46 protein-coding genes, 1 tRNA gene and 2 pseudogenes (2 of these 49 only partly in view) are annotated in these 57,671 nt (G+C 39.8%); 26 read left to right on the forward strand and 23 right to left on the reverse strand.

Annotated elements, in window-relative coordinates; translation table 11 throughout:
- Positions 1 to 696, reverse strand: a pseudogene (locus tag PQO01_RS10405) (IS1380 family transposase) (its annotated part extends 489 nt beyond the left edge of the window); the annotation flags it as partial.
- Between the two features lie 89 nt (positions 697 to 785).
- Here PQO01_RS10405 and PQO01_RS10410 point away from each other — a divergent pair.
- Positions 786 to 1,094 (forward strand): transposase, encoded by a 309-nt coding sequence (locus PQO01_RS10410; protein ID WP_274312221.1) that lies wholly within the window; start codon positions 786 to 788, stop codon positions 1,092 to 1,094.
- A gap of 47 nt (positions 1,095 to 1,141) precedes the next feature.
- Positions 1,142 to 2,050, forward strand: coding sequence for an IS3 family transposase (locus PQO01_RS10415; RefSeq protein ID WP_274314052.1), 909 nt, complete (start codon positions 1,142 to 1,144; stop codon positions 2,048 to 2,050).
- Positions 2,051 to 2,082: 32 nt separating this feature from the next.
- Here PQO01_RS10415 and PQO01_RS10420 read toward each other — a convergent pair.
- A pseudogene (locus tag PQO01_RS10420) lies at positions 2,083 to 2,256 on the reverse strand (IS1380 family transposase); the annotation flags it as partial.
- A gap of 283 nt (positions 2,257 to 2,539) precedes the next feature.
- Here PQO01_RS10420 and PQO01_RS10425 point away from each other — a divergent pair.
- Positions 2,540 to 2,962, forward strand: a complete 423-nt coding sequence (locus PQO01_RS10425; RefSeq protein ID WP_274313948.1) for a hypothetical protein — start codon at positions 2,540 to 2,542, stop codon at positions 2,960 to 2,962.
- Positions 2,963 to 2,984: 22 nt separating this feature from the next.
- On the opposite strand, the gene PQO01_RS10430 is transcribed toward PQO01_RS10425, so the two are convergent.
- The 4 genes from PQO01_RS10430 to PQO01_RS10445 all read right to left on the reverse strand — a co-directional run bounded on the left by PQO01_RS10430 (position 2,985) and on the right by PQO01_RS10445 (position 8,240).
- On the reverse strand, positions 2,985 to 5,030 hold the full coding sequence (locus tag PQO01_RS10430) for a serine/threonine protein kinase (protein ID WP_274313949.1): 2,046 nt from the start codon (positions 5,028 to 5,030) through the stop codon (positions 2,985 to 2,987).
- A 288-nt stretch (positions 5,031 to 5,318) separates the two neighbouring features.
- Positions 5,319 to 5,954, reverse strand: a complete 636-nt coding sequence (locus PQO01_RS10435; RefSeq protein WP_274313950.1) for a prepilin-type N-terminal cleavage/methylation domain-containing protein — start codon at positions 5,952 to 5,954, stop codon at positions 5,319 to 5,321.
- A 94-nt stretch (positions 5,955 to 6,048) separates the two neighbouring features.
- Entirely contained in the window at positions 6,049 to 6,684 is a 636-nt protein-coding gene (locus PQO01_RS10440) for a prepilin-type N-terminal cleavage/methylation domain-containing protein (protein WP_274313951.1), read from the reverse strand.
- Between the two features lie 65 nt (positions 6,685 to 6,749).
- Entirely contained in the window at positions 6,750 to 8,240 is a 1,491-nt protein-coding gene (locus PQO01_RS10445; RefSeq protein ID WP_274313952.1) for a sulfatase-like hydrolase/transferase, read from the reverse strand.
- A gap of 231 nt (positions 8,241 to 8,471) precedes the next feature.
- On the opposite strand from PQO01_RS10445, the gene PQO01_RS10450 reads away from it, so the two are divergent.
- From PQO01_RS10450 to tnpA, 3 genes are all read left to right on the forward strand, one after another.
- On the forward strand, positions 8,472 to 10,214 hold the full coding sequence (locus PQO01_RS10450; protein WP_274313953.1) for an arylsulfatase: 1,743 nt from the start codon (positions 8,472 to 8,474) through the stop codon (positions 10,212 to 10,214).
- Between the two features lie 297 nt (positions 10,215 to 10,511).
- Complete coding sequence (locus tag PQO01_RS10455) at positions 10,512 to 11,963, forward strand: arylsulfatase (protein ID WP_274313954.1); 1,452 nt, start codon at positions 10,512 to 10,514, stop codon at positions 11,961 to 11,963.
- Positions 11,964 to 12,317: 354 nt separating this feature from the next.
- A complete protein-coding gene (gene tnpA, locus PQO01_RS10460) occupies positions 12,318 to 12,761 on the forward strand; it encodes an IS200/IS605 family transposase (protein WP_274313955.1) in 444 nt (147 codons plus the stop codon).
- Positions 12,762 to 12,978: 217 nt separating this feature from the next.
- On the opposite strand, the gene PQO01_RS10465 is transcribed toward tnpA, so the two are convergent.
- The 3 genes from PQO01_RS10465 to PQO01_RS10475 form a co-directional block, all read right to left on the reverse strand.
- Positions 12,979 to 14,229 (reverse strand): glycoside hydrolase family 117 protein, encoded by a 1,251-nt coding sequence (locus PQO01_RS10465; RefSeq protein ID WP_274313956.1) that lies wholly within the window; start codon positions 14,227 to 14,229, stop codon positions 12,979 to 12,981.
- 138 nt (positions 14,230 to 14,367) lie between these two features.
- Positions 14,368 to 16,752, reverse strand: coding sequence for a DUF1588 domain-containing protein (locus PQO01_RS10470; RefSeq protein ID WP_274313957.1), 2,385 nt, complete (start codon positions 16,750 to 16,752; stop codon positions 14,368 to 14,370).
- Positions 16,739 to 17,965, reverse strand: coding sequence for a DUF1552 domain-containing protein (locus PQO01_RS10475; protein ID WP_274313958.1), 1,227 nt, complete (start codon positions 17,963 to 17,965; stop codon positions 16,739 to 16,741). The genes PQO01_RS10470 and PQO01_RS10475 overlap by 14 nt, the downstream gene beginning before the upstream one ends.
- A gap of 211 nt (positions 17,966 to 18,176) precedes the next feature.
- Between PQO01_RS10475 and PQO01_RS10480 the strand changes: the two genes are divergently transcribed.
- The 4 genes from PQO01_RS10480 to PQO01_RS10495 all read left to right on the forward strand — a co-directional run bounded on the left by PQO01_RS10480 (position 18,177) and on the right by PQO01_RS10495 (position 21,274).
- Positions 18,177 to 18,926: a type II secretion system protein gene (locus tag PQO01_RS10480; protein WP_274313959.1), complete on the forward strand. Its 750-nt coding sequence runs from the start codon at positions 18,177 to 18,179 to the stop codon at positions 18,924 to 18,926.
- Between the two features lie 188 nt (positions 18,927 to 19,114).
- A complete protein-coding gene (locus PQO01_RS10485; RefSeq protein ID WP_274313960.1) occupies positions 19,115 to 19,318 on the forward strand; it encodes a cold-shock protein in 204 nt (67 codons plus the stop codon).
- A 313-nt stretch (positions 19,319 to 19,631) separates the two neighbouring features.
- Positions 19,632 to 20,366 carry a type II secretion system protein gene (locus tag PQO01_RS10490; protein ID WP_274313961.1) on the forward strand — a complete coding sequence of 245 codons (735 nt, stop codon included), beginning with the start codon at positions 19,632 to 19,634 and terminating at the stop codon, positions 20,364 to 20,366.
- 104 nt (positions 20,367 to 20,470) lie between these two features.
- The gene (locus PQO01_RS10495; protein ID WP_274313962.1) at positions 20,471 to 21,274 is read left to right on the forward strand and encodes a sugar phosphate isomerase/epimerase family protein; all 804 of its coding nucleotides are present in this window, start codon (positions 20,471 to 20,473) and stop codon (positions 21,272 to 21,274) included.
- Here PQO01_RS10495 and PQO01_RS10500 read toward each other — a convergent pair.
- Entirely contained in the window at positions 21,271 to 22,245 is a 975-nt protein-coding gene (locus tag PQO01_RS10500; protein ID WP_274313963.1) for an SGNH/GDSL hydrolase family protein, read from the reverse strand. The two genes, PQO01_RS10495 and PQO01_RS10500, sit on opposite strands and share 4 nt — an antisense overlap.
- A 200-nt stretch (positions 22,246 to 22,445) precedes the next feature.
- On the opposite strand from PQO01_RS10500, the gene PQO01_RS10505 reads away from it, so the two are divergent.
- Positions 22,446 to 23,474, forward strand: a complete 1,029-nt coding sequence (locus PQO01_RS10505; protein WP_274313964.1) for an alkaline phosphatase D family protein — start codon at positions 22,446 to 22,448, stop codon at positions 23,472 to 23,474.
- A gap of 162 nt (positions 23,475 to 23,636) precedes the next feature.
- On the forward strand, positions 23,637 to 24,215 hold the full coding sequence (locus PQO01_RS10510; RefSeq protein ID WP_274313965.1) for a prepilin-type N-terminal cleavage/methylation domain-containing protein: 579 nt from the start codon (positions 23,637 to 23,639) through the stop codon (positions 24,213 to 24,215).
- Positions 24,216 to 24,444: 229 nt separating this feature from the next.
- Here PQO01_RS10510 and PQO01_RS10515 read toward each other — a convergent pair whose 3' ends face one another.
- Positions 24,445 to 25,587: an FG-GAP repeat domain-containing protein gene (locus tag PQO01_RS10515; protein ID WP_274313966.1), complete on the reverse strand. Its 1,143-nt coding sequence runs from the start codon at positions 25,585 to 25,587 to the stop codon at positions 24,445 to 24,447.
- A 185-nt stretch (positions 25,588 to 25,772) separates the two neighbouring features.
- Here PQO01_RS10515 and PQO01_RS10520 point away from each other — a divergent pair, with 185 nt between their 5' ends.
- Positions 25,773 to 26,105, forward strand: coding sequence for a glycosyl hydrolase family 28-related protein (locus tag PQO01_RS10520; RefSeq protein ID WP_274313967.1), 333 nt, complete (start codon positions 25,773 to 25,775; stop codon positions 26,103 to 26,105).
- Between the two features lie 207 nt (positions 26,106 to 26,312).
- Here the strand turns inward: PQO01_RS10520 and PQO01_RS10525 are convergent, their stop codons facing one another.
- Entirely contained in the window at positions 26,313 to 27,632 is a 1,320-nt protein-coding gene (locus PQO01_RS10525; protein ID WP_274313968.1) for an IS1380 family transposase, read from the reverse strand.
- A 115-nt stretch (positions 27,633 to 27,747) separates the two neighbouring features.
- Between PQO01_RS10525 and PQO01_RS10530 the strand changes: the two genes are divergently transcribed.
- The 5 genes from PQO01_RS10530 to PQO01_RS10550 all read left to right on the forward strand — a co-directional run bounded on the left by PQO01_RS10530 (position 27,748) and on the right by PQO01_RS10550 (position 32,726).
- Positions 27,748 to 28,962 carry a right-handed parallel beta-helix repeat-containing protein gene (locus PQO01_RS10530; protein ID WP_274313969.1) on the forward strand — a complete coding sequence of 405 codons (1,215 nt, stop codon included), beginning with the start codon at positions 27,748 to 27,750 and terminating at the stop codon, positions 28,960 to 28,962.
- A gap of 36 nt (positions 28,963 to 28,998) precedes the next feature.
- Complete coding sequence (locus PQO01_RS10535; protein ID WP_274313970.1) at positions 28,999 to 30,540, forward strand: sulfatase family protein; 1,542 nt, start codon at positions 28,999 to 29,001, stop codon at positions 30,538 to 30,540.
- A 176-nt stretch (positions 30,541 to 30,716) separates the two neighbouring features.
- Complete coding sequence (locus tag PQO01_RS10540) at positions 30,717 to 31,430, forward strand: type II secretion system protein (protein WP_274313971.1); 714 nt, start codon at positions 30,717 to 30,719, stop codon at positions 31,428 to 31,430.
- A gap of 187 nt (positions 31,431 to 31,617) precedes the next feature.
- Entirely contained in the window at positions 31,618 to 32,382 is a 765-nt protein-coding gene (djlA, locus tag PQO01_RS10545) for a co-chaperone DjlA (RefSeq protein WP_274313972.1), read from the forward strand.
- Positions 32,383 to 32,405: 23 nt separating this feature from the next.
- Entirely contained in the window at positions 32,406 to 32,726 is a 321-nt protein-coding gene (locus PQO01_RS10550) for a hypothetical protein (protein ID WP_274313973.1), read from the forward strand.
- Between the two features lie 7 nt (positions 32,727 to 32,733).
- On the opposite strand, the gene PQO01_RS10555 is transcribed toward PQO01_RS10550, so the two are convergent.
- From PQO01_RS10555 to PQO01_RS10575, 5 genes are all read right to left on the reverse strand, one after another.
- On the reverse strand, positions 32,734 to 34,395 hold the full coding sequence (locus tag PQO01_RS10555) for a sulfatase family protein (RefSeq protein ID WP_274313974.1): 1,662 nt from the start codon (positions 34,393 to 34,395) through the stop codon (positions 32,734 to 32,736).
- Positions 34,396 to 34,402: 7 nt separating this feature from the next.
- On the reverse strand, positions 34,403 to 36,172 hold the full coding sequence (locus PQO01_RS10560; RefSeq protein WP_274313975.1) for an arylsulfatase: 1,770 nt from the start codon (positions 36,170 to 36,172) through the stop codon (positions 34,403 to 34,405).
- Between the two features lie 75 nt (positions 36,173 to 36,247).
- Complete coding sequence (locus PQO01_RS10565) at positions 36,248 to 37,870, reverse strand: PQQ-binding-like beta-propeller repeat protein (RefSeq protein WP_274313976.1); 1,623 nt, start codon at positions 37,868 to 37,870, stop codon at positions 36,248 to 36,250.
- A 45-nt stretch (positions 37,871 to 37,915) separates the two neighbouring features.
- Complete coding sequence (locus tag PQO01_RS10570; RefSeq protein WP_274313977.1) at positions 37,916 to 39,244, reverse strand: DUF1552 domain-containing protein; 1,329 nt, start codon at positions 39,242 to 39,244, stop codon at positions 37,916 to 37,918.
- A 9-nt stretch (positions 39,245 to 39,253) separates the two neighbouring features.
- Positions 39,254 to 42,301, reverse strand: coding sequence for a DUF1592 domain-containing protein (locus PQO01_RS10575; RefSeq protein ID WP_274313978.1), 3,048 nt, complete (start codon positions 42,299 to 42,301; stop codon positions 39,254 to 39,256).
- A gap of 392 nt (positions 42,302 to 42,693) precedes the next feature.
- On the opposite strand from PQO01_RS10575, the gene PQO01_RS10580 reads away from it, so the two are divergent.
- A complete protein-coding gene (locus PQO01_RS10580; RefSeq protein WP_274313979.1) occupies positions 42,694 to 43,515 on the forward strand; it encodes a metallophosphoesterase in 822 nt (273 codons plus the stop codon).
- 2 nt (positions 43,516 to 43,517) lie between these two features.
- Here PQO01_RS10580 and PQO01_RS10585 read toward each other — a convergent pair whose 3' ends face one another.
- Complete coding sequence (locus PQO01_RS10585; protein WP_274313980.1) at positions 43,518 to 44,897, reverse strand: sulfatase-like hydrolase/transferase; 1,380 nt, start codon at positions 44,895 to 44,897, stop codon at positions 43,518 to 43,520.
- Between the two features lie 279 nt (positions 44,898 to 45,176).
- Positions 45,177 to 46,088, reverse strand: coding sequence for a transposase (locus tag PQO01_RS10590; RefSeq protein ID WP_337994449.1), 912 nt, complete (start codon positions 46,086 to 46,088; stop codon positions 45,177 to 45,179).
- 74 nt (positions 46,089 to 46,162) lie between these two features.
- Between PQO01_RS10590 and PQO01_RS10595 the strand changes: the two genes are divergently transcribed.
- On the forward strand, positions 46,163 to 47,131 hold the full coding sequence (locus PQO01_RS10595; protein WP_274313981.1) for an IS1595 family transposase: 969 nt from the start codon (positions 46,163 to 46,165) through the stop codon (positions 47,129 to 47,131).
- Here the strand turns inward: PQO01_RS10595 and PQO01_RS10600 are convergent.
- On the reverse strand, positions 47,106 to 47,327 hold the full coding sequence (locus PQO01_RS10600; protein ID WP_274313982.1) for a hypothetical protein: 222 nt from the start codon (positions 47,325 to 47,327) through the stop codon (positions 47,106 to 47,108). The genes PQO01_RS10595 and PQO01_RS10600 overlap by 26 nt on opposite strands.
- Before the next feature lie 437 nt (positions 47,328 to 47,764).
- On the opposite strand from PQO01_RS10600, the gene lepB reads away from it, so the two are divergent.
- Positions 47,765 to 48,466, forward strand: a complete 702-nt coding sequence (gene lepB / locus PQO01_RS10605; protein ID WP_274313983.1) for a signal peptidase I — start codon at positions 47,765 to 47,767, stop codon at positions 48,464 to 48,466.
- Between the two features lie 48 nt (positions 48,467 to 48,514).
- Here the strand turns inward: lepB and PQO01_RS10610 are convergent, their stop codons facing one another.
- Together PQO01_RS10610 and PQO01_RS10615 are read right to left on the reverse strand one after the other, a co-directional pair.
- Positions 48,515 to 49,786, reverse strand: a complete 1,272-nt coding sequence (locus tag PQO01_RS10610) for a sulfatase-like hydrolase/transferase (RefSeq protein WP_274313984.1) — start codon at positions 49,784 to 49,786, stop codon at positions 48,515 to 48,517.
- Positions 49,787 to 49,964: 178 nt separating this feature from the next.
- The gene (locus tag PQO01_RS10615; protein WP_274313985.1) at positions 49,965 to 50,903 is read right to left on the reverse strand and encodes an alpha/beta hydrolase family protein; all 939 of its coding nucleotides are present in this window, start codon (positions 50,901 to 50,903) and stop codon (positions 49,965 to 49,967) included.
- 361 nt (positions 50,904 to 51,264) lie between these two features.
- On the opposite strand from PQO01_RS10615, the gene PQO01_RS10620 reads away from it, so the two are divergent.
- Positions 51,265 to 53,541, forward strand: coding sequence for a NosD domain-containing protein (locus PQO01_RS10620; RefSeq protein ID WP_274313986.1), 2,277 nt, complete (start codon positions 51,265 to 51,267; stop codon positions 53,539 to 53,541).
- Positions 53,542 to 53,605: 64 nt separating this feature from the next.
- Here PQO01_RS10620 and PQO01_RS10625 read toward each other — a convergent pair.
- Positions 53,606 to 53,677, reverse strand: a tRNA-Gly gene (locus tag PQO01_RS10625).
- Between the two features lie 408 nt (positions 53,678 to 54,085).
- On the opposite strand from PQO01_RS10625, the gene PQO01_RS10630 reads away from it, so the two are divergent.
- The 4 genes in view from PQO01_RS10630 to PQO01_RS10645 are tightly spaced (at most 3 nt apart) and all read left to right on the forward strand, a layout consistent with a single transcriptional unit that may run on beyond the window.
- Positions 54,086 to 55,072, forward strand: coding sequence for an AAA family ATPase (locus PQO01_RS10630; RefSeq protein WP_274313987.1), 987 nt, complete (start codon positions 54,086 to 54,088; stop codon positions 55,070 to 55,072).
- Between the two features lie 3 nt (positions 55,073 to 55,075).
- The gene (locus PQO01_RS10635; RefSeq protein ID WP_274313988.1) at positions 55,076 to 55,963 is read left to right on the forward strand and encodes a DUF58 domain-containing protein; all 888 of its coding nucleotides are present in this window, start codon (positions 55,076 to 55,078) and stop codon (positions 55,961 to 55,963) included.
- Positions 55,953 to 56,777, forward strand: a complete 825-nt coding sequence (locus PQO01_RS10640) for a hypothetical protein (protein WP_274313989.1) — start codon at positions 55,953 to 55,955, stop codon at positions 56,775 to 56,777. Before PQO01_RS10635 ends, PQO01_RS10640 begins: the two co-directional genes overlap by 11 nt.
- On the forward strand, positions 56,774 to 57,671 hold the 5' portion of the coding sequence (locus PQO01_RS10645; RefSeq protein ID WP_274313990.1) for a vWA domain-containing protein. It continues 128 nt past the right edge of the window; 898 of the gene's 1,026 nt are visible here — the first part of the coding sequence; it begins with the start codon at positions 56,774 to 56,776; the stop codon falls past the right edge of the window. The genes PQO01_RS10640 and PQO01_RS10645 overlap by 4 nt, the downstream gene beginning before the upstream one ends.

Here is a 57,671-nt window from a genome sequence, read left to right on the forward strand (position 1 = left end):
TCCAGGATGTTTGTGATGGAGTTCACCGACAAAGACACTCTTACCATCTCGAGATTTAAGCTGTCGCCCTAAACGCCGTGCGTTGGATAGCCACTGTTCTTTAGATTCCTTTCTAAGGTTCCGTTTAATCAGAAAATATTGATCATCAGGAAGGTGTCCGAAATTAACCTCAGCATCGTGAGCGGAATCTAAACGAAGTAGTACGGGGTGCTTAAGCTTTAATTTTTTGATCATAGTAAAGCTGTCATCTAAGAACTCTGGCATCCCTTTTTGTGCATGCTGTGAACCTGGACGCAGCTCATTATTTAGCATAAAGCCCTCAGTTCCAAGGTAGGCAAACATGGGAGAAAATCCGTCATGATTTTTATATGTCCAACTCACATTTTCTTTATGGCTACCGGAGTTATCCATGGGTGATACATCCATATCGAGTGGAATAAAATTCATCCCCCCTTTTGATATATTACCTATACACTGTTTTTTGAGCAGGTTTGTATTCGCTGATTTTAAATGCACTTCATGCTCAGAAGACATGATTTCTAGTCGTTGACGCAAACGTTCCTCGGATGGAACTTTGTTTAATCCAAGTGATTTCATAAAGACTTCGTTTTCACGAAACTGACTAATATCTGTGAAGCGTTCACGCCCCTGAATCAGTAACCCCACCTGTGATTTGAAAATATCTAGATCTTGAAAGTGTTACGCTTCAGTTGAAATAGGACACATCACTTTTTTTCTTAGTTGAGTTACTTTAAAATTGTAACCCTCCGAAAAGGAAATGAATTATGTCTAAAAAACGCCGTTATTTTAGTGCCGACCAGAAAGTTGTCGCCATTCGTAAACACCTACTTGAGCGAACTCCTGTATCTGATATTTGTGATGAACTCAATATTACAACGACGCTATTTTATCGTTGGCAAAAAGAGTTCTTTGAAAATGGTTCTCGAGCCTTCACCAAGGATAACGATAGTAATTTAAAGAAGGTAGAAAAAGAAAATACACTACTCCAAGCGACTACTTCACAGAAAAATGATGTTATCGCTGAACTCGTGGCGGAGAATATAAGCTTAAAAAAGAAACGTGGCCTGATCTAAATGGAAACTGGGTTAGTAAAAACATCCGAGATCAGGTCGTTCAATACCTGTATAGTTGGCATGAGCGTACGCAAATCAGTCTTCGTAGTATGCTCAAAACCTTAGCCCTTCATCCTAGTAAATTTTATCAATGGAAAATACGAGAAGGCAAGGATAATCAACATAATGGTAAACAACCCAAGGATTTTTGGATTACTGAAGATGAAAAACGAACTGTCATTGAGTATTACCAGTCTCATCATCAAGAAGGCTACCGAGCTGTGACGTATATGATGATTGATGAAGATATTGCGTATATGAGTTGCTCCTCTGTTTATCGTATTTTATCAGATGTAGGGCTTATGCGTACTAAAACCACAAAGAAATCCAGTAAAGGAAATGGATTTGAGCAACCACTACAAGCTCATGAACACTGGCATACTGATATATCTTACGTGAAGATCAATAAAAGGTTTTACTTCTTTATAGGCGTCTTAGATGGTTATAGTCGTTGTTTACTTCATTGGGAAATTCGAGAATCAATGGATGAGCAGGATGCCGAAATAGTGGTTAAAAGATCTTTGGAGAAGTTTCCAGAAGCAAGACCTAGGATTATTACTGATAATGGTTCTCAGTATACAGGGCAGGAATTCAAAAAATTCATTGCCATCCATGGTCTCACTCATGTTAGAACTTCTCCATATTATCCACAGAGCAATGGAAAGTTAGAACGTTTTCATTACACTTTGAAAGAGGGCTCAATCCGGCCAAAAGTTCCCTTGAGTGTAGAGGATGCGAGAAGAGTTGTCACGCAGTACGTGGAGTACTATAACAACACCCGTCTTCATAGTTCTATTGGCTTCATTACTCCAAGCGATAAACTTATTGGTAAAGATGTGAGTATTATTCAAGAAAGAAAAAGAAAACTCGCTGAGGCAAAAATTCGTAGGTTAGAGTTCTTTGCAGAAGCTTCATAAGCCAGTAATGTAACAAATCTCAGCTAAGAAAAAATGCCTAACTGTCTAATTTCCGCTGAAGCAGCACAAAAGATATGATTGGCCTTGTGATCTGTATTGAACTCATCGTCAATTTCACTTTGTTGAAGGACTTGGCCACCTAAAAATATTCCGCCAATACTATGAAGGGAATCATTGCCTGTGTCGAGTTTAAATGCTTTATTCATGAGAAAACCTGTTGGGTGATTTTGGTGTCGTAACTTAAATTACTATAAACCAACAGGTTTTCTTGTTTTTAAGCTGTTTTTTAAGATCAGCTCACGGATTCAGGTAGTAAATAAGCGAAGCATAGGTCTCTCTCAATTTTAAGATATTTACAGAAAGGACTCCCCATAAATATTATTTTAGACATCACATTTTTTTTGCGTGCTGTCTAAAATCAATACATCGCTGAGTCCTATAATTTAACTGCCTTATGGCAGAGAAATATAAATAATTATAGGTAATAACATGTACAAAAAAAGTTTTCTCTTACTCACATTATGTTTCGTTTCTAGCTTGCTTGCAGGCGACCTAAAACAAGAACAAGCGAAATATCAAAAGATGAAAAAAGCATCTCTGGAAAAGCATCGTAAACAAAACCCAGAGTTAACTCAACTCAGAACAAAAATAAAAGAACTCAGTCAAGAAATGATGCAATTAGCTATTAGCATAAGTCCTGAAATTGCTAATGCTGAAGCGGATCAACGCTGGACTATATTAGTTGAAAAGATGGATGAAATCACGGCAAAAAGCAGTGACTTCAAAAGTGTTTATGAGGCGCGAAAAAAAGCTTATGAAGAGATCTCTGAAATCCTTCACCTTCTCGACCCCAAACTAAAAGAACAGGGAAAGCGTACTTGGGAAGCTAAACAAGAGTCTAGCAACATTTAATATTCCATTTGCCCAGTAAGACTTAATTTACTGGGCTCAAACGCTCTTCAAATTCAATTGATTTTCGTAGTTGTTTGATTTTGGCCTCTTCAAATTGACCTGGAGTAATAATGATTTTTTGAAGGCCTATTTTTTTCATTAGAAGTCGAATTTTTTCAAACCTAATTTTTGTCCAGCGAACGTCAATTGTGTGGAGCTTCAAACCTAAGAGTCTTTCAAGATCATCTGTCCTACTATTTCGTAAATCTAATGAACCGATTTCTAGGGGACTTAAGACATTAAATGGCTTTTCTGTTGAGATCGGAAGAATAAAAATCTGATACGGTGCTCCCCTTAAACTTAGATGACTTGGGTTTTTGGGATCTAGACTAAAACCTTCATAAGTCCAGTGAGCGACATTATTGAGTAAATCGAGAATGTTTTTTACGGCTTTAATATATGATTGTGGGGATTTATCTTTACTTTGTAGTACGTGATAATAAAAAGTCTGATACGCCACATGCTTATACTGGGTACTCGTAAAACTCTCCATCAAATCTCCTAGTTGCCTATTGCTGAGTAAAGCCTTGTCATCTGGCTTTATTTCCCCATAAGCTAAGGCAATTTCATATAGTTCTTTATCTAGATCACTATAGGCCGCCGCCGCTTGTTTAAATTCCTGCAATGTAAAATGTAAATCTCCCTTAAAACTCAATAAGTCATTCTTATCTAGCTTAGTATTTGGATCAGCTAAAGCCTTATCTAAGGATTCTATCATTATTCGTGTGGTTTCGTAATGTCCTCCAAGCGAGGATTGATGAACAAGGGAACGCAAGTCGCGGTCGAGTTTCTGCTTTAATTCATTTTCGGTTTTATATAAACGGAAATTCTCTTCTGCTTGATGTTGAGCCGTAATTGCCTGGTTTTTCTCCTTGCTAATTCTCGTGAATGAATATATAGCAAAAAGAGTCATCAAGGAGAAAAAAACTATGACTAAAACGACAGTCGTTTGATGGCGTTTTATTAGAAGCTGAATTTGTGTCCAAGTTGAAGCGTGTTGCGCCTCTGTGGCATAGCCATGGAGATATTTTTCTATTTCATCCTGAAGTTCTTCCACTGATTGATAACGATCTTCTGGTCTTAAAGACAAGGCCTTTAAGCATACGGCACTCAAACTTGCGGGAATCAATTTATCTGGTGCGAGTGCTTCAGGACTGAGGATGACTCCTTGCTTTGTTTTAGCAATTAATTCTTCTAAGTTTTGAGCTAAAACTGGAGGCTTTTGCGTCAGTATGTAATAGAGGATAGCACCGAGGGCATAAATATCGCTCAGCTGATTTTTTTCGCTGTCATTACCTATTTGTTCTGGGGCCAAAAAACCTGGGGTTCCTTTAATATGTCCAGATAAAGTCACATCATTTAAAATGTCTAGGTCTTCTATTTCTTCATCACAATCACTAAGCTTCTCTGGCTTGCTTAAAACTTTTGCAAGGCCCCAATCATACAATATGACTTCACCAAAACGACCGACATTGATATTTTCTGGTTTTAAATCTAGGTGAATTACGTCGCGGGAATGGGCGTAGGCAATGGCGTCACAAACTTTGTTGAAAATATTTAGCAGATCATTCAAATTGTGCTCAAATTCAGTTTCTGAAACCCTAATAAATTCTCCTAGATTATGACCACTTATGTAGTCCATCGTAAAGAAAGGTTGACCTAAATCGTCAATTCCAATATCGTGAATTGACATGATGTTGGGATGCTGAAGACGAGATGTAATTCGCGCTTCCCGCAAAAAATCTTCATAATCAATTTCTGTTTTACTTTTTAGTGGGGTCGCCATGGCGACCTCTCGCCCTGTTAAGTAATCGTATACTTTCTCTATTCTTTTTTCACCTCCACTCTTTGTCGCAAGAACTTCACCATAGCGTTGCCGTTTCGCTTTTATGGAATTTAATAAAGGCGTAATTTCAGAGAGTTCTTCATCATTGAGTTCAGAGAAGTTATAGAGGTTTTGTAAATCCAGTTGATCACTAAACTCATCCTCAAGTTCATCTAGACTTTTTAATTTATGTGAAAGGTCCATGAATCCCTACGAGCTTATCTTTTGATATTCTAGTTAATGCATCAACTATAATACAATGGCAAAACATAGATTTAAACTTTCTACAAAGAAAACGAGCTAAGTAAAACTATAGATTCTTATACAGTTAAAGGGTGAAGTGGTAGATTTGTAAGCTAGTGATGATTTTATTTTTGACTTATTCAAAGCAGAGCTAAAAAGCTTGTGGTTTTTGATAATGAAGTGGGTATTATTCAAGTACACGGGCGAAATTTAAATCTTCGTTTTATGAGTTAGATATTAAAAACTCTATCAAGGTTCCCAGGTTTCGTCCCTATAGTTTTTGGACGCCATATAAAGTAAGCCTTGAGCTGATATTGCTTCCACATGCCCATCAATAAAAGCCACATTGCCTTTGTTTTGATGGCGAGCTACACGAAAGCCTTCTGCCACATTGTATACTGCATCTTCGTCTAAGCCACCTTTCCACATGATCGCATTATTATTGTAAGCATCGAGAAAAAAAACTGTTGCCGAAGGATGAGTAGAATCTAGACTTAGATTCGCATGCCAATCCTCTTGAGCTGCCACACCATTATCCCAACCGAGTCGCCAGTTCATGGCGTAATTGATGGCCCAATAATCATTGATATCAGCTCCCTTGGGGCATTTGTATATGTTATTAGATTCATCTGTATCAATCTTAGGCAAAAAATCATTTAAGGATAATTTTTTAGCCCATGGATCACTATTTTCATTAAGGGGAGCAAAATTATCTTCATCTTCTGAATACATCAGCGCTGCAAGAGATATTTGCTTAAGCTTGTTAAGACATACGGCTGCTTGTGATCGCTCCCTAGCTTTGCCTAGCGCCGGTAAAAGCATAGATGCCAAAATGCCAATTATGGCTACAACTACTAGTACTTCTATGAGTGTAAACTTCTTCATAATGCCTCTCAGTGTTATTTGGAATATACAAACAAAGACGCTCTAAAAAAAGAACATTAGACAAAATAATTCATTTAAAATAATTTTTGCTCCATTATGGCCGCCAAAATTCATGCGCATCATTGACTGAGCCCATGTAGAGTAGCTCCTGTCCACTCAAGGAGCTAACGTGACCATCGATATACGCAACATTGCCCTTATTTTGATGGCGAGCTACATTCAAACCTTTTCCGGCATTATAAACACCAAAAGCATTGAGCCCACCTTTCCACATAATAGCCTGATTATTATAAGCATCCATAAAAAACGCAGTTTGCGATGCGTGTGAACTAGTAAGTGTAAAATTTTCGTGAAACCCCACTTGCTCAGAAGTTCCATTATCCCACCCTAAGCGCCAATTCATCGCATAATTCATCCCCCAGTAATCAATTAAATCAGCGCCTTCCGGACACGAGTATATATTGTTCTTATTGTTAGTTTCGAGTTCAGGTAGGTAGTTGGCTATCGAAAGTTTTTTACCCCATGGGTGTCCCTCTTCATTAAGGGGAGCAAAGTTATCTGCTTCTTCCGAATAGATGAAAGCCGCCATGGAAATTTGCTTGAGTTTATTCATACACACCGTCGCCTGAGACTTCTTTCTAGCTTTTCCTAAGGCTGGTAAAAGTAGGGACGATAAAATACCAATTATGGCAATAACAACTAGGAGTTCTATAAGTGTAAACTTCTTCATTTTATACTCGTTTATTAAAATTAAGAGATACGGTTGGAAATGGCTTAAACCTTAGATAAAAAGCCTTAAAATGACGGATCATAAAACTGATAGTCAGTGGGTAAGCTCAAATGATTTTTCTTTTGTCCTTTTGAATTAAAGTGTTTGTGAGCGCGATCAAGGTCAGGGTAAGTTTTCCACTCAGGATCATTAAAATCCTGAGGCACGGGATTGGGAAATTGACCCATATATTTATCAAACTTCTTTCTCATCTCGGCATGCTCAGGATTGTGGGTCACATTCTCGTAAGCTCGCCCATCAAATGAGCCATTAGTTTTATAAAAACGCCCGTTCGCTTGATTATATAAAGGACACACGGCCTCCAATAAGTAGTCCTCCGTCCTCACCAAAGTTGAGATACCTGGGAAGGCGTAAATGACATCTTTAGTCTTTTCGGATTTTCCCGTGAGAAAATCTTTCAAACTTATTCCGTCAACACTCTTATCTTCTGGAATTGCGGCCCCCGCAAAATCGACAATTGTGGATAATACGTCACTAAAATCTGTAAGTTGTGAAACCATGCCACGCTTTTTAATACCTGCACCCGAAATAATCATAGGTACATGTACGCCGTACTCTACCCCCCTACTCTTAGACGATGATGTTGTACCATTATCTGAGCTGACGATAAAGATTGTGTTATCTGCGACTCCCAAAGATTTAACTTTATCAACAACTTTACCCGTCAATTCATCCATATAACGAACTTGGCTTTTAAAGATTTTATGCCCCATCTTATCACCTTTGCGATAGTGGAAATTTGAGGGCTTTGCTCCCTTCGCAACTTCATAAGGTGTTACACAATGAGCGGTATGAGCTAAAACCATTGAGTAAATAGCTAGAAATGGCTCGTCTTTTTTAACTTTATCTTCCATAAAGTCACAAATAAATTCAGTAAAGATATTTGGGCCATAGTCATTCATAGTGGTCCGCATCATCTTGCCATTCTTCACCAGATGCGGTTTCCAGAAGCGTGAAGTAATCTGTTCTTTGCTTATGGCGGCAATTTCCCAATTCTCATCAGGAACTAATTTTTCACCACAAATTTTGCTCAGTGTCTTGGCGCTGCCATAGTAAACATATTCATCGATACCAAGCTTATCATTATCTAATCCAAGTTGACCACCTAGAGAATTGTGCCATTTACCGGCAAAACCTACTTGGTAACCTGAGTTACTCAGGATTTTGGTAAATTGAGGAAGTTTATTATCTGTTAGATTTTTTTTGCCAGGTAGATAATTTAGCTTATTATCATAACGACCATTATTAACAGCATAGTTGCCACTATAGAAAAGAGCTCGAGATGGACCGCATATAGACTGTGCCCAACAAGTTTTAAAAGTGACTCCGTCTTCACCTAATCGGTCAATATTAGGCGTATTGGAAACATGTTTTTGAACTCCGTATATCCCGTATTCTTCAAAACCCGCATCATCAGCTAAAATCACCACAATATTGGGATTTTGTCCTGATAGTATGGTAAAAGAAAGAAGAAAAAGAGTACTTAATAACTTCATGATTTATCCTAAATTTTATTATAATTATGAACAAGAGACGTGGGTTTAATTGAGTTTTAGACAAGTTCTTGTTTTTTTTGAAGAAAGTTAAGTACCCCTGATACCTAAGCATAAAAAAGACAATAAAGAAAAAGTACCTTTAGTATTTTAAGACAAACTTAAACAGAGTGTCCAATTAGAGTTTTACACTTCGTCTATATGTTAATGTCAGCTTATAAAACAAAGGTTTTTATGTACAAAATTATCGCAATAACTTTTCTCTTTATTTCCACTATCTACGCAGAGACTCCTAATGTCATCCTCATTATTACTGACGACCAGGGCTATGGCGACCTAGCTTGTCATGGCAACCCTTGGATTAAGACTCCGCACTTAGATAAATTTCATAAGGAAAGCCTACGTCTAAACAATTATCACGTCGACCCAACTTGTGCCCCAACTCGTTCCGCGCTTATGACTGGGCGCTATTCGGGACGCAATGGTGTATGGCATACAGTGAATGGAAGAAACATGCTAAGGAGTCGTGAAAAAACTTTGGCAAATGTCTTAAAAGAAAATGGCTACACAACGGGGATTTTTGGCAAGTGGCACCTCGGCGATTCCTATCCCTTTCGCCCTCAGGATCGCGGCTTTGATCAAATTGTCATTCACGGTGCAGGAGGGATTCACCAAACTCCAGATTATTATGGCAATGATTATTTTGACGACACCTACATGGTCAATGGCCAATGGAAGAAATTTAAAGGTTATTGCACTGACATTTGGTTTGACGAAGCTATTGAGTTTATAAAACAAAGCCATGATAAACCTTTCTTTGCTTATATTTCTCCGAATGCTCCGCATACGCCACTTAATTGTCCTGAAGAATACGAAGCTCCATACCGTAATAACCCAAATATTGCTGAACCCGCATTTTACGGCATGGTCACAAATATTGATGACAACTTTGCCAAACTTGAAAAATTCTTAAAAGCAGAAGGTTTGTACGATAATACAATCCTCATTTTTACCACAGATAATGGCTCTGCCAAAGGCATTGCATATAATAAAAAAATAAAAAAGAAATTAGGGTACACAGCGAATATGCGTGGTCAAAAAGGCTCTCAATATGAGGGGGGTCATCGAGTTCCTTTTTTCATCAATTGGCCTGCAGGTAAAATTACTGGTGGACGTGATATCAATACCCTGACTGCCCATATTGACCTACTTCCAACTTTCATTGACCTACTTTCTTTAAAATCCGATACGCCTGAACTCGATGGTTCTTCATTAAAAGACTTAATTTATTCTAATGACCAAAAATTGGAGGAACGAACTCTAATTGTTGAAAATCAGCGTGTCGTAAGTCCTGAAAAATGGCGCCGTTGTTCGGTGATGTATAAAGACTGGAGACTCGTGGATGGCAAAGAACTCTATAAGCTCAAAAATGACCCTGAACAAAAGCAAAATATTGCCAAGTCACACCCGGAAATTGTCACACGACTCCGGGAAAGTTATGAAGATTTCTGGGTCAGCACATCTGCTGATCACCATATCGACTCTCACATCATCATTGGTTCAGAAAAAGAAAACCCTTTAATTCTCACCAGCCATGATCTTCTTACATCAAAAACTCCCTGGAATCATCGTCAGGTGGAACAGGGAATGGCAACTCGTGGCAAGTGGATGCTCAAAGTTGCCAAAAAAGGCAAGTATAAATTTACTTTTAGCCGCTGGCCCGAAGAACTGAATAAAGCCATAAATTCAGATGGTGGAGTCAATGGTAAGCTTATCAATGCTCAATCTGCCCACATTGAAATACAGGGACAAAAGAGAAGTTGCAAAGTATCAGCCACACATAGGTCGATAAGTTTCACATTGGAGCTCGAGCCAGGGCTTGCGGAACTCATTACCGAATTTCAATTAAGTGATGGTAGTTTTATGTCTGCCTATTACTGCTATGTCGATTACACTCCTGCAAAAGCCAGTAAATAAAATGCTCTTATCCTATTTATTTTAGTAGAGTCGAAAACATTTTTAATCTTTACGCCTCGATTTCTCCTAAAACCATCACCTTTAATAAAAATACATTAGGACTTCTACACCTATATGCCTCACTAAAAAATAAGTCGATTAATAAATATAATTCATGCTGCGCCCTCCATATTCGACAGTTTAAGAGCTAGCAGGTTCTTCGATAAGCAGAACTACTTAGGAAGTATAATACATTTGTACTTTAAAACATCTATGTAATATTAATATATTTATTTAATTGTATTATTTGGATTTAAAATGAAAAAACTCTTACTTCTAAGTCTTTGTTTCCCTCTATTTCTTTTTGCTCAATCCGCAAAACCTAATGTCATCTACATTTTAGCAGATGATTTGGGCTATGGTGAACTGGGCTGCTATGGTCAAAGTAAAATCAAAACTCCGAATATTGATGCCCTCGCTGAAAACGGTATGCGCTTTACTCGTCATTATTCTGGCGCGCCAGTCTGTGCCCCCTCGCGCGGTGTTCTATTAACAGGAAAACAGCTTTCAAAAGCCTACGTACGCAACAACCGAGAATATAAACCTGAAGGCCAAGAAGCCATTCATAATCCAGGAATAAGTCTTGCTCAAATCTTTAAAGATCAAGCTTACGCTACAGGAGCCTTCGGTAAATGGGGCCTTGGTTACCCCGGTTCATCAAGTGACCCAAAAGCTCTTGGCTTTGACCGCTTCTATGGTTACAATTGTCAACGCGTGGCACACTCCTTTTACCCACCCCACTTATGGAGTGACGATACAAAAGTTATTATCAACAAAAATCCCGTGCCAGGTCATTGGAGAAAAACCGTAGGAAGCGATTTTGATTTCTCCCAGTTTTACGCTGAAAACTACGCTCCTGATCTCATTTTAGACGAAGCACTTAAATTCATAACAACTAACAAAGACAAGCCCTTCTTTGCCTACCTCCCCTTCATTGAACCTCACCTCGCTATGCACCCCCCTCATAACTGGGTCGATAGCTATCCAAAAGAATGGGACCTTCCAAAGAAAAATACATACAAGGCTAATTATCTACCTCACCTACGTCCCCGTGCCGGTTATGCCGCTATGATTTCTGATTTGGATGAACATGTGGGAGCTGTCATGAGCCTCCTGAAGGAATTAAACCTTGATAATAACACACTTGTTATATTCAGTAGCGACAACGGGGCTTCTCACTGCATAGAAGTCGATCATAAGTTCTTCAATAGCGTCAAGGGACTGCGCGGTTTAAAAGGGTCTGTCTATGAAGGTGGTCTTCGCGTTCCCATGATTGCTCACTGGCCTGGAAAAATTAAAACTGAACAAGTCAGCCAACATGTCAGTGGCTTTGTGGATGTACTCGCTACCATGTGTGAGTTATTAGATACTGAGGTGCCTGAAACGAACGATGGCGTCAGTTTTCTAGCAGAATTACTCGGTAAAGAACAAGAAACTCAGCCAGTTCTCGCTTGGGAATTCCAAGGTTATGGTGGCCAGCAGGCCATTATTCTCGATGGTCGCTGGAAAGGTGTTCGTCAAAACTTACTTCCTCGCGGCAAGAAAAAGAAAAGTACACCCAAGTGGGAACTCTATGATCTAGAGAATGACCCACAAGAGCAGAATGACCTTGCTACACAAATGCCGGAAGTCGTCGACCGTGTCCACAAAGCCATGATGAAAAATAGAAGCAATAGTGAAAAGTTTCACATGCCAATGGCCGCACAATAATTCACCTCTCTCAGAGGATGTGGTAAAACATCATTCCGTCATTGATAAGGCCAGCGCCGAATATGGTCAATCATTCGCCCTCTTCGAGGACGACCTAGGTTCACCGTTTTAATCCTGGCGCTCACGCACCAGGCTAAACATATTCACCCTCTTCGAGGGCAAAAACCATCATTCCGTAATTGATGAGGCCAGCGCCGAAGGTGCTTAATTCCTTTAGCCTTGGGGAGCCGCCCGCAGGGCAATTCCCAAGGAAAATTATATATAAGAGAAAATGATCATCGAAGATGGTCAATTAATTTGCTTCCGCACCACCAGATGAATTATAATATTCATAGTAAAACGGAGGAAATAAAAATGTCTTATACACAATCATTTTATCACATTATTTTTTCAACAAAAAATAGAAGGCCTTGTTTAAAAGAGGAGCTTCGTGAAGAAATATTTAAATACATTTGGGGAATTAGCAAAAACAAAAAATGTCATCTAATCCGAATTAATGGCATGAACGAACACATTCATATTTTGGTGAATTTACATTCTGAGGTATCGCTTTCTTCCTATGTAAGAGATGTCAAAACATCTACAAGCCATTGGTTAAAAAGTCATGGTTTAATTAAAGATTTCCCTGGTTGGCAAAGAGAGTACGCTGCCTTAAGCAAAAACCAGTCAGACCTTGAGTCGGTCATTCATTACATCAAAAATCAGCAGGAGCATCACAAGCTTATAACATGGGAAGATGAATTTAAGCAGATTCTCGAAAAATCAAAGATAAAATTCGACAACAAATATTTGCCATAATTCGCTCTCTACGAGGACAGCGTAGCTTCACTTTTTTGATCCTGGCGCTTACGCACCAGGCTAAACATATTCACCCTCTTCGAGGGTGAAAACAATTATTTCTATACTGATCAAGAGCGCCGAAGGTACTCAATGCCTTTAGCCTTGGGGTGCAGTCCGCAGGACCAATCCCAAGGAATATTGTTCATTAACATTCATGATCATCGATGATGGTCAATTAGTTCATATCCTGTTCTTTTTTACTTAGACGCTTCATCATCTTAGTCATATTGGGATTCAAGCCAATATTCTTTTGGAAGTAAGTCTGTTCATTAAAACGCAAGTTATTATGCTTAAAATATGGAATATCTATATCCGGTGATAAATCACAATCGAACCTAGCGAGAATTGATGATTTTTGTGCACCACCACCATCGATATTGATATGGCATAGTCCCCATGTAAAGCCAGTATTTTTACCATCTCCTTTAAATGCACTTGGACAGAAGGGACCAGGGGCTACTGGTGGAACTTGGATTAAGGATTTAATTTCAAAATCTTCACCATCTTCAGAATATTGAATCGTATTTTTTTCTGGTCCATCGAGTGCAATTAATGCCGCAATGCCATCGCCAAAGGGAAACATACAGGTTTCGTGACCAGAATTGATAACTGGATTTTTAGGAGAAGGTATAAAGGGACCTAGAGGGTCGTCAGCAAATGAAACACCCTGCATTCGCAAAACGTATTCATCTCCACGCTCGATCGGAGCTCCTTTGTAATAAACAAGGATCTTTCCATTGTGAACTACGGGGCATGGATCATTAATTTTTATATTATTCCAGGATCCTTTTGGACCAGGTAAAATTACTGGCTCAGGATGATGCGTCCAGGGACCACTAGGTGAATCGGCATAAGCTACTCGTACGGGACAATATGCCTGACCACCAACCATAGGGCTATATGCCTGAAAGTAGAGGTAATACTTTCCTTTCCACATAAGTATACCAGGTGTGCATATTGAACGAAAGCCTTGCTCAGGCTTAGGGGGACGTCTTACTGCTGGCTCTTTATCCTCAACCCAAGTCCAGCCATCTTGACTGGTCGCATGCCATATGTCCGCTAAATCCCAATCAGTTCCAGGTTTTGTATCAGTCGCCTTTTTCAAGCCCTCTGGAACTTCTTTAGTTCTACGGCCCGTATACCAAACGTGATAAATCCCATCTACTTTAATAACTTTTGTTGGGTCGCGACGGGAAATCTCGCTGGAAAGCGCCAAGCCCTTCAAGCGTGTATATTTGAAGTTTGAATAAAGTTCATTATTGCGATCTTCTAGTGGATTCCACTGATCATAAAGTCTTTCAACAGCTCTACTAATCGGTCGATCTGTTGGCTTTTCTGTAGGAATGAGCGCAGGGAAAACTTCTTCAGCTTGAACTAATCCTGACAATAATACAAGAGTTAATAATTTTGGTAATTTTTTGAACACCTTTTCTCTCCTTCAAAATTTTTGTTTCATTTAAAAGTAAGCAAACTAAATATAATTCCCAAAACTTAAGCGCTTCCTTTAATTTATCAGATGACTTGAGTAGCTTAATTTAGACAGTTCTCATGCAATTTAAGGTGCTTATTTTAGGGCAAAAGATTTTGAACGCAGTAATTCTATGAGAATATCCCTCATGAGCCAACCACGTTTTTCTGTTTTTGCGATAATCGCATCGACCTCTTGACGATCCGACCGCATCAATTCACGCCCCAGACCAAAGGACATAAGCTCACTACAAAAGCTACTGGCTAAATCTCGCTCTTTCGATTTTAGGTAAATTTTCAACCCCCTCATTCCTTTAATTTCCCTGCCATCATAATTTTTTGAAAAATCCTGAATGCTAAAATTGTGATTTTTCATACTGTTACGAATTTTCCTGGAAAAACCTGAGCCATAATCTTTTCTGTACAAACCTATGGGATCAAAATGCTCAAGACTCAAACCAAGAGGATCGATCTTACGGTGACATGAATGACAATCTTTGTTTAAACTATGCTTTAATAAAATATCTTTTACTGTACTCGCACCTCTAGTATCATTATCTAAGGCCATCACATCGTCAGGAGCTGGTGGCGGACGGTCCCCCAAAAACTTATCTAATAACCAAATACCTCGCATAATAGGAGATGTTTCTACTCCGTTAGAAGTCGTTGTCAAAAAACTACCCTGACCAAGTAAACCGCCACGTGGTGACCCCTCAGGTAGAGGGACTTTTTTAAACCCTTCTCCCAAGCCATCATTTGGCAGCTCATAAATTTCTGCTAGGTTTTTATTTAAAAATGTATAATCACTATCTAGCAATTCAGAGATCGGTCGATTTTCTTTGAGTAAGTGCTCCATATAAAGGAATGTCTGGGTTTGATAAAGTTCCCTCATGTTTTTTTGATAGTAATTCTTATATCTTGTGGGGTCAGGTGCCATCTCATCCATATTTTCTAAATCCATCCACTGAATCGTAAAACGATGTACAAAGCGTTTAAATTGTGGTTGCTGCATCATCCAATAAATCCCCTTCGCCAGAGTCTTTGGGTTTTGCTCGAGGGAAGTCGAAAGCTTGATCATCTTCGAAGTCGGATTTGAGCTCCACATAAAATAGGATAAACGTTCTGCAAGCTGTGGATTGCGACCTCCTTCAGTTGGAGGTTGATTAATAAATAAAAATCTTGGAGAAACCAAGATCGTAACAAGTGTCATGCGTAAAGCTTCTAAACGATCACAGCCCTGCTGAATCATTTGATCATAATAAATACATAAGTTCTCATACTCTTCTTTACTTGCCCGTCCTCGGTAGGCACGAATCACAAAGCGTTTGATGACTTCCTTACTCTTCTCATCATTCTCGAGGGTGTAATCGCCTCCAAAGTAAAAGTTAATCGTTGGAGATGGCCAAGCTTCAATCATGGGTCCTTTGACCTTCACATCGTAAATACGAATCCCTGGACCAGGATAATATTTATCATTTTTCACTAGCTTTTGTTTAAAGCCTTTTTTCACTGCTCCATAATTTGGCCCGGATCCAAATTCCAGGTGAATTCTATGGCCTTTTTCCAAGTACACTCTTTTTCGGTAAGTGTTTCGCTTAGCTTTGATGGGGATTTGATCAACAAAAAAATATGAGGGATTCAAACCTGGTAAAATTTCAGTTCTATGTCCAAGTAAATGAAGTTCATGGTGCTCCCCATTTCTAAAACGTTCAGTCAATTTGTCAAAGTCTTTTATACCGGATGCTTTAAGACCTTTGGCCTCTGCATCGAACTCAAATTCGTAGAAACCATCGTGCTCAACCGTCCACTTCAAATAAGTTTTATTCGAATGCCATTTGTAGCGAAGTTCAAAATATTTATTCGCTTCCGTTATCCCTTGGTGCCCACCCATTTTGATATTTGTTGTTGAGAATTCTTTCTTTTGACTCACGGGCTTGGCTTTAGGGTCAATCTTATAAAAGACCGAGCCAAGTGCTCCATCAACAAATTCATCGATGGCTTCCAGTGAAAATATTTGATCCTTGGAATGGGTGTCATACTTTGTGGCTACCGCGAGTTTGGGAATGTAACGGCCTGGGTCTAAAAATTTGTTATCTATATCTAACAAATCACTAACAGTCAGCTTAAACTCTTCTCCCGTCATCAAGCGAGGTTGGGGTTTGAGCATCTTGAATTTGAGCCTTCCTAAGTTGGAGTTCAAGGTATCTAAAAAGTATTTTTTATCTTCAATACTTAATTGATCTTCCTCTTCTGGAGGCATTTCTTCTAAGTGAATCGTATCTAAAACTTGGTACCACTTTTCGGCTTCTTCTTCAGATTTCACTGGCCAATTAATATTATCGAGACGGAGGTCACCCTTTGTTTTGATTTCACTGTGACATTCAACACAACTTTTCTCTAAAATCCCACGAACTCGCTGATCCATCGATTTTGCGAATAGTGCAAAAATACAAATGAGTATAAGTAATTTAAACCTCACCATTTAGGTTCCCCCGATTATGTCCAAATTTATCTAGATGAACTCCCAGTTTCCCTAGAATCGTTACATAGGCATCGGATAAATTTCGTCCCTTCATATCTAAAACGCCTGCCGGTTTTAGAAGACCACCTGACATAATGACAGGTAAACGTTTATTGCTATGATTGTTGGCATCCCCCATTCCACTACCAAAAATCATCGCACAACGATCGTAAAGCTTTTGACCATCAGCAGTCTCAGTATTTTTCATCTGGGTAATGAACTTGTTAAAACATTTTACATTATGGCTATCTATCAAGTATAACTGTTTCAAGCGATCAGGCTGATTCCCATGATGGGTCAAGCTGTGATAACCCGTACTTACACCATCAATGGGCACCGCCGAAGGGTTTGATGGAATTCCCAAAGTAATGGCTCGTGTTTGATCCGTCATAAAAGCTAAATGAATGAGTTTATAATACTCCTGCAAATTACTGGCATTGCTAATAGCATTAGCTGGTAGTTGATAATCTACGATTGGTTTCTGTATATCGATCCAGCTTTTTGAATCTGATATCCTTTTTTCAACGCCGCGAACCCCAGTCATGTACTCATCTATAATTTCACCGTCTCGCTTCGTTCCAGAGCGTTTCATGCGATTCGCTTGCTTGTAGACAAAGTCAATTACCGAACTTTTATTGTGGAGAATTTTTCGCCTTAGTTCACGCCCTTTCTTGCTTGGTTCCACAAAGAGTTTTTCATAGATCTCCTCAATATCATAAATATTGCGTAAGGGCTCACCTTTTTCATTCCATGATTGACTCATAGTTCCGGCGCCGCCCATGGCCAATTGCAAAGATCTAAAGCGCGTATTAGGCTTTATTTCATTAATAAACTTTTGATCGATAGAAATATTTTTTTCTCGTAGTTGTCGGGAGTCTTGAGCTTTATAGCCACTCAAAAAACTATGCACCGCTCCATGACCACCTTTGTGTGGGTGCTGAGTATTTAAAAGAACTGTGAGGTCTGATTTATTCTCCTTCATTAAGCTCAAAACTTTACTTGAACAAGGATCATTATCGCTCGGAAAGAAATGGCCTGGATGAACACCAAAATTGAGGGCCACACAAAAAAGATTCTTAACTTCTCCAGTACTGCTCGCCGCTTCACTTTCTAACTTTGGCAAAAGTAGACTCACCCCTGCAGCTTTCAAAAAACTTCGTCTATTAAAATCCACATCAAATCCTTTTTTTACTTACTCTAGGTAAAAGTACTACAAAGCTAGATCTGAATTCTTTGAGCAAAATGTATTTTTTTTAGTTTTTTCTTTTATGGCTCATAAGATCAAAGAACTACATGAGAAATAGCTAAGCTTTTTTTTAAAATGCACAAAGATTTCTTTCTATCCTTTGTTCTATGATATACAATCATATCATGAGGACGATTAAATGAGCATAAAAGTAAATTCAGCTTCAAAAATGAAACATCCGTTTTCTTTAATCGAATTATTGGTAATTGTCGCCATTATCGGAATACTTGCTAGCCTCCTGCTTCCCGTTCTTGGCCAAGCTAGAAAAAAATCTAAGCTCGCACTCTGCACTTCTAATAACAAGCAAATAAGTATTGCTATATATATGTATACAGAAGACCACGATGACTACTTCCCCTTTAGTTCCGAACACAATAATACTTCTTGGGATGATCGCTTGGGTATTATGGAATACGACGGCCGAAATATTACTGCTGAACAAGTGGATAATAAGAGTAAGTTAACTGATGCCTCTATTTACGAATGTCCCGCAAGTGAAGTTGCTTTAACGAATCAAAACAATCAAAAACGTAGCTACTCACTCAACTATGGAAAAGCTCATAAACCTAGCCAATTTCGCGGTATTGGCACTGGCAGTTGGTCGATGAAATCAAATGAAGTCAATGACGCCTCCCAGAGCATTATGATCACCGAAAATAACAAACCTGGTAATTATCTAGGGAATAATAATAACGATTTCACCAACAATAACTTTATTAAAGCCTTTTATGACACCCCAGATTTTTGGACTCATAAATACGGGCAACTCAATCTTAGTATGATAGATGGATCTGTTCGTATATTAAGTATGCAACACAGCTACCTCGGTCTTCGCGACGCCACTTCATCTGGCAATCAGATTGGTACTATGTGGGATTGCCAGGATTAATTATTACTTCATACTTGTCTAGGCAAAGAACTTAATAATTGAAATCAGCTCAAAAAGTCCTGTTTTTTACCACAAAAACCCACAAGCTACTAAAAAAAACAGCTTAGCACGTGATTTTTTATATAATGCCACTATACTGAAGCTGCACAATTTGTGCTGATTTAAAAAAGTATATTATGGATACAATTATGGCAACTGGTACAGTTAAATGGTTTGCTGATGACAAAGGTTTTGGTTTTATAACTCCCGGCGACGGCGACAAAGATCTTTTTGTTCACCACACAGAAATTCAAACAAGTGGTTTTAAAACTTTAGCCGAAGGGCAACAAGTTGAATACGAAGTTGGACAAGGTCAAAAAGGCCCTTGCGCAACTAACGTTAAGCCCCTTTAATTTCTCTCTCTCTTTCAGAGAGTAAAATTGATTTCAAGATGTTATAAAGATAGTTTTCTATCTTTTGACATCTTTTTTTTTGCCTTTTTCTAAGGCTATACTCGACACTCCCAGATAATTTATTCGAATTTAAAGTTAAGCTCGTTTCTATAAATAAGCCTCATTACCTGCTAATTATGCAAGGCATCAACTTTATTGATAATATCATCGAATAATACAAGTTTTATCTTTTGAGTATTTTTTCAAAAAAAGAGCTTAAAGATTATTAATTGCCAGTGGTTCCTCTTATAAAACAGAAATTGAGGACATCACCATGAAGCAAGTAAAAAAATTCTCTTTAGTAGAAATTCTCGTCGTAATTTCTATCATCGCCATCTTAAGCTCTCTATTACTCCCTGCACTTGGTCAGGCAAGAAAGAAATCTAGACTGGCCCTATGCACGTCGAATATTAAACAAATTAGTACCGCTATATACATGTACACTTCTGATCAAGATCAGTATTTCCCCTACTCACATGATGTCACTAATGGCAATTCTTCTTGGGATGATAAATTAGGAGTCTATGACTATGATGGTCGTGGCCTAGATAACTCTGCTTTCAGTTCCGAAGCTTCAACAAGCTCAAGTATCTATGGTTGTCCTGCTACTGAGGTAGAATTACAGAATGAAAATCGCTCTTTACGCTCTTATGCATTAAATTATGGGAAAGATAATAATAGCAATGGTAAATTCCGCGGCTTTATGAATGGCAATTCTTGGTCAATGAAAATCACCGAGCTCAACAATACTGGCAGCACTATAATGATCACCGAAAATCATAGACCAGGCAACTATGTAAGTGTAGGTAATAATGGTCATACCAATAATAATTTCATCAAAGACCAGTACAGCAATCAAACATTTTGGGCTCATGATTACGGCAAGCTCAATTTTGGCACTATCAGTGGTTCCAGCAATTTCATGTCCCTGCAGAATACTTACTTAGGACTGCGAGATGTCACCGCCAATGGCAATCAAATTGGTACTATGTGGGACTGCCAAGACTAAGCTCATTTTTAAGTAAAAGACTTATATATCACCTACTTTGTAGCAGTGTGCATAAGGGCGAGTTAATATATTATATATAAACTCATAATGTACACAGGCTAAAAATGATACCATACAAATTTCTACTGATTCTAATATTTTGTAACACACTTTATTCCTTTAATGAAAAGCCACTTAAAACTGAATTTTATGCTTTTGCTAATGCTATGCCAGCACTCAATTATGAACAGCAAGCTCAACTACTCAAAAAACTAGGATACAGTGGCATTAGCCAAGTTTTTCAGGCGGGAGACAAGCTCACAAGGCAAGTTGAAGTTTACAAAAAATATAAACTCAAAGTTTTAAGTATCTATTTACAAGCGACTGAAAAACCCATTGACATGAACTCAATCAAGGCTTTAGGAAATGGCGGAATGATTGAGCTCACCGTCCACAAAATCAACCCTCAGATTATTGAATCCATTCGACAAACTTCCGAACGTGCGAAAAAGTTGAATATACGCGTTGCTCTCTATCCTCATCATGGCTTCGCTGTTGCTACCATACCACAAGCGCTTGAACTCGTAAACAAAGTCAATCACCCCAATTTAGGTCTTATGTTTAACCTCTGTCACTTTCTTAAAAACGAAGATATCAATGACTTGGAAAATATCCTTATAAAAGCCAAAGATAAACTCTTTTCAGTAAGTATAAATGGAGCGGATATTGATGGAAAAGATTGGAAGACACTAATTCAATCTTTAGACAAGGGCAGCTTTCCCCAAACGCGATTAATCTCTGCATTGAAGGACATAGAGTTTACTGGTCCAATTAGCCTTCAGGGCTTCGGTATCAAAGGAGATAAATCGATCAATTTAGAAAATTCAATGAAGCGCTGGAAAGCCATAAGTCATGAACTAAAAGATTAATCCTTACTAAGTTTCAATTTATTAATTTCTTGCTGCATCAGAGTTGCTTCTTGCTCAGCATCACTTATTGAATCAGTTTTCACTGTTTCAGTGCCACGAGTGTATCCCACATATTGGAGCCAAGCGTTGGCACGTTGACTTGTACGTTTATTTATCAAAGCACAGAGGCGATCAGTCTTCCTAGCTTCTTTGGCTTCGGCAAGACTCTTGTCATCATTAAGTAAATTTAAACTCTTCAGAAAACTTCTCGCCATCAAGTGATGTCCCAAAGCATTGGGGTGAATTCCATCACCACTTATCGTGTATTTGGGATCCTTTGTCCTCATCTCATCAACATGCTTTTGAATCGGAGTGTGAATATCGATGGTGGTCACCCCTGGGATTTTCAGAGTCATGATCCACTGGCCATATTTTGCTAAGACATCATTATAATTTTCATAAGGTGTTTTAAAGCCGAAATCATCTGCCCCCTCTGACTTCAAAGTTTTTCTCGGATTAAGTGACTGAGGGTCAAAGGGAGGTGGCGTCATGACTATGACTTCTGCACCACTAGCTCTTACTTTTTCTATCAGAGCTAAAATCCCCTTTTGATAATCCCTGAAACGCTCTTGAGAAAAGGGGTGATAAAGTCCATCATTCATACCATAGCAGACCGAAACTATATCTGGTTTTACGAGTTCGAGTGCACGATCCAAACGTTCATGAACATTAGGCCGTGGCCAAGGGTGTTGAGTTTCTGATTCCCCGGTCGTTGTCTCACTACCCAGCCCAAGTCCTATGATATCGATTTTTTCGTCTGGAAATGATTTTTGTAGGTAGTAATCAATGTAACGGAAATAAATCCCCGCACGAGTGATACTATCCCCCAAAAACATGATTCGTTTTTGATGGAATGGTGAATTTTGAACTTCCGAGAAAAGGCTGAATGGTATCAAAAAAACAAATATGATTATCTTATAAGATCTTTTCATAACTAAGCTCCAATTAAAGTTTTAAACTCAAACAATTGAAATCATTATATCTTTGAATAAACGACTTCAAATATCCTTAATAGTCAAGGTAAGCAGATACTCATTCGATGAGATGCACTAAAAAACACAATTTTTATTACTTCTATCATTATAATAATATTTTAGTGTTGTAATATATGCAAAACTACAAAGAGGTCTTCATGAAATTTATTATCACGCTTATTCTAAGTATTTTCTGTCTTCATAGTCAATCCCTACCAAGCAAGATTGCCTTTGGTTCATGCGGTTCACAAGAAAAACCCATGCCTATACTTTATAAAGTTACTGAACATAATGCTGATATGTTTATTTATTTAGGTGATAATATCTACGGTGATACCAAAGACATGAAAGTTTTAGAAAACAAATACAATAAGCTCGGTGCTCGCGAGGAGTTCAAACACCTCAAATCTAAAGTGCCACTCATTTACGCAACTTGGGATGATCATGACTATGGGAAAAATGATGCGGGCAAAGAGTATTCTAAAAAGCATGAATCAAAAGAAATCTTTCTCAATTTCTGGGACGGCCCACAAAATAGTGAGCGTCGTAAAAGCCCTGGAATCTTCACTTCTTATTATCACAAAAGTGACGACAAAACACTACAAGTCATTGTCTTAGACACACGTACTTTTCGCGACAAGCATATACGTAGAAACAAAAAAGAAAAACACCCCATTTGGAAACACGATTATCGTCCTCATGAAAAACCCGGTCACAGCTTCTTAGGTGAGCAACAATGGCAATGGTTACAAAAGGAATTGGAAAAGCCTGCTGACTTGCGTATTATTGCCAGTAGCACTCAATTTGGCCATGATTATAATGGTTACGAATCCTGGACTTTATTCCCCTTCGAACGACAAAAAATGCTCGACCTCATTAAAAGTACTCGTGCCGAAGGTGTGATTTTCATTTCAGGCGATGTTCACTGGGGTGAAATTTCTAAATTAAATGAGCCTGGGCTCTACCCCCTTTACGATATTACTTCTAGTGGTATCAATAAATCTTGGAAGAGTTTTGAACCAAATTCAGTGCGTATTGGAGAAGTCTACCGTGAAAACCATTTTGCTATGATAAACATCGACTGGAAGCAAAATGACCCTAGTCTTAAATTCTCAATCATTGGCCTCGATGGCAAAAAAGCTCTCGTCCACAAAATTAAACTGAGTGATTTGCGCTTTACTAAATAAATAATTTATTAAAAATAAGTCTCACGCCCAAAGAATAAATTTTTCCGCTTGTTCTAACTTGGGGATAAAATAATCATAGATTATTTATCTTTCCCAGTTAAATTCATATTTTCCGTTCTGTATTGATTAATATAACAATTATATTTATCAAAGGAACGTTCTGTGTCTTTTTACAAAAAACACTTCTCTCTTATCGAGATCCTCGTGGTAGTTGCCATCATCGGGATACTCGCAAGTTTGCTTCTCCCCTCTTTGAGCAAGGCACGTAAAAGTGCTCAGCTTGCCTCATGTAAAAGCCAGATCAAACAAATTAATTTTGCGCTCTACAATTATTTGGATGATAACAATCAGTATTTTGTCTTTGGCAAAAAAAATAGTTCCTCACTTATCGTATGGGATGACGAACTCTTTGATTACCTCGGAGTCTCTTTAAGTGATAATGAGAAAGACGGCGTAAAACTTAACCGTACAGATTACCCACAATTCACAAAAAAAAGTCCCTATAAATGTCCCGCAGATAATATTGTCCGAGATAGTGATCGCAACCCTCGTTCTTATGTCTATAATGTAGCTAACACAAGTGGTCGCTTTGGCTTCAGTGGCCTGAGTACAACCTGGGGAGAAAGTATTAAAATTTCAACGATTGGTAAATCGAGTGAAGTATTAACTTTTATGCAAGATGATGACCACGAAGGTAAATCTTTGGGGGCTAACGGACATGCTTACATGGGTACGCAATGAGCCAATACCACTGCACCTGAAAACACACACGAGCTCGTTGATCGTTATAATTCGGGTTATGCTGATGGTAGCGTGAGAATTATCCACCAGGGAAACCTTTACAACGCTCTACTTCACGAACCCCAATAGATCTCCCCCTTGCTTCAGTAAGCTTGGCAGAAGTCAACTTTAAATTAAAACCTTTTTCCTTAGCTCTTGTTTCCTAAGTTAAAACATCTTCCTATATCACTTATTTCTGAAAGTAAATCCTTACATTTTTTCCTTTTTGCCCTGCAATGAGGAAGTCGAGTTTACCGTCGCCATTAATATCGTAAACCCTTACATCGTAAGCTGTTTGATCGTCACTGATAACGTGGCGAGTAAAATTCCCTTTGCCATCATTTTCGTGCCATTCGACTCGATTTGAATCGTTACCACAAGCGACTAGGTCAATATCTCCATCACCATCAAGATCGGCAACATCCATGGTATGTGGCCGCTCTAATTCCTGATCAATTTCTACTGCTGTAAAATTAGGCGCCATAAAAGCCACTAAGCCCTTGCCATGGCCGCGAGAAGCGACAAGATCATTTTTACCATCAGCATTTATATCAACTCCATACATGTGGGTCGCACCTATTTGATCTTTTAAGACCTTTATTTTCTTCCAGGGCTTTAAGCGATCCTCCCCGGCTTTCCAAATGGCAAAATAATTGCCGTTTTCAAAGGGGTCTCCTTTGGCACCTACAAACATTTCTTTTTTACCATCCCCATCAATATCGGCCATGTGCATATAATGAGAACCACCCGGTGCATCTTTGTCCGCTAAAGGATAGGCTTTCCAAGCTTTTGGATCTTTAGGATTAGCCGGTATGGGGTAGGCCATAATGGACGAATGAAATAAGTTTTTAGTCGGACCTTTGCGGCGCTTAAACTCTTCTGGATGAAAATTATTAACAATGATATCAAGCTTTCCATCTTCGTCAGCATCAGCAATCAGGACGCAGTGTGTACCAGCGAAATCCAAAGTTATTTGATGATAAGTCCACTGATCTGTAGCATTACTTGGACACTCCAGCCAGTAAGTTCCGAGTCCCGTTCCGACAAAGTCCATATCACCATCACCATCAACATCCATCAATCGACAATGAATGGCCTGACGTCTAAATTCTTCCGGCATCTGTAGCACAACTGAAGGCTTATATTCAGGCCCCATAGCAACATAAAGTTTATTATCCGCAGTATAAACCACATCACCATGACCATTGCCATCGTAATCCCAAACTTGAGCAGAATTCACTGTCAGTCCAGAAGACACTTCTTTCATTTGAAACTTTATTTCTGCCGAAGCTGAAATAGTCATAAAAAACATCAGTATAAAAAAACGATTCATTATCTCTTCCTATTTAATTCATTTAATAATACAGTCAAAAAAGTATATTTTAGACAAAACTATCGAAAAAAAGACGTCATTGATACAAAGTTTTAAACAGTTAACGACTATTTTTTTAATTCTAAATGGTAAATGTAATCAATAGCAAAAAATATTCAGCTAAAATATAGAGCCCTTGGAGTCACGTGTACATAAAATTAATCAGTCTAATCTTCTTACTATCTCAGCTAGCTTTATGTGATAATTATCAATACTCAAAACTATGGGGTAAAGAAGGTGAACTTTGGTCAGCTAAAAGTCAGTTGCCGGACTTTTCTTTTGCGGGTTATCATTCGGGAGAGAAAATCGTCCCCCACGTCCCGATTAGTTCAAATGTAAGAGATTTTGGAGCTATCCCCAATTCTGGGAAAGATGTGACTGAAGCCTTTAGAAAAGCTATTGCAGCTTCCACTGACGGAGCTATTTTTATTCCGGCTGGTCATTACATACTCAGTCCTGAATCCGTGATCAGGTTTTGAGATTCATGAGATAATGGTTTGGTCGAGTAATTCTTAGATCGTTTTTATCCCAGATTGTGAGATGTCCTTATTTCTTAAGCCTATCGCTCGTGATCAGGTGTCTAAGGATAGTAAATATAGCAATTTCTAAGGCAATTCACCCAACTTGGACAGAGTAAAGCACAAAACTCAATAAAAGAGCTTTGCAATAAACTTCTTATTAGTGGATTAAAGGCTAAATGATATTTTTTGATACAGCTTAAACCAAGGGCTATGTCGACCAAACTTGAGAGTTTCATCTCCTGCGTGCTTTACGTGTTTACAAGCGGTTAAAATCAAGTCACGTATCACGCACCGTAGGCGGCGTCGTTGGGCTTTGATTTTAATTGGAGCCAAAGATTTATTATGGATAAGGTGATTACCAATGACTCTGAGCACATTAAAAGCGAGCATAGCGCAGTGCAAAAAGAATTGATTCGCTTTAAATTTCCCTGAGGGTAAACGCTCTACATTCATATCGCTCTTCAATTCGCTATGGAACTGCTCACTGGTTCCATGATCGTGATAAAGTTCGATCACATCCTCGGCTTCTAAAGGTAAATTCGTCCAATAGGTCTCCACTTCGATTTCTGGCATCAAAAGTCGATTGCCATCTTGATCTTCGAGTCGTTCCGTAACTTTAAAAATAACAGGAACCACTTTATGTTCTTCATTGTTTCCAGGATGTTTGTGATGGAGTTCACCGACAAAGACACTCTTACCATCTCGAGATTTAAGCTGTCGCCCTAAACGCCGTGCGTTGGATAGCCACTGTTCTTTAGATTCCTTTCTAAGGTTCCGTTTAATCAGAAAATATTGATCATCAGGAAGGTATCCGAAATTAACCTCAGCATCGTGAGCGGAATCTAAACGAAGTAGTACGGGGTGCTTAAGCTTTAATTTTTTGATCATAGTAAAGCTGTCATCTAAGAACTCTGGCATCCCTTTTTGTGCATGCTGTGAACCTGGACGCAGCTCATTATTTAGCATAAAGCCCTCAGTTCCAAGGTAGGCAAACATGGGAGAAAATCCGTCATGATTTTTATATGTCCAACTCACATTTTCTTTATGGCTACCGGAGTTATCCATGGGTGATACATCCATATCGAGTGGAATAAAATTCATCCCCCCTTTTGATATATTACCTATACACTGTTTTTTGAGCAGGTTTGTATTCGCTGATTTTAAATGCACTTCATGCTCAGAAGACATGATTTCTAGTCGTTGACGCAAACGTTCCTCGGATGGAACTTTGTTTAATCCAAGTGATTTCATAAAGACTTCGTTTTCACGAAACTGACTAATATCTGTGAAGCGTTCACGCCCCTGAATCAGTAACCCCACCTGTGATTTGAAAATATCTAGATCTTGAAAGATATGATTGGCCTTGTGATCTGTATTGAACTCATCGTCAATTTCACTTTGTTGAAGGACTTGGCCACCTAAAAATATTCCGCCAATACTGTGAAGGGAATCATTGCCTGTGTCGAGTTTAAATGCTTTATTCATGAGAAAACCTGTTGGGTGATTTTGGTGTCGTAACTTAAATTACTATAAACCAACAGGTTTTCTTGTTTTTAAGCTGTTTTTTAAGATCAGCTCACGGATTCAGGTCAGTGATATCTTGTGGATTAAAAAAGCTAATTTAGTTTTACGGGGTGACGGCCCAGAAAAAACTATTTTGGAATTCAAAACTGATTTAGAAGATGTACGTCCCAATATGGGAAAAACCACATCAGGAAAAAGTACTTCCAACTACTCATGGTCAGGTGGCTTTATTTGGTTTCAAGGTTCATTGCGAGAAAAGTTCATTACCAAAATCAGTACTGAACAAATGAGGGGTAGTTATCAGATTAGCCTTGTCGACGCAAGCAAACTCAAAGTTGGTCAATACATCAGCATTGAATTAAGTGAAGACAAAAGTAAATCATTGATTAAAGAACTCTACTCGGGTGATAGTGGCGATACCACAAATTTAAAAAAGACGCTTAAAACAAAACTCACCACCAAAATTGTCGCCATTAATGGCAATATCATAAGAATAGAGCGCCTTCTGCCCTTTAATATTAAACTTAAATGGAAGCCCTTAATCAAAACTTTTAATCCTTCGCTCACTGAAAGTGGCATCGAAAACCTAACGATCGCATTTCCAAATAGTGCCTACAAAGGGCACTTCAGTGAAAGAGGGAAAAATGGTATTGCTTTTTATTCAGTAGCTCATTGCTGGATCCGCAATGTTCACTTTGAAAATTGCGATAGCGGCATCTTTATGAACTCACAATTTTGTACCGCATCTGAAATCGTCTTCAAATCCGACCGTTTAAAACTCAAAAATAATCACATGGGCTACACCGGTCATCATGGAATTTTAGCCGCCAGCGATTGTCTCTTTGAGAAGTTCGACTTCCAAACTCATTTCATCCACGATCTAGGCCTTGGTAAAGGTAGTCGTGGCAATGTATTTAAAAATGGTAAAGGCATTAACCTTAGTCTTGATCATCATCGTCAGGCTCCTTACGAAAATCTCTTCTCTAATTTAGATGCAGGAATTGGCAGTGACCTATGGCGTTGCGGTGGTGGTATTGGTTTAGGTAAACATTGTGGCGCACGGGGAACTTTTTGGAATATCCGCACGAAGAATAAACTTAATTTTCCAATAGATGATTTTGGTCCTGCCTCACTGAATTTCATTGCTCTGAATTTCAAAAAAAACGCTTCTTCACAGATCTTCACTCATGAAGCCATAAGTCCGTATTTAATTTCCCCGAAGGATCTTCATGCCGCTCAATTAGAGCAAAGACTCAAGAAAAACTTACTCCCACATCTAAATAATAAATAAGTCCCTGTATAACTTAAGAAAATCAAAGGCTTTTACATGCGCTATTTTCTCTTTATAACTTTTACCTTATTGGGTTTATCTTGCTTTGCAGAACAAAAAAAGCTCCCAAATTTCATTTACTGTATCACTGATGACCAAGGTTGGGGTGACGTGGGCTATAATGGTCACCCAGTCATCAAAACGCCTGAACTCGATGCTATGGCAGCTGAAGGCCTGCGCTGCGACCGCTTTTATGCAGCAGCCTCCGTTTGTAGTCCAACTCGAGCCACCGTTGTTACGGGCCGCAATAACTGGCGTGTGAATATCAGTTCTCCAACCGCATATGGGGAAGCTTCTCTACCGAAAGAAGAAATCACCCTAGCGCAATACCTTAAGCCACTGGGCTATACTTCTGCTCATTTTGGAAAATGGCATATCGGTGAATTTGATAAAGAGATCGCGAAACATCACTACATGCCACCATGGGAAGCTGGCTTTGACGTAACTTTTTCGACTCGCAATGTTATTGCCACCTACGATCCCTATCAGAAAGCCAGTAAAGGAAAAAGTGGTGAGGCTCTACTCAATGCCAATAAAATGCTTTACTACGACAACGGTGTGATGATCCCAATGGAACAAGCACTTAAAGATCCTAGCTTAAAAGGTGATGACAGTCGAATTGTAATGGACCGTGCTGAAACTTTTATACGCGACATGGCAAAAGAGGATAAACCTTTCTATATCTACCTCTGTTTTCACGCTGTTCATACGCCTTTAGTCACCATTCCTGAATACCACAAGAAATTTTACTCCAAACTCGATGCGAAGTCCGCAAATTATTTTAGTAACATCTCTGCCATTGATGGCCAGATGGGGCGTCTGCGCAAGCTGCTTCGCGAACTCGATATTGCTGATAATACCATGCTTTGGTACTCCAGTGATAATGGACCTAACCTCAAAAAGAAAGACGGGATCAAATATGCTGAAGCACAGGATGGAAAATTCAATTACACTGCCATTGGGTCAACAGGAGCCTACAAGGGATGGAAGCGTTATCTCTGGGAAGGTGGTATCCGCGTTTGTGGTTTAGTCGAATGGCCCGCTGTGATCAAAAAAGGTATTGATCTTAATTACCCCATTGTCACCACTGACTTTGTTCCCACTGCACTTGCAGCAGTCGGAATTAACCCAAATGCAGATAAACCTCTGGATGGAGAAAACTTACTCCCCTACTTTAAAGGCGAAGTTAGTAAGCGCCAGACTCCCATTGGTTTTCACTCCAATGGTTGGGATGCCTGGATGACTCATCGTTATAAGATTGTTAAAGGCGGTAAACCTGGTCAGGGAACTGAAGGTGAATGGGAGCTATATGATATGCTCAATGATCCACTCGAAGAAAATAATATTGCCAAACAGAATCCGGAAATCTTTCAACAGCTTTACAAGGACTGGGAAGTCTGGGCTGCGGATGCCGCAAAAGACTGCGCTACAACTTTAGCCAAATATCCCCCCATCCCTGGACTCAAGCACCTGACTAAGCACGGTGGAGCTGGAGAAAAAACTAAGAAGAGCAAGGATAAAAAGAAGAAGAAAGACTAACCTTGAAGAAGAAACACAAGTACTAAAAGAACTGGCACTTAAATACATAAAACACAATATTTCGTATTTATAAAATATAAAAAATACATAAAAACACAATTAATTTGGCTTTTCATGTTAAGAGTAATAAGTTTCCCCTGTATTGATTTTAAAGAAAATCAAAGCTAGGGTTCACTATGTCTATAAAAGCCAAACAGAGATTTACATTAATTGAAGTTCTCGTTGTCGTCGCGATCATTGGGATTTTGGCAAGTTTACTCTTGCCTTCATTAAGTAAAGCTAGAAAGAAAAGTCGTATAAGTGTTTGTTTAAATAATCAAAAGCAAGTCGCTACTTCAGTCGCCATGTACGCAGGAGATAATGATTTTTATGCGCCCGACTCCACTGATACTACCTGGGATGACCGCCTTGGACGGGGTTACGATGGAAGAAACCTAAGAGATAATCAAATGGAAAATCAATGGGCAGATGCTTCAGATCTCTACGTCTGCCCTTTAGATGAAAGAGTCAGAAGTGGCGGACGTCATACACGTTCTTACTCCATGAATCAAAAAGGCTCTGCCACTAGTGGATCTGCAAGAGGTATCGTAAGTAATACTTCACGATGTATGTCAGAAATAAATCAAACGAGCGATACTCTACTGATGATGGATTATTCCTCTGCAAGTAATCAACTTGGTTTTGCAAATCGCGCTTTTCGTAAACCTAGTCACGTTAAATCACCCGATGGTAATGATCAAGAATTTTGGACGCATGGTTGGGGCATGTCAAATTACATGATGGTAGATGGCTCTGCTCGAGCATTGGGTTTCATGCAAACATTCTTAGGCCTAAAGAACCCCTGGGAAAACACTAATCCTGCCAACACTATGTGGGATAGTTATCGTTAATTACGAAGCCAAGCGAAAGCATATATAATTCACACATATTTTCCACAGTAATTTCAAACTCTTTGTCAGTCATTGATTCGCAAATCAACGATTATGATAAATAAATGAGAACTTAAAAAAGTACTGAGTTCGATTTGCCCATGAAGACATGTAGTGTTCGAAAAAATAAATTTTCGGAGAAAATCAAATGTCTTGGTTTGGCAAGATTACTGGGGGAACCCTCGGATTCATGATGGGCGGCCCTTTGGGGGCAATTGCTGGTGCAGCACTTGGACATAGTATTTTTGATGCAGAGGCTCAGAATCAACAAGGTCGTATTAGTTCTAGAGAAGAACAAGAAATGGTCTTTTTTGTCAGTATTTTTACTCTAGTGGGTAAAATGGCAAAAGCTGATGGGAAGATCACTCAAGATGAAATCAATTTCATCGAACATTTCATGGCTAATCAACTCAAGTTAGGTGTCAAACAAAGAGAATATGCTATCTCAATTGTACGTGCTTCAAAAGATGATAATACCCCCATCGAAGACTACCTAAAACAATTTGCTCAAGTCTTTCCTCATGCTGATATGCACTTCATGCTTTATGAAGTTCTCTTCACTGTGGCCATGGCGGATGGTCATATTCACCCAGAGGAAGAAGCCCTCCTAAAAAGAATATCACCTTACTTAAAAGTCCCAAGAAATGTTTTCGAATCTATGCAGGCCCGCTTCAATCGTGGTCCTTCTGGACGAAATTCACCTCAGGATTTAGCTAATCATTACAAAGTCCTAGATTGCACTCCAGATATGACTGACCTTGAGATCAAAAAAATATATCGAAAAAAATGTCGCGAATTCCATCCGGATACACTGGCGAGTCGCGGTCTTTCTGAAGAATTTATGGACTTTGCCAAGCAGGAAATTGTTAGGATTAATGAGGCCTACGAAGCGATTAAAAAATCACGCGACTAAAAGCTAAAATCTGCCCGAATGTAATGAAAAATATAAAATCAACTTTAGTCATCATCCTGACAATCATTGCAGGGAGCCTCGTAGGTAATGTGTCGATAGTTTACGACATAGTCTTTTTCTCTGGACTCATTTTTTTATTAGGCGTCGTTACTTACTTTTCAAAAAAAGCTGAGAAAATAGTTTCTGCTACCGTCGAGGAAAGTTCTCTTGAAGAATTAAATCAATGTTTAAAGGATGTTGAAAACTCTAGTGATTTGGATAGCAAAACGAAAAATAACTTAATTAAAGAAATCAAACAAAAAATAGAGCTCAAAGAGAGCTCAAAGAGAGCTCCACAAAACTAGAATACCATTAGTTTTTATCAAAATTTGATTTCTTACCTTTTTTAGCCATCTGCTGCTGTATTTTTTCCTTCATACTCTTTGGTGGCTTTTTGCCCACTTGCGCTAGAGTCGCCTCGTTGAGATAATCTTTGATCAGCCAGAGTTGAGGCCAGGACTGTTTCGACTCAAGGGTGTCGTTCGCCACCGCTTCACCTTCATTACTTCGACCATTGTTGATCACTTCGGCCAATTGTTTCTTCAGCCTTACGACGATTTCCGGATGATCTTGTGAGAGATTGGTACTTTCCTGAGGATCATTTTCCATATTAAAGAGCTGAATTTCGGCATCATTGATTACCGCTTTATCTTTAGGATTACTACGTCTTGACCCACCAATATTATCTAAAAGCAGCTTCCATTTACCCAAACGTACGGCAAATACACCCGCATCAGAATGATGAACCACTGACCTTGCATCGACACCAGGGATTGCTTTTTCTTTCAGTGCAGGAAAAAAGCTTACGCTGTCTTCTCCCTCATTATTAGCGAGTTCCAGCCCATTGACTTCAGCTGCTGTTGCCATCAAGTCAGTTGTACAGATAACCTGATCTGAAACAGTGGATTTTTTTACTGCTTTTGGCCATTTAACAATAAAAGGCACGCGGTGTCCACCTTCGTAAGTCTCGCCTTTTAGACCACGGTAAATATAACTTGGGAAATGTCCCTGCTCCTGCATGGGTTCAAACTTTGCCATGGGAGAAGTCCCATTATCAGCCGTAAAAATAATCATGGTATTATCTTCTATACCCAGGGATTGCACAGTTTTCACTACTTCTCCAACAGACCAATCCGTCTCCATACAAAAATCGCCATGAGGATTCAAGCCACTTTTTCCTTCAAAGCCAGCACTTGGAACAATGGTTGAATGAGGAGAGTTAAGTGGCATGTAGACAAAGAAAGGCTGATCAGGATTTTCCTTAACTTGCGACTTTATCCACTCACATGTTTTTCCCGTAAAACGTGGCAGGATTTCCGATTGTTTAAAACCCTTAGCTACCAATCCAGGTTTGCCATCAATTCCTACTGCCTTTTTCTGTTTATCATCTATAACTTCCAACTCACCAACAGTGTAGCCATCTTCAATAAAACAATGAGGGGAATGATTGGCCGATGCCGCCATACCAAAGTAATAATCAAAGCCGTTTTGATTAGGACCATTTTGAATTTCTTTGCTTAAGTCAACCTGCGACTGATCAGACTTAGAATCTGCTATAGAACCATCCTTGAGAGACCAATCCATTCCCAAGTGCCATTTTCCGATGCATGCTGTGGCATAACCTTCCTTCTTTAGAAGTGATGCTACAGTTTCGCGATTAGGATCAATCAAATGGGGTGACAGTCCTTGAGTTACACCACTTTTCATAGTAGTCCTCCAACTATAACGTCCCGTAAGAATGCCATAACGAGTGGGCGTACAAACAGATGAATTTGTATGAGCGTCCGTAAACATCATTCCATCCGCAGCTAACTTGTCTAAAGCTGGTGTTGGGAACTTACAATCCTTATTGTAAGCTTTTACGTCCCCCACGCCCATGTCGTCAGCTAGGATATAAATAATATTTGGCTTCTCTCCTGCACTAAGAAAGCTGCAACTAAGACTAAGTAAGGTACCAAGAAATTTAAACTTCATTTTCGTTCTACTTCTTTGCGATTTTTTCGTTATACTCAACTGTCACGAAGTAAGCAATTCCATTGATCCCCTCACCCAGGAATGCTGTATCCAATGCAGCGGGTCCTTTTTTAAGATCCACAGTAAAACTCACTTGTGTATCTTTTGCGGTCACAGCTTTTTCCAAAGTTTGTCCAGCAATGCTCATGCGTGCTTTTTCAATGATTTTAGCAGTCTCACCCTTTTTCACTTTGCCATCACTAAAAGTCATCCCTGTGTAAAGCGGGTAGCGAGAAAGCTTAATGGTGTAGTTTCCATCGCGAGCGACATCTATCATATAGGGACCATAAGAATGTTCCAGTTTCTCGGGAGCTCGTTGAGTGAATGACTGCCCCTTCCATTTTGGAGGATTCCCCACAGGTATTGCATAGGCATCTTGACTGGTCATAGCGACTACTGGGGCTTCTGGAGCTCCTACTACAATTCTAACTGGAGCTTGAACTAAGGCTTTGCCCTTGGCGTGATAGGCATCAAAAGCAGCTACAAGTTTTTCAACTACTTCTGGGTGCTGAGAAGCCACATCATTTTCCTGCATTAGGTCTTTAGATATATCATAAAGATTTTTTGATGAAAGCAAGCGCCAGTTTTTCCAAATTATGCAATTTGTTTTTTCGCGATCATCCAATTTCTTTGGATTAAAATAGTAGAAAAATAAAACGCGTTCATCATCTTCTGGAGCTAAAGGCTGAGTTAAATAAGGCTTAAATGAACGGCCATTGAAATCGATTCCTTTTGGAAGTTCCAGACCACAGAGATCGAGCATACTTGGGTAAATATCTAAAACTGATGTCAAGGTATTGTTCTCTGTTCCGGCACCGATATTTCCTGCAGGCCAGCTCATGAAACAAGATACGCGATGACCACCCTCTTCTTTTGATCCCTTTTTACCTCTCATCCCCTTATACCATGTATTAGGTGATGAATTTCCTGCAGCACCCTGTATACCGTCATCTGTCGTATAGAGAAGAATAGTGTTTTCCAACTCTCCTTCTTCTTTTAAGCAAGCCATTAATCGACCAAAGTTTTCATCGAGATTGTCAACCATGCCGTAAAATGTCGCCAGCTTGGGGTTGATACCATTATCGATATGACGCTGAGAATATTTATCGGCTACGATGAGCGGCAGATGAGTCACATTAGGAGCAAGATAGATGAAGAAAGGCTTATCCTTAGTCTCTCTGATAAAGCGCATGGTTTCATTAAAGAATACATCAGTGCAATAACCTTCATACTTTTTGTATTCACCATTGTGAATGTAGGTATCATCAAAGTAATCATTACCCCAGTAATCACCAATTTGACCAACTGCTCCACAACCAAGTCCTACAACTTCGTCAAAACCTTGATCCATGGGACGCATGGGATAATTATCTCCCAAATGCCATTTACCAAATTGCCCCGTCGCGTAACCATTAGCCTTAAAGGCTTCCGCAATCGTGTAGTTATCCCCTCTCATGAGAGTACGTCCCAAGCTCGTTCTCCAAGCTCCCGTATACTCTGCGTATTTCCCAGTCATGAGAGCGGCACGCGATGCTGTGCACATGGGCATTTGATGGAAGTTGCCAAGGCGAACTGAACTCATGGCTACTTTATCAATATGCGGATTCCGCACATGAGGGTTACCCTCATAGCCAAGATTATTCCCCTGGTCGTCAGTCATAATGACAATTACATTTGGCTTATCAGCGAGTACGCTTGAACTCAGCAGCGCAAAAATCAGCATAGAAAAAAGTTTCACAATTCATTCCTTATTTATATGATTAAAATCTCTAATGACATGACAAGATAAATAAAAAGATCTTTGATCGATGACTTAATTATTTTTTATACAAATTAGTTCTTTTAGGTTTCTGAGAAAGATTTCACCCTTAGAATATGATAATGAGTTGAGGGTAAAAACTTGTTCTCTGGGTCCAAGATCATTCACCGAAATAAGTGATTTTTTCATATCTTTTTCTGAACTATCCACTACATAAGTTAGACCAAGAGGCAGAGTAAAAAACAAGTATTGATTGATCTTTGTGGGTGAGCCTGGGAAACACTTTTGGAAATTATCGCCTCGACCACGATTATCGCAGGACACGGCAAAGCCCTGGGAGTTTAAGCCATCATTTTTTTCTTTCGTCTTCCAGAGGTATTGATCTGCCTTGCCTTGTTCACGAAGGACCTCCGTTGGAAGCTCGAGAAACTCAGTTTTACCACTGGGAATATGGTGGCGAACGAGATAGGGTTCATAGCGCATCATGTAAAATAGGTACTCACACGAAACAATACTTGTGTAGGGCTGACGCTCCTGCTTATCAAAGCTACAGTCTAGGGTTTTTATATATTCTTGCTTTTTCTCATCATAATCGTAGCGATCCCCCTTCATTAATGATGAACGACTCAGTTCCTTTCCTGAATTTGTATCGACGCTAGTGTAGAAAAGTTTTTCTTTGCCCACAAACCAGTAGGCTTTTAATTTGTTCCAATGCATATTCGTCAAGCCACCCCAGCGATTTTCTTTTGCATCACCTTCCGGTTCCCAGCTCCACATAGCTTGACCTACGTCATTCTTTTTAAGGCTGATTAAAGTCATACCAAAAGGTTTTTCCGGAACGCCGTGAGCACCTCCACGCCCCATCAACACGGCAGGGCTACCATCATTTAAGTAATTAAAAACCGGCGTGTTATAATGCCCGACGGCTTCTTTGCTGACCCACAAGATCTCACCCGTTTTTTTATCGATAGCTCTGAGGTAATTCCAAAGTTTATTCCTGGTTTGATCTCCTTCACCTGGAGGCTCGACATTAAGTAAGAACTCAACGTTTAAAATAGAATCAAATTGTTTATTAAAGGGACGTCCCCCCGTGGGCATCCAAGTTCGTGACCAAATTTCCTTACCCTCAAAATCAAAGCAAGCCATGCCTCCACTGGCATTGATGCCCCAAACATGTTCACCATCAGTCACGGGACAAATACTCGTGGAATCACTAAAATTATAATTATAACCCGCTGGCATTGTGCCTTTAATTTCACGCTGCCAGATTATTTTGCCATCCTCGCGATTTAGACATAGTAAAATAATATCCGCACTGATGCCGCCATTTTTCTTCTTGGGGTCCATTTTTGCAGCTTCCGCATCAGGAATTGGAGGGTTGATACAGAGGAAGAGTCGATCGCCCCAAATCGCTATACCACCCTGTCCTCCTTCGGGAAGCTCAACTCGCCACTTGATATTTTGCGACTTGCGCACCGACCACTGCAAAGGTACAGAACTTTCCGTATCGATAGACCAATTCCCATTGGGTCCACCAGACATGGGCCAATTTTCCGCACTAAGAGGTAGTCCAAGGAGTACAAAAATAGTGATCGAAATATGTTTAATCCACAGATTTCGCAGATCTCCACCGACAAGAATAAGGGCTATCTCATTACTGTTTTTATAATCATTCATAATAATTCTTCTGTGCTATTCTGAGTAATCTGTGGATAAGTTTTACTAAGCAAAAACTTCTCCTGGAAGCGTACCTGTTGAATCGGAGAAACGACTGCGCTGAATACCTGCGGCATTGAGCATACTCACAAAAAGATTACTCATGGGCGTTTTATCCGTGTACTTGCTAAACGTTCCGTGATTGAGCCCCATGTTTTTACCACCGGCCAGAATCAATGGTAAATTGATAGCATTATGCGTCGTGGAACAGGCACTACCATAAAGCACCTGAGTATTATCCAATATCGAACCATGCTCATCTTTCACCGACTTCATTTGATCAAGAAAATAGGCAAGCTGCTTACTGAGCCATTCATCGTAACGACTCCAGAGCTTTGGGTCACCTGCGTGACTTATACTATGGTGTCCCTTTGTAGCGCCAAGAACCAATTTGGGGTAATTTTCACCAAAGCCCATGCCATCCTCGCGAGCCACCATAAATGTCATGACGCGGGTGAGATCCATTTGATAGCCCAAGACCATGAGATCATACATGCTGCGCACATAAGTCTCGGCATTTTTGGCCGGATCTAAATCGAAGTTAAGGTGTGAAGTCTCCACCTGTTTTAAAGGTGTCCCCAACCAAGCTTCATTACGTTCGAGCTGACCTTCTACTGAATCAAGAGAATGCATGTACTCATCAATTTTCACCTGATCGTTTTTACCAAGATTTCGCTTCAAATCTTTGCTACTACCCATGATTAAATCAACCATACGCTTGCCCTGCTGAATCTTCTTTTTGCGTTGATCTGTACTTCCCATGCCATCTGGCGAGAAGTAACGCTCAAAAATTTGTCTATGCTTATGCTCGGATGGTAATGGTAGGCCCTGTGCATTGTAGGACAAAGTTGATGCACGACTCTTATAGCCCACACCACCATCAGCACTAAAATTAAAACTTTTGTAACGCGTATTTTTACCCAAATGACCTGCCGCCACTTGATCCACAGATATATTATTGTTATATGTCGTTCTGAGGTCACCGGCAGTCAACCAGGTATCTCCAGCGATATGTCCCATAAGTTCACGAGAACGTGGATGTGATAAGCCTCCTAAAATAGTCATATCTGAACGATGATGGTTTAAGGGGCTTAGGGAAAAGTTATTTTTATAATCTTTACCTTCCCCCTGTGGGAACCAGCGCCACTTAATATTCTCCTCATTGCTTTCAGAGGGATTACTCACACCATTGGGAAAATAGACATAACAAAGGCGTTTTGGAGTTTCTTTTTTTACCTGAGATGCCGACATGGCCTCCAAGTATGGGAGTGCACAGGCTACGCCTGTCCCTTTAAGAAAAGTTCTACGGTCTAAATGCCAGGATTTTTTACTCATGATTTGCTCCTAGTTCGCTCTAAAAATTTGATGTTTTACAATTGTTTTTACGAGATCCTGAAAACCAAAACCCTTGGCTTCGACTTCGTCGACTATTTGATCTATGTCCTCATTATCCATATAGGATAAGTCACGTCCTAGACCGTAGGCCAATAAATGGCGTGTAACTGATTCGAGAACACCGCGCTTCTTGTTCTCCATAACGTAGGTTTTGAGTTCATCCAAGCCATCTAACTCTGTACCATCGAGGAGTTCCGTTTTTGGATCTGCTTTTGCATTGAAGCGACCTACCGCATCGTATTTCTCAAAAACCACACCCCAAGGGTCGATCTTTTCATGACAACTCACACAAGAGGATTTTTCACGGTGTAACTCGAGCTGCTGTTTAATGGTAAGGCCTTTAAAGCTCGGATTATCCGCATCGAGTTCTGGGACATTTGGCGGTGGCGGTGGCGGCTCATCATTGAGTAGTTTTTCCATGAGCCAAACAGCACGTTTGATCGGGTGCCCTTGAGTTCCATCTGAATGCCCCGTGAGGATACTACCTTGAGTTAAAATACCTCCACGATGACTTTCGGCACTGACTTTTACAGGTCTAAAATCATTGCCACGCACGCCTTCAATCCCGTAGAATTCAGCAAGGTTTTGATTGAGCATAGCAAAATCGGAATCAATAAAGTCACTTACTGGTAAATTATTTTCTAGGCAGTACTCCAAGAAACTCAGTGTTTCCAATTTCATATCTCGTTTCACAAATCGGGTGAAATCCGGGTACTTATCAACATTTACACTCATGGAATCCAGTCTATCCAAGCGCAGCCATTCTTTTGCGAACTCCGCAATAAAGTCTTTCATACGCGGGTCATTAATCATCCGCTCAAGCTCATTATCGAGCTCATTATTGAGTTTTGCCGTATTCACCAATTCCATTAGTTTCTCATCTGGTGAACTATTCCACAAGAAGTAAGACATCCGGTTCGCCAAAGCTTGATCGTCAACTTTTTGATTGGCTTTCTCCTCGCTAAGGTAAAGAAATTCTGGTGAACAAAGAATCGCCACTAAAACTTCTTTCACACCATCTTCATAGCGTTGGTAATCTGCCTTAATTTCCTTCCAGTAATTAAAATAACGATCAACTTTTGCAGGAGTCACATTTTTGCGGAAAGCGCGATTCATGAAGTCTTGGATTACAGCCTTTGTATAAGTATCTGAGCTTTTGTCACCTGTAGGAAAGATCTCTTTATATGAGAGCATGGGCCACTCGGGGTAATAAGGCGCCTCGAACTCGACAGAGTGCACTTTCAAAGGAGCTCCAAAGACTTCTTTTGATTTTACCAAATTATCATTATAGAGTCCCACAATCATGATGTTAGCCAACTTGTTTTGCGAACTCAAATCTTTCACTGGAACGGGAAGATCTTCAAGGCGGCCTTGGAATTCATAGATATCTGGTACGCCAATTTCACCCTTGACGACTTTTGACGAATCAAATACTTTATGGTCCATGCCATCATCTCCACGTGCACCGACAAAAGCCTGAATTGAGGGCTTCTCATTTTTGTAAAGGGCCTGGGATGCCTCTGCTCTCTTTTTGGCCTTTGAGAATTTGGCTTCGAGTGGATTATCATCTCCAAGTGGGCTAATGATTACTTTAGCCAAACCGAGGAAGTTGGGTGAAGAAAATTCGATCTCGTGTTCACCTGCTTTGAACTCACTGATCACCATGGGACTTAAAATCAGCCCTGGATTCTTTTCCGTCTTAGATTTTGATTTAACCTTTAAGCGATATTCCTGGCCATCAGTTTGTAAACCTAAGACACCGTTCTTATGATTTTTAGCTAAAGTCGGTCTTATTACGTCAATTTGATACGCACCGTCAGCGGGGATGTTTATTTTGAAAGTTGCTTGAGAAACATTACCTCGATCAACTCCTTCTAGAATACCATTGTTGATCGTCATATTTTTACCCATCTGGGCATCAGAAGCGCTGAAAATCTGTGCTCCTTTCGGAGTTGAAAGCTCATTATTTTCATAGCTTACTTGAGTCTCTGTCACGGGTAAAAAACCAGTCTTTGTCTCGAGGTAATCACTTCGAGAGGCTTTCACCCTAAATGCAAAAGGCCCTGCTTCTGGAAAGTGGTTTCTGATAAGCATTTTTAGATTGGGACTTGCTCCATGCCAGGATGTGGGAGCTTTTTCCACATGGGGCACTGCACCGTATAAAACCACGCCATCTTGCGCCATGCCAAAGCGCTCGCGATCCGAACCACGAAAATCTACCATGATGCTTTTCTTCACATCTTCTACCAAGTCACCTTGAGGAGTTTTTGCTTTATCGTCTAGTTTATTTCCTTGATCATCGAAAACATGAGTATGGAAATTCTTAGCACTCAAGTCAATGGTCTTGTAACCACTGATTTTCCCGTAAACTTTATTAGAAATCTTATCACCGAACTCAAGTTGATAACGACGACTGGTTGGTTTTTCTTCTGGGCCAATGGCCGCATCCAAGGCTTCGCGGGCAATTTGTTCGTAATACTCAAACTGAAGTTGCGACATGCTTAGGACTTCACCGGAATTACTGAACCCCATGTGAGACAAGGGATCCGGCGGAAGTTTTTTGCCAAACTCAGCCTCAAGACCTAAGAGATCCTGAAGTGTATTGGTGTACTGCTGTTTCGTGAGGCGGCGCATCACATTGTTTTGCTTACCGCGCTTCATTTCCTTAGCAACTTTAAGCTCATAAGTCATCCAGTCTACAATTGTCTGGCGCTCTTCTGCACTAGGTTGCTTCACATCCTCAGGGGGCATATCTTCGGTATTGATCACATCTAAAGCCGCATGCCACTTTTCTGCATCCATACCTTTGATCATATCTGGATCTAGAATATCGATACGCACTTCACCTTTCTGCTTTCGTTCGCCATGGCAGCGTATACAAAAAGTTTCTAGAAGTGGTTTAATTTCTTTTTCAAAATCATGGGGTGATTTGTCGGCTGCCTGAGCACTAATTGCTAAGCCCGCAAAACCTAAAAAACTCAAAAATCGTTTAGTCATCTTATACTCGCATATTTTTTCTTTCATATACAAGTACAAATCAATACCTTGGATCTTTGAGCTCTTAGTAAAATTATTAAACTTTTAAAAAGAATACTTTCTTCTCTGATGAAGAATTAGTTTTTATGCTTTTTCTCTTTCTGCCTTTTTTCTTTCCCATTGTTTAGCCCCTCCGAAGCAATTATAGTTATCTTCATAATTATAAGAACCAAACAACTGTGAAAAACTTTGACCTGTATAGATAAAAATCTATAGCAACAAGTGTATCAAAGCTTTCTTGGACCTGTTCTTTATACAAACCTTTTAAATTTAAACTGAGGCATAGCATCAATACAATATTAAACATTTTAAAACTGAGTTTACTAATCGCCGTTTTCTCTTCTTGTTCAAGTATGAGAGACAAGCCTGTTAATTTTGGCGCCATTGCCGATTGTCAATACTGCAATCAAAAATCTAAAGGCGTCAGAAAATACACTTTATCTAAGCAAAAATTAACGGAATGTGTTGATCATCTCAACACCATGGATTTAGATTTTGTCGTTCATTTAGGGGATTTTATTGACAAGGATTTCAAGAGTTTTGATGAAGTTCTCCCCATCTATAACAAACTTCAAAGCCCTCATCACCAAGTCCTCGGCAATCATGACTTTGATGTTGCGGACGAACTTAAAAAAGATGTCCCCAGTAAAATGGGAATGCCCGCCAAATACTATGATTTCAAAAAACATAACTGGCGCTTTATCATCCTCGATGGCAATGATCTAAGTTTCCATGCTTACCCAAAAGAAAGTGCGCAATACAAAGAGGCTGAAGTTTACTACAAGACAAACAAGATCAAGTCACCCAAATGGAATGGTGCCATTGGACCGGTACAAATAAGTTGGATAGAATCCTTACTAAAAGAAGCACAGAGCCATGATGAAAAAGTCATCCTCTTTTGCCATTTTCCCGTTTATCCTCAGGACCCACACAACTTGTGGAACTCGGCAGAAATCATCACTCTACTTGAAAAGTACTCTTGTGTTAAAGCCTATATCAACGGCCATAATCACAAAGGGAATTACGCCCTAAAAAATGGTGTTCATTACTTAACTCTCAAAGGCATGGTAGATACCGAAGAGAATTCTTACGCCACTCTACTTTTAAATAATCAATCTATTTCAGTACAAGGCTACGGACGAGAAAAAAATCGTTCGCTCTCTATTGATAAATAAATTTAAGGTTGAACTAAGCTCCAATCACGGTCGTAGAGTTTGAGCTGCTCTTTTTTCCAACGGGCTCCTTCCATAAAAATCGGGTGCGGAAGACGCACATCCCAATCACCCAATTCTTTGAGCATCTTTTCTAGACGGTCTTTTTCCTCGAAGGCTAAGTTATTTTGTTCAGCTAAATCAGTTTTTAAGTTATAGAGCATGGGCAAACGATCCGGAAGGCGAACGAGTTTCCAGTCACCACTCACCATGGCGGCACTAATGGTAAAACGCCATTTAAGCGATTCATGGGGCTGAGCAGACTTTTCTCCAGTGATATAGGGAATTAAGTTCACACCATCCATTTCATCAGCTTTAAAAGAACCTCCGGCGAGCTCGGTAAAGCTTGCCGCTAAATCGAGAGCACTCACTGGATGATCAAAATTCATCTCCGCTTTTAATTTTGCTGGCCAGGTCATGCTAAAGGGAACGCGAATACCACCCTCAAGTAAAACCCCTTTCCCACCACGAAAAGGGGCATGGAGTGAGGCATTATTGGGCGTGGGCCCACCATTATCACTGAGAAAAACCACGACCGTATTATCATAAATTTTCTGAGCTTTTAATTCTGCTACAATCTTACCGACATTCAGATCGAGATTGTGGGTCATGGCACAGTAAGCGCGACGTTTTTCATTTTCGATATGAGCATAAAGTTTTAAATCTTCCAATTTAGCATGCATGGGGGCGTGGGGAGCATTAAAAGAAGCAAAGAGGAAAAAAGGCTTACCTTTATGGCGACGGATGAAATCTACGCATTCATCTCCTTTATCATCCGTGATGTAAGTGATTTTTTGAGCTTCTTTATAATTGCACTCAATAGGACAATCATAGCCCTTGCCTTTGGGCAGAGATCTAAAGTAGTGATGACCGCCTCCTAAGTAACCCCAAAACTCATGGAAACCGCGCTTCAAAGGATGATATTGCTCTTTGTCCCCAAGGTGCCACTTGCCTACCAGACCATTAGTGTACCCTAAATCGGCTAAACGTGTAGCCAAAGTTTTTTCACTTAAGGGAAGACCGTGAAATTCATCTTTAAACTGCGGCAAGTAGTTGGTCAAATTATTATCGAAACCAAAGCGAACTTGATTCTTTCCCGTCATCAAGCCCGCACGTGAAGGCCCACAAACCGCCGATGAGACATAGCCTTGTGTGAAAATCACGCCATCATTAGCCAAGGCATCAATATGGGGTGTTTTAATTTGACTACTGCCGGTAAAACCCACATCGCCATAGCCCAAGTCATCAGCTAATATTAAAACAAAATTAGGTTTTGGAGCGGCTAGTGAATTCAATGCCATTAGAGTAAATAAGGCAAAGCACAATTCTTTAAATCTGGGGAACATAAATATCTCTTCTTTCTGCTTAAAGTTACACACATGAAAAACATTTGGCGTTTCTCTTTCTCTCATTACTAAACAGAACTCATGCCTATGACATTAATGACAAATAAAAAGATATTTGAGCCTTTTGCAAAACTATAGATTCTAGCGATGTCTTTTCGATCAATGTGCTCATGCTTTTTTGAAAGAACGTCCAAAACTCTAGATTTGTAAACTGTTTTGTATAAATGTATCAAATCCTAACACAATGGTATCATGACGTTTAGTTTCGATGTTGTTTTTTTAAACTAGTTTAAAGAGTTGGTTTGCAGTAATAGCAATAATGCCAAACATTAAATGAGCCATGACCTTCTGATGCCCTTTAACTCTAATAGCTCTACCACCATAACTATCTTTTAGGTAAGAGTTTACTCTTTCCACACTAGAACGTTCATTGTATCGCCTTTTTTCTAATGGCTCAAATTGTTTTTTTGTTCCACCTCTACGTGGATTGTGATCAATAATCGGAATATGACCTAAATCTTGACTGAACTGGTGTATAGAAGGTGAATCATAAGCGGCATCCATTAGATCATATAAATTCGTAAAGCGTTCTTTACTCATCTGAGTTAATGGTATAGCGACTTGGCTATCATGGACCGATGCAGAGGTCAGTATAACTGAAGCAGGTATATCACCATCAATACAGTCAATGTGTAACTTGTAGCCTTTGCATGAGCTATTATAACCATTGCTGTTCCGTTTATTGCCTTTATTACAATGGTTTGGAAGTTCCGATATATTCTCTTCAAACGTTTGACCAAATTGACGTTCAACAACTGTTTTTTCCTTAGTCCGTATATCGCCCCTTTTTGGTCGTCCTCGCTTTCTAGTTATTTTTGTATCGCTTACATATTTATGAACTATTTTCTCTCGAGCTTCAATTGCGGTGGAGTCTCGACTGACATGACCTATGACTCGTTTTGAACAATTTGAGATAATCATCTTCTCGTGAATCTTTTGACAAAGCTCTGTGTTGGCGATATCTGCGAAGACACGTGAAAACTTACTTTCGTGAGGGATATTTTTCTTAAACTCCCATCCACACAAACGTCGGAGGGTCGGAGCTGATTCAAGATAGCTAATTAAACTACGAGTCGTATCCAGATTATAGACAGCTTTAGCAACGAAAGCTTTTAAGATATTGGCTATGATCCAGTTAAAGGTGTTTTATGAGCAATTGAGCCTTTCGCGTATTATATTAAGTATATAACGATTGGAGAAAGCAAATGAAACAAGTGCAATTCAACAAGATCGTAGCACAGTTTCAGAACTTGAGTCACGACCAACGGCTTCAGTTACGCAAAGAAATCGAACACTGTTCAGAGCTTAAGGAGGTCTGTGATTTACTGGAAAGCCGTATCGAGACGAGACCTTATTGTCCTCATTGTGAAAGTAGTAATTTTATCAAACACGGCTTTCGTAACAATTTAACGCGGTATCGATGTAAAAGCTGTTTTAAAACGTTTAATGCTTTGACGGGAACACCTTTGGCGAAGTTGCGTAAGAAAGAGTTATGGATGACTTACTCTCAATGTCTACTAGACTCAAAAACACTTCGGAAAGCTGCCAAGTTAAGCAAAATAGCTCTGGGCACCTCATTTAAATGGCGACATCGCTTCATGGCTATTTCGCAGAAAAATGAAACACAAGTGTTGTCAGGTATAGTTGAAGCTGATGAAACCTTTTTCCTTAAATCACAAAAGGGAGACCGACATCTCAACCGTCCACCACGAAAACGAGGTGGAAAAGCGAAGAAAAGAGGCTTATCAAAAGAGCTTGTTTCAGTCTTAGTCGCCTGTGATAGAAGCGGTCATGAAGCTGATTATATAACTGGGTCGGGACCACTTTCATGTCTATGGCTAAGGAATAATTTCAAACAACATCTTGATGATCATGTCATTTTTATAACAGATACAGCCAAATCATTTACTGCCTTTTCTCAACAAGAAGAGATTGCGCATATAACAATAAATATCAGTCAAGGCCAGAGGCAAAAAGGTGTTTATCACATTCAAAACGTAAACGCCTATCACAGCGTACTCAAAAACTGGATGAAAAGGTTTCACGGAATTGCGACTAAATACTTAGATCATTACCTCGGTTGGTGCAATGAACTGCATACTCGTAGAATCTCAGAACCTCTTGAACTTATAAAACTCGCTTTTGAACTCAAACCACCCTTAAATAAAACATAGCCAAGATATTTAAACGATCCTGTGACTTACGTCCAATTCTTTTCCATTCCAATTCGAAGACAAACTGATCCAGTTCTGCAAGTGTACAAACCTGAATGAATTCACGTTCTTTTTTATTCAATTCTTCTGTGAGTAGTTCTTCTAACTGTGGAAATAAGTACGATTCGATGGTATTCCATAAGTTGAGTAGATTCATGTTTATCCTCTTTTTGTTGTGGTAACAATTGAGATAGCATGTTTCTACTTTTATTCAGCTTATTTCAAGACTTTTGCAAAAGGCTCACCCAATAAATAATTTCATATCAACAAACCTGTTTACATAATTTACGACTGAACGAAATAAATACTTTTATGGCAACCAAGCTAAGTAATGAAACGCTATACAAGCATGATTACGCAGACAGGTTAAGCGTCTTACCAATATGTCAATAAAACTTACCTTTAAGAATTATTTTGATGTGGATAAGCTCATAAATCAAATAAATAGAAGTGTACAAAAAAGTAAGCCATGATTATTATTTAAATCACTTCATTTTTGTTTTGACAATTACCAATTATCGAATAGCTTGTATATCTAAACCGACAATATAAATATCGTAACACGATCAAAACAAGACAGTTAAAGGAGGGAATATGACAAATAAAGTAACTCAGTTTTTCTATATTCTATTTAGAAAGTTCCAAAATAGAATTAAAAATTACGGAGTCAAAAAGAAATATAAAAGCGACCTCCTATTTCTCTTTTTCTTGTTGGTTTTTGCCTCTTCCGGCTTTTGTTCATATGTCGTTCCCACAGCTTCAATGGATCCTACTATAAAAATTCAAGATCGTTTTTTTGCCAACAAACTTTCTTATCGATTAAAAATCCCCTTTACCAAGCAGAGCGTCATTGATTGGAATACACCTCAGCAAGGTGACATCATTGTTTTCAAATATCCAAAAGATGAGAGCATCCCCTATACAAAACGAGTTATTGCTGTTCCTGGAGATAAAATTGAATTAGTTAATAAACAAGTTTTCGTGAATAGTGCAGAACTTCAATTAACTTTATTGGAAGAAACGAGTGATCACTACTTATTTGAAGAAAATTTAAACGGCTTAACATATAAAGTTAAATTCTCAAAACATATTGAACTAACTGATAACATGCCCGAAATCACTGTTCCTGAAGGACAATATTTTGTTATGGGTGATAATAGAAATAACAGCTCCGATAGCCGTATATGGGGCTTTGTTCCAATTGACAACATCGATGGTAAATTGACTTTTAGGTGGTTTGGCTTTAAAGAAAAGTCCTATCTACCAGATCTTGATCGACTTGGAAAACTTGAATAAGGTCTTAGAACCTCCAAAAAAAAAACATACTGTACGTATATTTATCAATTAAAAACACGAAATCACATTTCCTACTTTAAATTCATTATTGGCCCCTTGAACCTGTTCTTTAGCTTTGCGGGGTTCGCGCTGATCTTTGGGCTTGCGAACACGCTCTTTGCCATCTTTAGTCTTTTTTTCTTTCGCAGTTTTTTCCTTTTTAGGCTTTTTAGTCTGCCCATTCTCAGCAATATCTTTCATTTGCACATAGTTCTTCATAAAGGTTTTTTGAACATGGTCTTTCTTTTCATCCCAAGGGAGTGTGCGGTCGAGTAGCTTGCCGTATTCACTGTAATTACGATCCGCCATGGCATGATCACGAATATGCTGCACTTGAGTATCAAAAAGCTTGCGCATCTCTTCGAGTTTCGCTTCCATTTCAGGATTATTAACTAAATTATTCATTTCAGCAGAATCCTTCTGACGGTGATAAAGTTCTTCCGCGGCAGTCATACCATCTCCTTCAAAATACCAATAGATGTACTTATAATCTTCCGTCACCATCGTCATTTCATGCGTGGCTGCAGAACCCCAAAAATTGAACACTGGCATGGCTTCACGGACTCGTAACTCACTATCTTTTAAAACGGGAAGCAAGCTCTTACCATCAACCTTTGCGGGAATCGCAATCCCCGCAAGATCACAAATTGTCGGGTGAATATCCACATTGCCACTCACACCTTTTGAACGCTCGCCAGCTTGATTACTGCGTGGATCCATGATGATCATTGGGCCACGAGAAGGACCTTCGTAAGGAAGCACTTTTCCGCCAAAACCATGAGAACCACAGCTGTAGCCATTATCGGTTGCATAGATAATGACGGTATTATCGGCTATACCCTCTGCTGCGAGTTTCGCAGTGATTTTACCAACTGCTTGGTCGATTCCATAAATCAGTTGATTATATTTGCGCATGGATTCTTGATATTTCTCAGGAGCAAAATCATTGATCGTCAAATATTGACGTCCCAACTTTGCCTGTGGTGGAAGCTTACGTGCACCACCTTCATCATAATTCGCACGCTTTTTCCAGACAGTGTCTTTGTAAACATCATCATAAGCCGGGTCAGGTGAGAAGGGTTTGTGAGAAGACTTGAAACTCAATGACAGGCAAAAAGGCTTATCCTGTTTTTTTGCATCATCAATAAATTCACAGGCCGCCGCAGCTGTTGCCATAGTCACGTGAGGGTACTGCTCGGCAAACTTCACCATGTACTTGTTCTTCTTCGTGTCGAAATAACCCTGCCCCGTCCAACCGTACCAACGATCAAAACTATCCATGGGAAGTGCATCGTAGGTATGATAACCACTGATTCAAACTGATGTACACAGGTTTTTCGAGAGTTTAAATTTTTTCGTTCTTAAACAACTGTCTCCCAACCGTCCCCCAACCATCTTCCAATTGTCTCCCAGCGAATGAAATGAGCGAACTGATGCCTGCCAACTGAGCACTTCAGTGCTATTTATTCATCGGAGGCTGAGAAATAAATTCCTGAATAATGACTTTAACTTCTTTGCCACTAACTCCGTGCTTAGCTCCCACAGCTTTGACATGCTTAAAGTTCCCATTCAGGTATTCATAGATGATTAACTTATTGTTTGCAGGGTGAGGCTTACCTGCGGAGTCCGCTAACTTAGTCCCCTTTTCTCCCATATGAACCGCCCAGTTATAGAAGGTTTCCTGAGCAGGTAAAAACTCAATCCCTAGAGTTCCCGTCCCCCCATTGTAAGGTACTATTTGATCATCTGTTCCATTGATTTGTAAAAAACGTCTTCCCTTCGCCGGGACAATTGGAGTCTTATTATCTGCATTGCCTTTAGGATCCCAAAGAAAATTTTTGCCATCATAACGATCAGGTGACATACCACCAATCGATGCAATCCCATGATGAAAAGTGTCTTCTTCTAATTCAATCATTAAAGAATACAAAAGTCCCGCACCATTTGATGAACCATGAATAGCTATATTACTGTCATCAACTATTTCACATGTTTTTAAATGCTTAATAATTTGCCTGATAAAATCTACATCAGGTCTTTTTTGTGACCAACCCTTGTTGTAACCATCTGGGGCAATCACTATGCGATCAGTCATTCTTTTAAAGTTCCTTATTTTACGTTCTCCCGACCCACCTTTTCCATGTAGCGCTATATACACAGGGTAAGGTCCTGCCCCATTGGGTACCTGAACGTAAACAGCTCGATCGTAGTCTTTAACTCCAAACCAGGATTGAAGTATATGAAAGACCCCAGACTTCAGCACGCCATGTTCCGCTTGATACGCAGCTGCTTTTACGACGTTTTCTTTTGTATTTCGTTTTTTCTTGCCTTGTGCAAACAACGTAGAAGACATCATTATCGAGCTCAATATCATCAGTAACATTAACTTCCTGTTCATTTTTATCTCCTTTTCTTTCGCAATCAATTCATTTAATAAATCAGCTATTTTAAGCCTTTTCACAATCACTACGCATGCAAAAGACTGGATCTATCTTTTCTTGCATTTTATCTATTAGAACATTTTTTTGATTGCAGACTGCAAGCCGTTCTGTAGTGTGTAAAACGAACGATATGCACGCGACAAACGAGCTAAATGCCAACTTTCTTTTAAAGTGATCCCTTTAGAGACAAGATACCTTAAGTAAGCAGATCTTTTTTTTAGCGATCCCCCCAAAAAATCATTCTCTCCTGTCTAAAAGGAGTTAAGTCACTCGTCTTAGTTCTGTATTAATTATCAAATCAATTAAACAAGGATGATTATGACTAAAAGTACATTTAATAAACTCGCCTTTGGACTTGTGGGACTCGGCCTTTCGCTAGGTCTTCAAGCTAAAGATTACTTTATCTCACCAAAGGGGTCTGATTCCAATCCCGGAACAATTGAAAAACCCTTCGCCAGCTTAGAGCAAGCTCGTGATACAATTCGTGGTCTTTCACTCAAAGAAAAGCAAGATGACATCAATGTCTTCCTACGTGGTGGTGTGTATAAACTGAATAAAACATTTATCCTCAATACTCAAGACAGTGCTTTAGATGGATATAAAACCACTTATGCTGCCTACAAAAACGAAATCCCGGTTCTGAGTTCCGCAGTAAAGATCAATGGCTGGAAAAAAGCTTCTGGCATTGCTCACCTCAACTCAAAAGCCAAGGGCAAAATCTGGGTTGCCGATATTCCAAAAGAAATCAAAAACCCTCGCGTCCTTTTCGATGGCGATGTTTGGCAACCGCGCTCAAATTCTGAGAGTTTTTTAGGCGAACCCTATGATCATGAACGTGCCGACTCAATGGGTCCGCTTCACGAAAAAGACTTATGGACCTGTAAAAAAGTCCCTTGGGATCCCAAGTACGATCACATTTTCCGCCAATGGGAAAACATTGAGGATATTGAATGTGCCCTCGTTCCTGTGCCATGGACCATGTCTTTGATTCAACTCAAAGATATCAACATCAAAGAACGTTACTTAACCATGGCTTTTCATGCCAATGCTGCAGCTTATGGTAAAAAGAATTTCTGTACCAACTGGCTAGAAAATAGCGTCGACTTCATTTCCGAGCCAGGTAACTGGGCGAGTAATACAAAAACGGGCAAAGTTTACTACTGGCCCAAGGGCGATAAGCCAGGAAATATGACTTTCCCAGCACTAGATGTACTGATTAAAGTTGAAGGTGATATTGACTACAAAGGCCCTGTGGACACCCCCGTTCGCAATATCGTTTTTAAAGGACTCACTTTTAAACACGCAAAACGCGGCGATTGGTACAAAGATCGCAAAGGTTGGGGCATTCAGCACGATTGGGACACCTTCGATTTTGATAATGCCCTCTTACGCTTCCGCGGTGCTGAAAACTGCGAAGTTACTGAATGTCATTTAACGGCCACAGGTGGATCTGCGATGCGCCTCGACTTACATGCTCAAAATATTGACATCAATAATAACCTTATTTCTTACACGGGTCACATGGGTATTTTACTCTGTGGTTATGGTCCAGGTACCAAAGACGTGAACCGCAATAATATCATTCGCAATAACATCGTTCATCACGTGGGCGAAATCATCTGGAATGGACACGGCATCTTCGCTTGGCAGTCTGGAAACAACAAGATCATTAACAATACTATTCACGACGTGCCCCGTAAAGGAATTGGCCTCTGTGGTGTGCGTTGCCAAATGTTCATGGCTCCGGACAAATGGTGGGATGAAGGTTGCCAAACAATTCGTTGGCACGAAATCAAAGACTTCCTCGGTGATGACCTCAATTTGAATGATAATCGCGTTTATGCGGAGCGTTGCGCCCCTTTTCTACATGCTCGTAACAACTTGGTCGAAGATAACCTAATCATCAATGCTCTACGTCGCCTTAATGATGGCTCAGCACTGAATATTTCGGGAGCAGGCAAAGGCAATATTGTGCGCCACAACATGGTTCGTGACCTCGTTCGCCACAACTTAGTTGGTATTCGTACAGATGACTGGCAGCGCGATACACTTATTATAAATAATATTGTCATGAACAACATCCACGGACGTGCTTTTGTACTCAAGGACCGCAACAACTTCATCAACAATATCGTGTATAACGTTGGTCAAATGATCACCAACCGTCCCTATCCAAAGCAGGAAAGCTTTGTCGATGCACAATTCATTCGCAATATTGTCGTAGACGCTAAGAAATATGGTGGCATACTCGAACAGTCGACTTTTAAAGATAATATCTATTTCTTTCCAGATGCAGAAAAAGGTATTGCTCGCCATAAGAAAAAAGGCGCTAATGACATGAGTACAATTGCCGATCCACTTTTTGCGGATCCTGCAAACGGTGACTTCACCCTGAGTCCTGATTCTCCCGCACTTAAACTTGGTTTCAAACCCTTTGATACTCGCCGCGAGAGCTTTGGTATTCGTGAAAAGAGCTACCCTGCTCGCCTTAAAGCTTTGGATTCAGATAAAGATCTAAATGATATCCACGACCCCGCAGGTAAAATGATTCAAACCAAGAATCCACATAAGCCTACTGATATCAAGAAAAAATAACACCAGTTTTACATAGTAGTAAAAACAAAAAGCCCCGAAAGAAATCTTTCGGGGCTATTTTAAGAGCGAGTGATGAGACTCGAACTCACAACATTCACCTTGGCAAGGTGATGCTCTACCATTGAGCTACACTCGCTTGTGTGCCTAGATAATAAACAAAAAATGATATATATCAAACTCAAAAAAGTATTTTTATAGTCTTTTTTGTTTTTTCTCCAATAAAGTCCGATTTCTTCAGTAAAGTCACCTGAATTTACGCCAATTTATACAGCTCGTACTGAAAGGGCTGATTCCTGCGTAGATTAAGGTTCTATTGAGCTCACTTTTTTAACGTAAGATTAAAAATCATCCTTCAATATGTCCATATAAGCAAATAGCTGTTGTATATAATTGTTAGAACTTTATGATACTAGCGATTATTAGAATTAAGTAAGATCCCTACTTGGTGAAAATGTCTTGTTTTTTACAAAGCACTGTAATTTATACTGATTCACTACGTAGTACTTAATAGAATCTTAATAAAACTTTTTTAGAGATATACATTATGAGCACCCAGACCAAAAATTCTTTTGAAGAAGAACTCGAAAAACTCAATCACATCAAAAGCGAAGTCGCTAAAGTCGTTGTCGGCCAAAGTGAATTGATCGAACGCTTACTCATTGCCATGCTCTCGAATGGTCACGTTCTCATCGAAGGTGTACCGGGCCTCGCAAAAACATTAACCATTTCTACGCTGGCACAAGCCCTAAATGTCGATTTTAGCCGCATTCAATTCACTCCAGATTTATTACCTGGCGATGTGATTGGCACGCAAGTTTATAACCAAAAGACGCATGAGTTCTCTGCTCACAAAGGCCCCGTGTTTGCCAACATGGTTTTAGCTGACGAGATCAACCGCTCACCCGCTAAAGTACAGAGTGCACTTCTAGAAGCGATGCAGGAAAAACAAGTCACTATTGGCGGAGAAACCTACAAGCTTGACCAGCCCTTCTTAGTTATGGCGACTCAGAACCCAGTTGAACAAGAAGGGACTTATCCCTTGCCCGAAGCCCAACTTGACCGCTTTTTATTCAAACTCTGCGTAACTTACCCTGATTTTGATGAAGAACATGAAGTCATGAAGCGCATGGCTTCTAACAAAGAGCTCGAAACTGTAAATAACGTGCTCAATCCCGAAGAAATCATTAAAATGCGTGAAGTTGTGGACCAAGTCTTCAGTTCAGAAGAAATTGAACGCTACATCATTCGCTTAGTCGACGCGACTCGCTTCCCTGCTAAATATGGTCTCGATCACTTGAATCGTTACATTTCCCACGGTGTTTCGCCTCGTGCGAGTATTTCTTTACTCAAGGCATCGAAAGTCTATGCAATGATGCAAGCCCGTGACTTCGTCTTACCCGACGATGTAAAAGTCATGGCCAAGGATGTGATGCGTCACCGCATTAGTATTTCCTATAAAGCGGAAGCTGACGAAAAAACTACTGATGATATCATTAACGAATTACTTTCTGCTATCACCTATAACGGCTAAGCTGTGACCCAAGAAGAACTAGAACGCCGAGTTCGACACATTCAAATTCATTGTCGACAACCCGTCAGCGAAATCCTTGCTGGTGAATACCGTAGTGCCTTCAAGGGCTCCGGAATTGAATTCGAAGGTGTGCGCCAGTATGAACATGGGGATGATATTCGCTCCATAAACTGGTCAGTTACTGCTCGTACGGGCAAGCCCCATGTCAAACAATTTATGGAAGAACGTGAACTCTCGCTTTTCTTTCTCATCGATGTTTCTGGCTCCGCCTATTTTGGATCTAGCGAAGATCGCAAAATTGATCTAATTGCTAAAATATTTGCCTTGTTAGCTTTTGCCGCTGCACATAATAATGACAACGTCGGCCTCATTCTATTTAGTGATCAAATTGAATTTGTGATTAATCCCCGCAAAGGGAAAAAGCATATCATGATGCTGATTTCTAAAATTCTTGAATTGAAACCAAAATCAAAGAAAACCAATATTGATCAAGCCTTAGATTACTTTAATCGCATCCGCCCCAAACGTTGTGTAGCTTTTGTCATCTCGGATTTCATGGACAAGAATTTTGAACGTACACTCGGAGATACAGCTCGTTTCCATGACCTCATTTGTGTCGATGTTAAAGATCAGCGTGAAATCACCATGCCTCAACATGGTATATTCCATTTTGTCGATGCCGAAAATGGTGCCTTGCAAACGATTGATTGTGCTGCTGAACAATTCCGCTCCACTTACCTAGAAGAGCACAAAAAGCAAGCCAAAGCAATGAAAACTCTGTGCCATGACATCAACGCAGATTATCTAAGCATTCACCTCGACGAGGACTTTATGCATAAAATCATTGGCTTTTTCCGTGCCCGAAGCGATAGGTCTGCCGATGCTAAATAGAGTATTCCCTCTAGTGCTTCTAGTGACATTATTATTCAGCTCATGTCAGAAAGCTAAAACCCCGAGCCAAAGCTTGCGTGCTGGTGAGCTCGAAGTCCTTTGGACTCCGAGTACTGATCAAATTAAGAGCACCGACTTACTAAGCTTCGAATTTACGGCGATTCACCCGCTAGGAAGTTTTGTGGAAGTTCAGCTTCTCGATAGTGATAATTTTGAGCTTTTTGAACTCGAAGAAATCGCTAGCCCCCCAGCTTCCCCAAGTAAATTACGCAGCCACTTCAAATTGCTGTTAGAACCTCCTGCACCCGGAAAATATACGACACCACAGGTCAGCCTAATATTGAAGAATAATTCTGGCATTATCAGCCAACTCAAGTCACCTGAGCAGGAAATCGAAATTCTTAGCATTAACCCACCCGAAGAATTTCAAACCGATCACCAAGGTTCACTCAAAGAACGACCTTCCAAATGGTTGTTATTGTGCCTCATTGTCTTGGCCCTCCCTTTTCTACCAAAAAAGAAAAAACAAGCGGATAAAATTATTCTAAAAATCAAAGCTGATGACCTCGATAAATGCGAAGCCACTTTTATGGCTATCGAGGAGATCCTAGAGAAAATCATGCGCTATAATTTCCTCGTCAAAGCTGATGATTTTAATAGCATGCTAGCGCAATTATCGCAGCAAGACGAAGCGCAAAGCAAACTCAAAGATTTTGTTGTGGATTATCAAACGCAACGTTTTTCTCCTCAATCTACCGAGCCCAGTAAAATCCTCGCGGATCTCAAAAAGCTATTTGAGGAGATCTGTCCATGACTTTTGAAACTCCCTATGCCTTTTTTCTTCTAGTTCTCATCCCAATTCTCGCCATCTACCAATGGCGTAGTAGACGCCGGCATGCCATCACTTTTTCTTCCACGGAAAACATGAGCCACGCCAAGAAGTCTTGGCGAATCCACCTACTATTTTTATTGCCTCTCACCCTACATTTGGCACTCATTAGTTTAATTTTTACTCTTGCCGATCCCATGACTGAAGTGACTAAAAAACGTCAAGATAGGCAGGGCATTGCCATTCAAGTCCTCGTCGATGTTTCTAGTAGTATGGATATCAACATGAAATATGGCGATGAACGCCTAACTCGTATGGATGTGGCAAAGATTGTTGTCGAAAAATTTATCGGTGGCGATGGCGATGAACTCAAGGGACGTCCCGATGACCTCATCGGCCTCATTACTTTTGCGCGTTACGCAGATACTATTGCCCCTCTCTCCTTGGCACACGAGGCTCTAGTCAGCATTGTTCAAGACGTCACTATTAATACTCGCCCCAATGAAGATGGCACCGCCTATGGTGATGCCACAGCTCTAGCGGCCGCCCAACTCGACCTCCTCCAAGGTGACCAAGATATAAAAAGTAAGATCATCATTTTATTGACCGATGGAGAAAATAACTGCGGTAACCATCTCCCTCTACAAGCTGCGAGTCTCGCAAAAGAATGGGGCATCAAGATTTATACCATCAGTATACAAAACAAACCTACTCCCGAACGTAAAAAAACGGATCAAGGGACTTTCTTTGTTCCACCCACTCCTAGCTCAGGTGACCAAGTCCTCAAAAAAATGGCCGAATCTACTGGTGGAGTCTTTCGTTTAGCTCACGATTACGATAGCCTGAAAAGTGTTTATAAAGAGATTAATAAGCTCGAAA

Source organism: Lentisphaera marina, from assembly GCF_028745505.1.
Taxonomy (GTDB): domain Bacteria; phylum Verrucomicrobiota; class Lentisphaeria; order Lentisphaerales; family Lentisphaeraceae; genus Lentisphaera; species Lentisphaera marina.

Coding starts and splice junctions, on each gene's coding strand:
- PQO01_RS10615 (WP_274313985.1), bottom strand. CDS start 50,903: ATGAACAGGAAGTTAATGTTACTGATGATATTGAGCTCGATAATGATG.
- PQO01_RS10595 (WP_274313981.1), top strand. CDS start 46,163: ATGAAACAAGTGCAATTCAACAAGATCGTAGCACAGTTTCAGAACTTG.
- PQO01_RS10525 (WP_274313968.1), bottom strand. CDS start 27,632: ATGAATAAAGCATTTAAACTCGACACAGGCAATGATTCCCTTCACAGT.
- PQO01_RS10540 (WP_274313971.1), top strand. CDS start 30,717: ATGTCTATAAAAGCCAAACAGAGATTTACATTAATTGAAGTTCTCGTT.
- PQO01_RS10455 (WP_274313954.1), top strand. CDS start 10,512: ATGAAAAAACTCTTACTTCTAAGTCTTTGTTTCCCTCTATTTCTTTTT.
- PQO01_RS10435 (WP_274313950.1), bottom strand. CDS start 5,954: ATGAAGAAGTTTACACTCATAGAAGTACTAGTAGTTGTAGCCATAATT.
- PQO01_RS10535 (WP_274313970.1), top strand. CDS start 28,999: ATGCGCTATTTTCTCTTTATAACTTTTACCTTATTGGGTTTATCTTGC.
- PQO01_RS10410 (WP_274312221.1), top strand. CDS start 786: ATGTCTAAAAAACGCCGTTATTTTAGTGCCGACCAGAAAGTTGTCGCC.
- PQO01_RS10425 (WP_274313948.1), top strand. CDS start 2,540: ATGTACAAAAAAAGTTTTCTCTTACTCACATTATGTTTCGTTTCTAGC.
- PQO01_RS10450 (WP_274313953.1), top strand. CDS start 8,472: ATGTACAAAATTATCGCAATAACTTTTCTCTTTATTTCCACTATCTAC.
- PQO01_RS10610 (WP_274313984.1), bottom strand. CDS start 49,786: ATGGATAGTTTTGATCGTTGGTACGGTTGGACGGGGCAGGGTTATTTC.
- PQO01_RS10505 (WP_274313964.1), top strand. CDS start 22,446: ATGAAATTTATTATCACGCTTATTCTAAGTATTTTCTGTCTTCATAGT.
- PQO01_RS10555 (WP_274313974.1), bottom strand. CDS start 34,395: ATGAAGTTTAAATTTCTTGGTACCTTACTTAGTCTTAGTTGCAGCTTT.
- PQO01_RS10515 (WP_274313966.1), bottom strand. CDS start 25,587: ATGAATCGTTTTTTTATACTGATGTTTTTTATGACTATTTCAGCTTCG.
- tnpA (WP_274313955.1), top strand. CDS start 12,318: ATGTCTTATACACAATCATTTTATCACATTATTTTTTCAACAAAAAAT.
- PQO01_RS10565 (WP_274313976.1), bottom strand. CDS start 37,870: ATGAATGATTATAAAAACAGTAATGAGATAGCCCTTATTCTTGTCGGT.
- PQO01_RS10500 (WP_274313963.1), bottom strand. CDS start 22,245: ATGAAAAGATCTTATAAGATAATCATATTTGTTTTTTTGATACCATTC.
- PQO01_RS10440 (WP_274313951.1), bottom strand. CDS start 6,684: ATGAAGAAGTTTACACTTATAGAACTCCTAGTTGTTATTGCCATAATT.
- PQO01_RS10495 (WP_274313962.1), top strand. CDS start 20,471: ATGATACCATACAAATTTCTACTGATTCTAATATTTTGTAACACACTT.
- lepB (WP_274313983.1), top strand. CDS start 47,765: ATGACAAATAAAGTAACTCAGTTTTTCTATATTCTATTTAGAAAGTTC.
- PQO01_RS10600 (WP_274313982.1), bottom strand. CDS start 47,327: ATGAATCTACTCAACTTATGGAATACCATCGAATCGTACTTATTTCCA.
- PQO01_RS10580 (WP_274313979.1), top strand. CDS start 42,694: ATGAGAGACAAGCCTGTTAATTTTGGCGCCATTGCCGATTGTCAATAC.
- PQO01_RS10550 (WP_274313973.1), top strand. CDS start 32,406: ATGAAAAATATAAAATCAACTTTAGTCATCATCCTGACAATCATTGCA.
- PQO01_RS10480 (WP_274313959.1), top strand. CDS start 18,177: ATGAGCATAAAAGTAAATTCAGCTTCAAAAATGAAACATCCGTTTTCT.
- PQO01_RS10630 (WP_274313987.1), top strand. CDS start 54,086: ATGAGCACCCAGACCAAAAATTCTTTTGAAGAAGAACTCGAAAAACTC.
- PQO01_RS10470 (WP_274313957.1), bottom strand. CDS start 16,752: ATGGTGAGGTTTAAATTACTTATACTCATTTGTATTTTTGCACTATTC.
- PQO01_RS10445 (WP_274313952.1), bottom strand. CDS start 8,240: ATGAAGTTATTAAGTACTCTTTTTCTTCTTTCTTTTACCATACTATCA.
- PQO01_RS10490 (WP_274313961.1), top strand. CDS start 19,632: ATGAAGCAAGTAAAAAAATTCTCTTTAGTAGAAATTCTCGTCGTAATT.
- PQO01_RS10570 (WP_274313977.1), bottom strand. CDS start 39,244: ATGAGTAAAAAATCCTGGCATTTAGACCGTAGAACTTTTCTTAAAGGG.
- PQO01_RS10575 (WP_274313978.1), bottom strand. CDS start 42,301: ATGACTAAACGATTTTTGAGTTTTTTAGGTTTTGCGGGCTTAGCAATT.
- PQO01_RS10620 (WP_274313986.1), top strand. CDS start 51,265: ATGACTAAAAGTACATTTAATAAACTCGCCTTTGGACTTGTGGGACTC.
- PQO01_RS10485 (WP_274313960.1), top strand. CDS start 19,115: ATGGCAACTGGTACAGTTAAATGGTTTGCTGATGACAAAGGTTTTGGT.
- PQO01_RS10430 (WP_274313949.1), bottom strand. CDS start 5,030: ATGGACCTTTCACATAAATTAAAAAGTCTAGATGAACTTGAGGATGAG.
- djlA (WP_274313972.1), top strand. CDS start 31,618: ATGTCTTGGTTTGGCAAGATTACTGGGGGAACCCTCGGATTCATGATG.
- PQO01_RS10585 (WP_274313980.1), bottom strand. CDS start 44,897: ATGTTCCCCAGATTTAAAGAATTGTGCTTTGCCTTATTTACTCTAATG.
- PQO01_RS10640 (WP_274313989.1), top strand. CDS start 55,953: ATGCTAAATAGAGTATTCCCTCTAGTGCTTCTAGTGACATTATTATTC.